General features: G+C 71.2%; 45 protein-coding genes and 2 pseudogenes. 25 read left to right on the top strand and 22 right to left on the bottom strand.

Annotated elements, in window-relative coordinates; genetic code table 11:
• Positions 1 to 36: 36 nt before the first annotated feature.
• Entirely contained in the window at positions 37 to 1,329 is a 1,293-nt protein-coding gene (locus tag ACTMTJ_RS37725) for an MFS transporter (RefSeq protein WP_441223502.1), read from the bottom strand.
• Positions 1,326 to 1,913 (bottom strand): ArsR/SmtB family transcription factor, encoded by a 588-nt coding sequence (locus ACTMTJ_RS37720; RefSeq protein WP_441223501.1) that lies wholly within the window; start codon positions 1,911 to 1,913, stop codon positions 1,326 to 1,328. Before ACTMTJ_RS37720 ends, ACTMTJ_RS37725 begins: the two co-directional genes overlap by 4 nt.
• A 73-nt stretch (positions 1,914 to 1,986) precedes the next feature.
• On the opposite strand from ACTMTJ_RS37720, the gene ACTMTJ_RS37715 reads away from it, so the two are divergent.
• Positions 1,987 to 2,391 carry a pilus assembly protein CpaE gene (locus ACTMTJ_RS37715; protein ID WP_441223500.1) on the top strand — a complete coding sequence of 135 codons (405 nt, stop codon included), beginning with the start codon at positions 1,987 to 1,989 and terminating at the stop codon, positions 2,389 to 2,391.
• Between the two features lie 93 nt (positions 2,392 to 2,484).
• On the opposite strand, the gene ACTMTJ_RS37710 is transcribed toward ACTMTJ_RS37715, so the two are convergent.
• Genes ACTMTJ_RS37710 through ACTMTJ_RS37700 form a run of 3 tightly spaced genes read right to left on the bottom strand, consistent with a single transcriptional unit; the run spans position 2,485 to position 10,273 of the window.
• The gene (locus tag ACTMTJ_RS37710; protein WP_441223499.1) at positions 2,485 to 3,714 is read right to left on the bottom strand and encodes a winged helix DNA-binding domain-containing protein; all 1,230 of its coding nucleotides are present in this window, start codon (positions 3,712 to 3,714) and stop codon (positions 2,485 to 2,487) included.
• A complete protein-coding gene (locus ACTMTJ_RS37705; RefSeq protein ID WP_441223498.1) occupies positions 3,711 to 7,025 on the bottom strand; it encodes an ATP-dependent helicase in 3,315 nt (1,104 codons plus the stop codon). Before ACTMTJ_RS37705 ends, ACTMTJ_RS37710 begins: the two co-directional genes overlap by 4 nt.
• Positions 7,022 to 10,273 carry an ATP-dependent helicase gene (locus ACTMTJ_RS37700; protein WP_441223609.1) on the bottom strand — a complete coding sequence of 1,084 codons (3,252 nt, stop codon included), beginning with the start codon at positions 10,271 to 10,273 and terminating at the stop codon, positions 7,022 to 7,024. The genes ACTMTJ_RS37705 and ACTMTJ_RS37700 overlap by 4 nt, the downstream gene beginning before the upstream one ends.
• Positions 10,274 to 10,537: 264 nt before the next feature.
• Between ACTMTJ_RS37700 and ACTMTJ_RS37695 the strand changes: the two genes are divergently transcribed.
• From ACTMTJ_RS37695 to ACTMTJ_RS37675, 5 genes are read left to right on the top strand one after another with little or no spacing between them, the layout of a single operon-like run.
• Positions 10,538 to 10,951 carry a hypothetical protein gene (locus ACTMTJ_RS37695; protein ID WP_441223497.1) on the top strand — a complete coding sequence of 138 codons (414 nt, stop codon included), beginning with the start codon at positions 10,538 to 10,540 and terminating at the stop codon, positions 10,949 to 10,951.
• 6 nt (positions 10,952 to 10,957) lie between these two features.
• A complete protein-coding gene (locus ACTMTJ_RS37690) occupies positions 10,958 to 11,104 on the top strand; it encodes a hypothetical protein (RefSeq protein ID WP_441223496.1) in 147 nt (48 codons plus the stop codon).
• Positions 11,105 to 11,138: 34 nt separating this feature from the next.
• Positions 11,139 to 11,495: a hypothetical protein gene (locus ACTMTJ_RS37685; RefSeq protein WP_441223495.1), complete on the top strand. Its 357-nt coding sequence runs from the start codon at positions 11,139 to 11,141 to the stop codon at positions 11,493 to 11,495.
• Positions 11,496 to 11,526: 31 nt separating this feature from the next.
• Positions 11,527 to 11,811, top strand: a complete 285-nt coding sequence (locus ACTMTJ_RS37680; RefSeq protein WP_441223494.1) for a hypothetical protein — start codon at positions 11,527 to 11,529, stop codon at positions 11,809 to 11,811.
• A complete protein-coding gene (locus tag ACTMTJ_RS37675) occupies positions 11,798 to 12,946 on the top strand; it encodes an ATP-binding protein (protein ID WP_441223493.1) in 1,149 nt (382 codons plus the stop codon). The genes ACTMTJ_RS37680 and ACTMTJ_RS37675 overlap by 14 nt, the downstream gene beginning before the upstream one ends.
• A gap of 61 nt (positions 12,947 to 13,007) precedes the next feature.
• Here ACTMTJ_RS37675 and ACTMTJ_RS37670 read toward each other — a convergent pair whose 3' ends face one another.
• Both ACTMTJ_RS37670 and ACTMTJ_RS37665 read right to left on the bottom strand, forming a co-directional pair.
• Positions 13,008 to 13,553, bottom strand: coding sequence for a TIGR00730 family Rossman fold protein (locus ACTMTJ_RS37670; RefSeq protein WP_441223492.1), 546 nt, complete (start codon positions 13,551 to 13,553; stop codon positions 13,008 to 13,010).
• A 1-nt stretch (position 13,554) separates the two neighbouring features.
• The gene (locus ACTMTJ_RS37665) at positions 13,555 to 14,367 is read right to left on the bottom strand and encodes a TIGR00730 family Rossman fold protein (RefSeq protein WP_441223491.1); all 813 of its coding nucleotides are present in this window, start codon (positions 14,365 to 14,367) and stop codon (positions 13,555 to 13,557) included.
• Between the two features lie 113 nt (positions 14,368 to 14,480).
• On the opposite strand from ACTMTJ_RS37665, the gene ACTMTJ_RS37660 reads away from it, so the two are divergent.
• A complete protein-coding gene (locus ACTMTJ_RS37660; RefSeq protein ID WP_441223490.1) occupies positions 14,481 to 14,621 on the top strand; it encodes a hypothetical protein in 141 nt (46 codons plus the stop codon).
• Here the strand turns inward: ACTMTJ_RS37660 and dapE are convergent.
• Entirely contained in the window at positions 14,618 to 15,685 is a 1,068-nt protein-coding gene (dapE, locus tag ACTMTJ_RS37655; RefSeq protein ID WP_441223489.1) for a succinyl-diaminopimelate desuccinylase, read from the bottom strand. The genes ACTMTJ_RS37660 and dapE overlap by 4 nt on opposite strands.
• A 23-nt stretch (positions 15,686 to 15,708) precedes the next feature.
• Between dapE and dapD the strand changes: the two genes are divergently transcribed.
• Positions 15,709 to 16,638: a 2,3,4,5-tetrahydropyridine-2,6-dicarboxylate N-succinyltransferase gene (dapD, locus tag ACTMTJ_RS37650; RefSeq protein ID WP_441223488.1), complete on the top strand. Its 930-nt coding sequence runs from the start codon at positions 15,709 to 15,711 to the stop codon at positions 16,636 to 16,638.
• 848 nt (positions 16,639 to 17,486) lie between these two features.
• On the opposite strand, the gene ACTMTJ_RS37645 is transcribed toward dapD, so the two are convergent.
• The 4 genes from ACTMTJ_RS37645 to fdxA form a co-directional block, all read right to left on the bottom strand.
• Positions 17,487 to 20,822, bottom strand: coding sequence for a S8 family serine peptidase (locus ACTMTJ_RS37645; protein WP_441223487.1), 3,336 nt, complete (start codon positions 20,820 to 20,822; stop codon positions 17,487 to 17,489).
• 123 nt (positions 20,823 to 20,945) lie between these two features.
• The gene (locus tag ACTMTJ_RS37640; RefSeq protein WP_441223486.1) at positions 20,946 to 24,035 is read right to left on the bottom strand and encodes a putative bifunctional diguanylate cyclase/phosphodiesterase; all 3,090 of its coding nucleotides are present in this window, start codon (positions 24,033 to 24,035) and stop codon (positions 20,946 to 20,948) included.
• Positions 24,036 to 24,212: 177 nt separating this feature from the next.
• Positions 24,213 to 25,313 carry a succinyldiaminopimelate transaminase gene (dapC, locus tag ACTMTJ_RS37635; RefSeq protein ID WP_441223485.1) on the bottom strand — a complete coding sequence of 367 codons (1,101 nt, stop codon included), beginning with the start codon at positions 25,311 to 25,313 and terminating at the stop codon, positions 24,213 to 24,215.
• A 2-nt stretch (positions 25,314 to 25,315) separates the two neighbouring features.
• Positions 25,316 to 25,642, bottom strand: a complete 327-nt coding sequence (gene fdxA, locus ACTMTJ_RS37630) for a ferredoxin (RefSeq protein WP_441223484.1) — start codon at positions 25,640 to 25,642, stop codon at positions 25,316 to 25,318.
• A 101-nt stretch (positions 25,643 to 25,743) separates the two neighbouring features.
• Between fdxA and ACTMTJ_RS37625 the strand changes: the two genes are divergently transcribed.
• The gene (locus ACTMTJ_RS37625; protein ID WP_441223483.1) at positions 25,744 to 26,697 is read left to right on the top strand and encodes a GNAT family N-acetyltransferase; all 954 of its coding nucleotides are present in this window, start codon (positions 25,744 to 25,746) and stop codon (positions 26,695 to 26,697) included.
• On the opposite strand, the gene ACTMTJ_RS37620 is transcribed toward ACTMTJ_RS37625, so the two are convergent.
• From ACTMTJ_RS37620 to mshB, 3 genes are all read right to left on the bottom strand, one after another.
• On the bottom strand, positions 26,694 to 27,158 hold the full coding sequence (locus ACTMTJ_RS37620; RefSeq protein WP_441223482.1) for a hypothetical protein: 465 nt from the start codon (positions 27,156 to 27,158) through the stop codon (positions 26,694 to 26,696). The genes ACTMTJ_RS37625 and ACTMTJ_RS37620 overlap by 4 nt on opposite strands.
• Before the next feature lie 78 nt (positions 27,159 to 27,236).
• Positions 27,237 to 27,743, bottom strand: coding sequence for a hypothetical protein (locus ACTMTJ_RS37615; RefSeq protein ID WP_441223481.1), 507 nt, complete (start codon positions 27,741 to 27,743; stop codon positions 27,237 to 27,239).
• 7 nt (positions 27,744 to 27,750) lie between these two features.
• On the bottom strand, positions 27,751 to 28,596 hold the full coding sequence (gene mshB / locus ACTMTJ_RS37610) for an N-acetyl-1-D-myo-inositol-2-amino-2-deoxy-alpha-D-glucopyranoside deacetylase (RefSeq protein ID WP_441223608.1): 846 nt from the start codon (positions 28,594 to 28,596) through the stop codon (positions 27,751 to 27,753).
• Between the two features lie 143 nt (positions 28,597 to 28,739).
• Here mshB and ACTMTJ_RS37605 point away from each other — a divergent pair, with 143 nt between their 5' ends.
• On the top strand, positions 28,740 to 30,854 hold the full coding sequence (locus ACTMTJ_RS37605) for a prolyl oligopeptidase family serine peptidase (protein ID WP_441223480.1): 2,115 nt from the start codon (positions 28,740 to 28,742) through the stop codon (positions 30,852 to 30,854).
• 732 nt (positions 30,855 to 31,586) lie between these two features.
• Here the strand turns inward: ACTMTJ_RS37605 and ACTMTJ_RS37600 are convergent.
• From ACTMTJ_RS37600 to ACTMTJ_RS37580, 5 genes are all read right to left on the bottom strand, one after another.
• The gene (locus ACTMTJ_RS37600) at positions 31,587 to 33,311 is read right to left on the bottom strand and encodes an ABC transporter substrate-binding protein (RefSeq protein WP_441223479.1); all 1,725 of its coding nucleotides are present in this window, start codon (positions 33,309 to 33,311) and stop codon (positions 31,587 to 31,589) included.
• Between the two features lie 65 nt (positions 33,312 to 33,376).
• Positions 33,377 to 34,363 (bottom strand): ABC transporter permease, encoded by a 987-nt coding sequence (locus ACTMTJ_RS37595; protein ID WP_441223478.1) that lies wholly within the window; start codon positions 34,361 to 34,363, stop codon positions 33,377 to 33,379.
• A 9-nt stretch (positions 34,364 to 34,372) separates the two neighbouring features.
• Positions 34,373 to 35,356 carry an ABC transporter permease gene (locus ACTMTJ_RS37590; RefSeq protein ID WP_441223477.1) on the bottom strand — a complete coding sequence of 328 codons (984 nt, stop codon included), beginning with the start codon at positions 35,354 to 35,356 and terminating at the stop codon, positions 34,373 to 34,375.
• Entirely contained in the window at positions 35,353 to 36,303 is a 951-nt protein-coding gene (locus tag ACTMTJ_RS37585; protein ID WP_441223476.1) for an ABC transporter ATP-binding protein, read from the bottom strand. Before ACTMTJ_RS37585 ends, ACTMTJ_RS37590 begins: the two co-directional genes overlap by 4 nt.
• Positions 36,293 to 37,327 (bottom strand): ABC transporter ATP-binding protein, encoded by a 1,035-nt coding sequence (locus ACTMTJ_RS37580; RefSeq protein WP_441223475.1) that lies wholly within the window; start codon positions 37,325 to 37,327, stop codon positions 36,293 to 36,295. The genes ACTMTJ_RS37585 and ACTMTJ_RS37580 overlap by 11 nt, the downstream gene beginning before the upstream one ends.
• A gap of 61 nt (positions 37,328 to 37,388) precedes the next feature.
• Here ACTMTJ_RS37580 and ACTMTJ_RS37575 point away from each other — a divergent pair, with 61 nt between their 5' ends.
• From ACTMTJ_RS37575 to ACTMTJ_RS37535, 9 genes and pseudogenes are all read left to right on the top strand, one after another.
• Positions 37,389 to 38,438, top strand: coding sequence for a carcinine hydrolase/isopenicillin-N N-acyltransferase family protein (locus ACTMTJ_RS37575; RefSeq protein ID WP_441223474.1), 1,050 nt, complete (start codon positions 37,389 to 37,391; stop codon positions 38,436 to 38,438).
• A gap of 72 nt (positions 38,439 to 38,510) precedes the next feature.
• Complete coding sequence (locus ACTMTJ_RS37570; protein ID WP_441223606.1) at positions 38,511 to 39,056, top strand: Uma2 family endonuclease; 546 nt, start codon at positions 38,511 to 38,513, stop codon at positions 39,054 to 39,056.
• Positions 39,057 to 39,078: 22 nt separating this feature from the next.
• Positions 39,079 to 40,515 (top strand): TldD/PmbA family protein, encoded by a 1,437-nt coding sequence (locus ACTMTJ_RS37565; protein ID WP_441223473.1) that lies wholly within the window; start codon positions 39,079 to 39,081, stop codon positions 40,513 to 40,515.
• The gene (locus tag ACTMTJ_RS37560; RefSeq protein WP_441223472.1) at positions 40,515 to 41,879 is read left to right on the top strand and encodes a TldD/PmbA family protein; all 1,365 of its coding nucleotides are present in this window, start codon (positions 40,515 to 40,517) and stop codon (positions 41,877 to 41,879) included. The genes ACTMTJ_RS37565 and ACTMTJ_RS37560 overlap by 1 nt, the downstream gene beginning before the upstream one ends.
• Before the next feature lie 54 nt (positions 41,880 to 41,933).
• A complete protein-coding gene (locus tag ACTMTJ_RS37555; protein WP_441223471.1) occupies positions 41,934 to 42,515 on the top strand; it encodes a hypothetical protein in 582 nt (193 codons plus the stop codon).
• Positions 42,516 to 42,650: 135 nt separating this feature from the next.
• Entirely contained in the window at positions 42,651 to 43,454 is an 804-nt protein-coding gene (locus tag ACTMTJ_RS37550) for a hypothetical protein (protein WP_441223470.1), read from the top strand.
• A gap of 11 nt (positions 43,455 to 43,465) precedes the next feature.
• The gene (locus tag ACTMTJ_RS37545; RefSeq protein ID WP_441223469.1) at positions 43,466 to 45,376 is read left to right on the top strand and encodes a fumarate reductase/succinate dehydrogenase flavoprotein subunit; all 1,911 of its coding nucleotides are present in this window, start codon (positions 43,466 to 43,468) and stop codon (positions 45,374 to 45,376) included.
• Positions 45,376 to 46,132, top strand: a pseudogene (locus ACTMTJ_RS37540) (succinate dehydrogenase/fumarate reductase iron-sulfur subunit); the annotation flags it as partial. The gene ACTMTJ_RS37545 and the pseudogene ACTMTJ_RS37540, both read left to right, overlap by 1 nt.
• Before the next feature lie 65 nt (positions 46,133 to 46,197).
• Positions 46,198 to 46,380: pseudogene (locus ACTMTJ_RS37535) on the top strand (succinate dehydrogenase/fumarate reductase iron-sulfur subunit); the annotation flags it as partial.
• A 33-nt stretch (positions 46,381 to 46,413) separates the two neighbouring features.
• Here ACTMTJ_RS37535 and ACTMTJ_RS37530 read toward each other — a convergent pair.
• A complete protein-coding gene (locus tag ACTMTJ_RS37530) occupies positions 46,414 to 46,797 on the bottom strand; it encodes a (deoxy)nucleoside triphosphate pyrophosphohydrolase (RefSeq protein WP_441223604.1) in 384 nt (127 codons plus the stop codon).
• 203 nt (positions 46,798 to 47,000) lie between these two features.
• Here ACTMTJ_RS37530 and ACTMTJ_RS37525 point away from each other — a divergent pair, with 203 nt between their 5' ends.
• On the top strand, positions 47,001 to 47,321 hold the full coding sequence (locus ACTMTJ_RS37525; protein ID WP_441223602.1) for a 4a-hydroxytetrahydrobiopterin dehydratase: 321 nt from the start codon (positions 47,001 to 47,003) through the stop codon (positions 47,319 to 47,321).
• 6 nt (positions 47,322 to 47,327) lie between these two features.
• Here ACTMTJ_RS37525 and ychF read toward each other — a convergent pair whose 3' ends face one another.
• Positions 47,328 to 48,413, bottom strand: coding sequence for a redox-regulated ATPase YchF (gene ychF, locus ACTMTJ_RS37520; RefSeq protein WP_441223468.1), 1,086 nt, complete (start codon positions 48,411 to 48,413; stop codon positions 47,328 to 47,330).
• Between the two features lie 97 nt (positions 48,414 to 48,510).
• On the opposite strand from ychF, the gene ACTMTJ_RS37515 reads away from it, so the two are divergent.
• From ACTMTJ_RS37515 to valS, 5 genes are all read left to right on the top strand, one after another.
• Complete coding sequence (locus ACTMTJ_RS37515) at positions 48,511 to 49,959, top strand: DNA-3-methyladenine glycosylase 2 family protein (protein WP_441223467.1); 1,449 nt, start codon at positions 48,511 to 48,513, stop codon at positions 49,957 to 49,959.
• Positions 49,956 to 50,456: a methylated-DNA--[protein]-cysteine S-methyltransferase gene (locus tag ACTMTJ_RS37510; protein WP_441223466.1), complete on the top strand. Its 501-nt coding sequence runs from the start codon at positions 49,956 to 49,958 to the stop codon at positions 50,454 to 50,456. The genes ACTMTJ_RS37515 and ACTMTJ_RS37510 overlap by 4 nt, the downstream gene beginning before the upstream one ends.
• Positions 50,457 to 50,566: 110 nt before the next feature.
• Positions 50,567 to 52,249, top strand: coding sequence for an ABC transporter ATP-binding protein (locus tag ACTMTJ_RS37505; protein WP_441223465.1), 1,683 nt, complete (start codon positions 50,567 to 50,569; stop codon positions 52,247 to 52,249).
• Positions 52,233 to 54,065: an ABC transporter ATP-binding protein gene (locus ACTMTJ_RS37500; RefSeq protein ID WP_441223464.1), complete on the top strand. Its 1,833-nt coding sequence runs from the start codon at positions 52,233 to 52,235 to the stop codon at positions 54,063 to 54,065. The genes ACTMTJ_RS37505 and ACTMTJ_RS37500 overlap by 17 nt, the downstream gene beginning before the upstream one ends.
• A gap of 947 nt (positions 54,066 to 55,012) precedes the next feature.
• The gene (gene valS / locus ACTMTJ_RS37495; RefSeq protein WP_441223463.1) at positions 55,013 to 57,526 is read left to right on the top strand and encodes a valine--tRNA ligase; all 2,514 of its coding nucleotides are present in this window, start codon (positions 55,013 to 55,015) and stop codon (positions 57,524 to 57,526) included.
• Positions 57,527 to 57,671: the final 145 nt, after the last annotated feature.

Raw genomic sequence — 57,671 nt, 5'->3', positions numbered from 1 at the left:
AGTCGCCCATCGGACGCAAATCAGTGAACTCCCGGTTTAACGGAGCGTGCTCACGGTCGCCAGGGCCGGCCGATCGACTCGGCTGAGCCGCTCGGCACCCACCGTGACGATCACCGCACCGGCGAGCGCGAGGGCGGCGGCCAGCCAGCCGTACACGAATCCGGCCGAGGCGGCCAGCCGGGAGATCGCCAGCGAGCCGGCGAAGCCGCCCAGCTGGAGCGCGAGCGAGGTGATCGACACCAGCGTTGCCCGCTCCCGCTCGGTCACCCGTTCGTGCAGCGCCTCGGTGGCGAGCGGGCCGGCGGGTCCGGAGAGGACGTACGCGCCGAGGTAGGCCACCGCCGCCACCGCGAAGCCGCCGAGCCCCGCCGCCGAAACGGCGATCGCACCCAGCGCCACAGTAGACAGTCCAGTGCAGACGGCGGCGACGGAGAGCGGCGCGGCGGCACCGATGCGGCACAGCGCGGGCGCCGAGGCGGCACCGGCCGCGGTGCCGAGGAAGGCGCCGGCGGCGAGCAGCCCGTAGGCCGCCGCACCCCGCTCGGCCCCGCCCAGCAGCTCGGCGAACTGGAGCGGCGCGAGCGTCTCCAGCGTGTTGATCGCGAGCCCGAACGCCGCCACCCGGACCACGAGCAGCCTGATGACCGGGTCGCCCGCCGCCAGCCGTACCCCATGGGAGATCTGGCTGGGCACGGCCCGGACGGCCGCGCGGAGCTTGACCACCGCGGGCCGGGGCGGCTCTTTCATCAGCGCCGCGTGCGCGGCCAGGCTCACCACCGCGACACCGGCGGCAGCCAGCGCGGGTACCGAGATGGGGGTGATCAGGCCGTCGTCGGGGAGGCCGCGGAAGAACTGCGGGAGGATGCCGCCGACGATCGCCGCGCCGCCCAGCCCCACGCACTCGACCGCCCACCCCCACGAGATGCCGCGGCGCAGCGGCGCGGCGGGGTCGGCGGCGCGGACGGTGTCGACGTACCAGGCTTCGACCGGGCCGGAGCCCAGCGCACGACCGACCGCGTTGCTGACCGCGGCCAGCGCGAAGTGCCACCACACCTGGGCGAACGCGGCGACGAGCGGGGTCGTGACGAGGAACACCGACGCGACGAGCATCGTGCGCCGCCGCCCGAGCTGGTCGGCCAGGCCACCGGTGGGCAGCTCCAGTACGACGACAAGGCCGGAGTAGAGCGCCATGAGGAGGCCGATGGTGGGAAGGTCGAGGCCGCGGGCGGCGTAGAGCAGCACGCTCACCGGGATGACCAGGCCGGTGGCAGACCAGCGCAGGCCGGTCAGTAGGAGGTAACGGCGCTGTGCCTGGGCCGCGGTGATCACAGCGGCACCTCGTCGAACGGCAGCAGCTGCTGGTAGACGGCCACGTGGCGGACCGTCTCGCCGGGCTCGGCCGGCGGCGGCGCGGTGCGGTAGCGGTCGAAGATCGCCATGAGCTCGCCGTCGAGGGCGCGGAGCTGCGAGGGTGTGAGCCGCAGCAGGTAGTCGAACGCGCCGCCGCCCGACTCCCACTGCGGGTCGAAACGCTTGTCGCTGGCCGCCCACCGCTGAAACTGGTCGACCGCCTTGAGCAGCTGGCGCCGCTCCAGCGCGTCGCTCATCTGCCGCCACTCCGGGTCGTCGGCGCCCTCGACACGTCGCCAGGCCGTGACGAGGTGGGTGGCCCGCCAGCGCTTGTCGCGCCGGTTGGGCTGGTCGGGGTCCTCCTCGACGAAGCCGAACCGGGCGAGCTGGCGCAGGTGATAACTGGTCGATCCACTCGACTCGTCGAGCCGCCGGCCGAGCTGGGAAGCGGTGGCCGGCCCCTCGTAGCGCAACAGCCCCAGGATCCGCGAGCGGATGGGGTGCGCGACGGCGCGCAGCGTCTCGGTGTCGTGGACGTTCGGCTCGTGGTACGGCTTCGCCATGTCCCTACCGTACGACCGCAAAGGCTTTTTTGCAAAATTCTCTTTGCGATTGGGTCGGTGGCACGATTGAACGGTGATTTCGCTCGATCTCGCCATCCGGCTGCGAGATGCCGGCCTGGCCTGGAAGCCGGCGGCCGGAGACCGGTTCGCGATCCCGGACCGCGACCTGGATGACGACGTGTTCGTGCTCAGCAACATGACCATCGAGGTGCACGAGCTGCCCGAGGGTCAGATCATCGGCTTCAACGGCACGACCGAGTGGGCGCTCGACGACGTGGAGAAGGACGAGGCGATCTGGCTGCCCCGCGAGGACCAGCTGCGGGAGCTGCTGGGTGGCACGTTCCGGCGGCTGGAGCGCGACGCCGGGGGCTACCGGGTGACGGTCGAGATCCTGGGAGCGGGACACGAGTTCACGGCCGCCGAGGCCGCGGACGCGTACGGCGAGGCGCTGCTCAACCTGATCCAAGCCGCGCACTGAGGGACCCAAGCCGCAAGATCAAATGTCAGAGGGTCGCCCTATGATTCGAACATGCGTACGAAAGACGGGGACCACGACTGGAACCGACGGACCTCAGGCGACCAGCTCACGCTCCAGTGGGGTGCGAAAGCGGGGCGTGACCCGCACGCTTCCGATCCACTCGGTGAGGCGGCCCGCGCTCGCCTCCACCGCGACGGTCACATCGCGACCGACGTCTTCGAGCAGGCGGAAGACGACCTCGCCGCTCGACCGTTGCGCCCACCCGCCCACGATGCGGCCGTCCCACCACACGGTCGGGCCCACGTTGCCCGACCTGTCGAAGAGGGCGGGCCCGTGCCCACCGAGATACCACGAGCGCTCCTGCCAGCCCATCGGCGTCGGGTCGAGCGCGGGCAGGAGCGACACCGCGGGCTCGGCAGCCGCGGCCGGCTCGGCGTCGTCGGGCAGCACCAGACCGGTGGTGCCGCCAAGGTCGACCTCCGCCGGCTGGATGGCGGCGAGCGCCTGCTTGACCTGGCCGGCGGTCCAGCCGGTCCACCACTTGATGTCGGCGGCGGTGCCCGGGCCGTAGGCGGCGAGCCACCGGCGCACCAGCTCGGCGCGGGCCTCCTCGACGGGCACCTCGGCCATCCCGCCGGGCAGCCACACCTCGATCGGCGACCAGCGATACTGGCTGCTGACCCACGAGCCCCGCGGCCGGCCGCGCACGATCCGGCCCTCGGCGGCGAGCAGAAAGAGCACCCAGGTCGTGATGTTGACCTTGCCCTCGTAGGCCTTGCCCCGCGCCATCAGCACCTGGGTGCGCAGGCGAGGCTCGTCGGCCGACAGCTCCGCGCCGGTCGCCTCGCCGCGCGCCGCCAGCGCCCGCACCGCGCCCTCCTCCACCTCCTTGAGCCAGGCGCCGTCGCCCACGCCGGCGTCCGTGATGATCTGTGTGTACCTGCGGCGTTGCGCCGCCGCGACCGCGTTGGTGGTCGACGCCTGGATGATCGGCGCCAGCTCCACCGGCACGACAAACATCGTGCGCCGCATGCCGAGCATCCGCACGAGCGAGCGCTCCTCGTAGAGCGCGTGCTCGATGTCGGCGACGCTCGACGGCGTCCTGCCGGTGGGCGCTCGCTTCGCCGCGCTGCTCGGGTCGGATGTCGCCAGCGCCGGGGCGGTGCGTGCGTGCAGGGAGAGAAACACCGACGCGGGGTCGGTCGAGTGGAGCGCGACGACACCGCGGGCCGCCTCGGCCGGGTCGGCGGCCGCCGCGCCGGGCGCGAGGTGATGCCGTAAGGCCAGCCGCGCCCGCCGCTCCACGACACCGATCTTTCTCACGACGCCTCCCCCATCGGCACGGAGGTGAGCAGCGCGGCCAGCCCGGACGCGTCAAGCAGATCCGCGGGGCGCACCGTCACGCCCTCGCGCACGTAGTGAAAGGCGGCCCGCACATGCTCGACCGGCACCCCGGCAAGCTCGGCCCACGCCAGGCGATACGCGGCAAGCTGCACAGCCGCCGCCTGAGCCTCCACACCGGACGGTTGGCGGCCGGTCTTCCAGTCGACCACGTCGTAACGCCCGCCCGGCTCGGCGAAGACCGCGTCCATCCGCCCGCGCACGACCACGCCGGCGATAACGGTAGCGAATGGGGCTTCGACCTCGATCGGTGTCCGGTCGGCCCACTCGCTCGCTAAAAACTGCTCTTGCAGCTCGGCCAGCGCCTCGTCCGGCGCCGCGTCCTCGTCGGCGGCGCCGGGCAGCTCGTCGACGTCGAGCAGGCGGGTCGCGCCGAAGCGTTGCTCCAGCCACAGGTGGAAGGCGGTGCCCCGGCGGGAGTACGGGTCGGGACGCGAGGGCATCGGCCGGCGCAGCTGCCGGGCCAGCCCTTGCGGATCACGGCGCAGGGTCACCAGCTGCGAGACCGAAAGGTGGCCCGGCAGCGTGATCGCGGTGGGCTCGTCGCGCCGGGCCAGCCGGTCGCGCTCGGCCAGGAGCATGTCGACCTCGTGGGCCCACCCCGCGGCCTGGGCGTCGAGATCCGGCTCGGGCTCGGCGCCCGCCTGCCCTCCTGGCCGCCGCCCGTGGCCTCCCGGCTCCCGCTCTTCGACGATGGCCGTCATCAGCTGCCGCACCGTCGCCGCCGCCTCGGTCATCGCCGGACGCCGTGGGCCGAGCGGATCGGAGGGCCACTCCGCCGCGGCCACCACCTCGGACGTCGGGTTGGCCGCGTCGGGCGCCGGCTCCGGCTCCCACGCCACCACCGCCCCGCTGCCCACCAGGCACTGGTCGCGGATCTCGGTGAGGAAGACCGACGGGCCGCGCGGCTTCTTCACGCCCTCGCCCCACCAGTAGCCCGAGCAGAGCAGCAGCCGCCGCGGTCGGGTGACCGCCACGTACGCCAGGCGCCGCTCCTCGCGCTCGTCGTGCGCCGCCCACTCGTCGTTGAAGGCCTCGACCGCCGCCGCCACCGCACGCTGGTCGTCGGTCTCCTCCAGCGCCAGCCGGGGCAGGCCGCCGGCGTCGCCGCGCAGCGGAAACGGGAGCACGCCGAGCCCTTTGAGGTAGTGGTCGGAGGCGCGCACCGGCCCCGGCCACACGCCCTTGGTCAGGCCGGCGACCGACACCACATCCCACTCCAGGCCCTTGGCCGCGTGCGCGGTGAGGATCTGCACCGCGCCCTCGACCACGTCGACCTCGCCCGGCGACAGCCCGCGCTCTTCGTCTTCGGCCGCGGCGAGAAACGCGAGGAAGCCGCCGAGCGTGCCGCCCTCGGTGTCGCGGGCAAACCGGGCCGCCACGTCACCGAGCGCGTCGAGGTGGCCACGGGCCAGGCCGGCGTCGGCGCCCGCACGCACGGCCACCTCGACGTCGAGGCCGGTGGTGCGCTCCACGTCGGCGATCAGGTCGGGCAGCGGCTGGTCGAGCCGGTGGCGGAGCAGGGCCACCTCCCGGCCGTACGCGCGGAGCCGGGCGTACCCCTCGGCGGAGTACGACTGCGGCGGGCCGAGGTCGGCCAGCGCCTCGACGAGGCTCGACTCGTCGAGGCGGTCGGGCACGATCTCCGGCTCCTCGGGCACCGGCGCCAGGCCCCGGCGGGCGGCCGCGATCGCGCGCGAGCGGCGATAGAGGGCGACGAGGTCGCGCGGCCCGATCCGCCAGCGTGCTCCGGTGAGCAGCCGCAGCAGCGATGCGCCGTCGGTGGGATCGGCGAGCACCCGCAGCGTGCACACCACGTCGCGCACCTCGGCGGTGTCGAGCAGCCCGCCGAGGCCGACCACCTCGACCGGCACGCCGCGCGCCCGCAGCGCCGCCTCGATCGCGGGAATCTGGCTGCGCAGGCGCACGAGCACCGCGCTCGTCGGCCGCTCCTCGACCGGGATCTGCTCGGGCAGCGCGTCGGGCAGGCCGGCGGCCGACCGCCACGCCTTGACCATGCTCTCGGCGATCCACTCGGCCTCGGCGTCGAACGACTCCAGCAGTGCACAGTGGACGGCCGCGCCACCGATCCGCGCGCCGACCCGGGCGGCCGCGGTCAGCTCCGCCACGCGGGCGCCGGCCGCGCGCAGCGGCGCGGAGAGGGCGTTGGCCACGCCCAGCACCTCGGGCCTATTGCGCCAGCTCGTGGTGAGCGACCGCTCCGCCCCGCCGAACTCGGTGGAAAACCGCTCCAGCGTGCCCGCGCTGGCCCCACGCCACCCGTAGATGGACTGGCACGGGTCACCGACCGCGGTCACCGGGTGCCCCTGTCCGAAGAGAGATCGCAGCAACACCACCTGCGCGTGGCTGGTGTCCTGGTACTCGTCGAGCAGCACCACCTTGTAGCGCTCGCGCTCGATGACGCCGACCTCCGGGTGGTCGCGGGCGACGAGCGCCGCGCGGGCCATCTGGTCGCCGAAGTCCATCGCCTCGAAGTCGTGCTTGCGCTGCTCGTACGCCCGGACGAGCGGCAGCAGCTTGAGCCGCACCTGCTGCCGGGCGAGCGCGTCGCGCACGGCGGCGGCCACTTTGCCCGGCCGCTCGTGCACCTCGGCGAAGAAGCGCCCGGTCCACCCGGCCAGCTCGTCGGTGGAGACGAGGTGCTCGGCCAGCTCGCTCGCCAGCTGGAGCACCGCGTCGGTCACAGTGGACGGTGCGAAGGGGACGTCGGACATGTCGCCGTTGTAGTTGCGCACCAACAGGTCGACGATCTGCCAGCGGGACGCCTCGGTGAGCAGCCGCGCCGACGGCTCGAACCCGGCACGGAGGCCGTGCTCCACGACGACACGTGCCGCGTACGAATGGTAGGTGGCCACCGTCGGCTCGCCGGCCAGCAGCTCTTCGCGGCCGAGCCGGCGCACGAGCTGACCGAGCCGGGTGCGCACGCGGTGGGCCAGCTCGCCGGCCGCCTTGCGGGTGAACGTGAGGCCGAGCACCTGCTCCGGACTCGCGTATCCGTTTGCCACCAGCCACAGCACGCGCGCGGCCATCGTCTCCGTCTTGCCCGAGCCGGCGCCGGCCACGACAAGCAACGGCTCGACCGGCGCGGAGATGATCGCGGCCTGCTCCGGGGTCGGCGGGTGCAGGCGCAGCATCGTGGCCAGCTCGTGCGGGGTGTATCGGGGGCCCGCGGCCGCGTGGGTCGTCACGGGAAACAGCTCGAGCGAGGTCATGGCTCGACCACCTGCCGGCCCTTGCCGGAGATCGGGCAGCTGGTGCGCACCGGGCAGACCCGGCACCGCGAGTTGGCCACCGCGTGGAACGTGGAGGCGGCCATCGTCTCGGCGGTGCGGCGCACCAGGGCGCCCGCCCAGCCCGGCTCCTCGCCCTCGCCGAGCGCGGCCTGTCCCTGCTCCTTGGCCTCCTTGGTGGTGGTGCCGAGCTGCACGAGCGCCGCGCCGCCGGTCTCGTCGCCGTGCTCCTCGAACGCGCCCGCCTCCACGGCGGCCTGGTAGGCCGCGAGCTGCGGGTGCTCGGCCAGCTCGGCCTCGGTCACCGACGCGGTCTTGCCGGTCTTGAGGTCGACGACCACGAGCCGCCCGCTCTCGTCGACCTCCAGCCGGTCGACCCGGCCGGTCAGGTCGATCGGGCGCAACGGGTCGGCGAGCCGCACCGCGAACTCCTGCTCGATCGCGAGCAGCCGCCGCGGATTGGTGGCCAGCCAGCGCAGCAGCTTGTCGACCATCGACTCGGCCCGCGCCCGCTCCGATCCGGCCAGCCACCGGGCGGCCAGCTCGATCGCGTCGAAGCGTCCGGTGATGTACTCGACCAGCCGCTCCCGGTCGACCGCCGCGTCTTCGGCGAGCATCGCCGCCGCGTGCACGAGGTTGCCCACGCCCTGCGCCGCGCTGGCGGGCCCACCGCCGCCGTGCCGCTCCAGCAGCCACCGCAGGCTGCACCGCAGCGCACTCTCCATCGTGGACGGTGTGACCTTTACCGGCTCGCCCTCGTCGACGAGCGGGCGGTCGTCGGAGAGCTCGCGCAGGCCCCACCAGTCGTGCGGGTGGGCGCCCGGCACCCCGGCGAGGGCCAGGCGAGCCAGCTCCTTCGCCGCCGCGGCCTTGCGCGCCGCCGAAGCGGACGGGTCGCTCACGGCGGTGCGCAACTCGGCCACCAAAGCCGGCAGGGTGAGTGCCCGGGGCAGCCGCCCGACCGGCAGCTCGATCGGCCCGGCGTCACCTTCGTCCACATGGGACTCGTCTCCCGGAAGCAGCTCCGCCAGGAACCGGCTGGGCTGCTCCTCGTGGTCGCTGCCACCGACCGCCGCCGAGGCCACGGCCGTCACCAGCAGCCGCCGCCGCGCCCGGGTGGCCGCCACGTAGAACAGCCGCCGCTCCTCGTCGAGCAGCGCCGAGGTCTGCCCGACCAGCGAGGCGGCGACGCCCGTGCCGTCGGCCCGGCCGGCCAGCACGTCGACGAGCCGCTCGGAGCCGAGGAGGCTGCCACGCAGGCGCAGGTCGGGCCAGATCCCCTCCTGCACACCGGCGACGACCACGACGTCCCACTCCAGACCCTTGGCCGCGTGCGCGGTGAGCAGGCGCACCGCCTGGCCGCGGTCGGCGCTCGGCGCGATCGTGTCGGCCGGCAGCTGCTGGCCGAAGACGTGGTCGAGGAAGACCTCGGTGCGCGCGCCGGGCAGCCGGTCGACGAAGCGCGCGGCGGTGTCGAAGAGCGCCACGATCGCGTCGAGGTCGCGGTCGGCCGCGACGCCGCGCCACTGGAGGCCGCGCTCCTCGCCCGGGTCGCCGACCGGGCCGCTGCGGGCGGTCAACCCATACCACCGCTCGGCCATGCCACTGGCCCGCCAGACCGCCCACAGCACGTCTTCGACCGTCGCCGCCGGCGCGGCCGCCGCGTCGCGGGCGGTGGCCAGCAGGGCCGCGATGGCCTTGGCCGGCCTGGCCCACCGCCGGTCGACGGCGGCCAGCTCGGCCGGCTCGCGCAGCGCGTCGACAAGCAGCTCGCCCGACGGACGCGGGTCGTCGGCGGCCAGCGCGAGCGCCCGCAGCCCTTGCCGCAGCCGCCGCTCGCCGAGCGGGTCGATGCCGCCGAGGGGCGAGTGCAGCAGCGCGACGGCCGCCTCCTCGTCGAGCCGCTCCGGCTCCAGCGCGCACCGCAGGAGCAGCAGGAACGGCGCCACCGCCGGCTGAAGGTGTAGCGGCAGGTCTTCGGCCTGGGTCACGGTCGGCACGCCGGCCGCGTGGAGGGCCCGCTGGAGCGGCGCGAGCTGGAGGTGGGTGGAGCGGACCAGCACCGCCATCCGCGACCACGGCACCCCGTCGAGCAGGTGGGCCTGGCGGAGCGCGTGTGCCACGTATCCGGACTCGCTGGTGCCCGACCGGAAGGTCCGCACCTCGACGGCGGCCGCGATGTCGGTGGCCGGGGTCTGCCGCCGGTGGCCCGCCGGCCCGCGGAGCCGGCGGGCGAGGCGCCCGGTCGTCGCGAGCAGCTCGCCGCCCGTGCGGTAGTTGGTGTGCAGGGTGACGGTCGGCGCCACCGCACCGGACGACGTGCGAAAGCGGTGGGTGAACGTGGTCACGCCGGCCGGGTCGGCGCCGCGGAAGGCGAACGTGGACGAGTCGGGGTCGGCGAAGGCGACCAGCGGCTTGCCCCCACCGGCCACAAGGGACAGCAGGTCGACCTGGGCCGGGTCGGTGTCGGCGAGCTCGTCGACGTACACGTACGCCAAGCGCGAGCGCTCGGCCTCCAGCAGCTCGGGGTCGTCGGCGAACATCCCGGCCGCGGCGCGGATCAGCTCGGCGGGGTCGTAGCCGACCGAACCGCGGGTGGTGGCGTCGCGGAGGGCCAGCACCGCCACGTACTCGCGGAGGAACTCCGCGGCGGCCGGCCAGTCGGGGCGCGCGAGCCGCTCGCCCAGCTCGGCCAGGTGGGCCGGGGTGACGCCGCGCTCGGCGGCGCGCTGGAGCAGGTCGCGCAGCTGCTGGGCGAACGCCCGCGTGGGCAGCGCCGGCCGCAACCCGGGTGGCCACTTTTCCTCCGCCTCGGCGAGCAGCTCGCGGATGACGAGGTCTTGCTCCGGACCGGTGAGCAGCCGGGGCGGCGGCTCGCCGCGGTCGGCGGCGGCGCGGCGGAGCAGGCCGAACGCGTACGCGTGGAAGGTGCGCACGAGTGGCTCGTGGACGACCCGTCCGTCTCCGCCGGCGATCCGGGCCTCGATCCGCTCGCGCAGGGCGGTGGCCGAGCGGCGGCCGAACGTCAGGACCAGGATGCGCTCGGGGTCGGTGCCCTCGTCGACCCGCGCCGCGACCGCCTCGACGAGCGTGCCGGTCTTGCCCGTGCCGGGCCCGCCGACCACCAGCAGCGGGCCGTCGGTGTGCCCGACGACGTGCCCCTGCAACGGATCATCGAGCCGCGCCGGCACGGCCTCCGCCGGCCGGCGGACCAACCGGTACGCCTGCACGACGCCCATCGAACCACGGCCGTACGACAGCGCCCCACTCGCCACAGCCCCACCTCCCGCTGCCGGACCGCCAGAGTCGAAAGTACTGGCGCGATTCCGCTATTCGGGTGCTTTTAAAATTGCGCCACCACTTTCGTGTCGCGCCGTGGGTCGGCTATGCGACTCACGATTGCGATCATCGCCGGTAAACCTCGACGCTGTCGCGTGGGGAGGCTTCGATCTTTGGCGGAATCCCCCTCGACTGCTCAGCACGGAGGCCATTTCATGGTCGATGACCCCGACCGCGAAGCCAGTAAGACACAAACTTCTCAAGCACCTCCACACAGCGACGGAGAAGCCGAGGCCAGGCTCCTCTCCGCTATTTTGCCCTGGCTCGAACAGCTCGTGCCCGATCCGAGTCCGAGTCGCAAGCCCCCCACCGTGCCATTACTTACGTTTGCCGATGTCGTCACCTATTTCACCACCCAACATCCGGGCGACCCCGCGATCCAGGCCGGCGCCCTGCTGCGCCGGCCGCACCCCGCCGGGCAGCTCGTATTCCAGATCTTCCTCGATGCGCGAAACCAGATGCATCTCGACTCGCGAGGACGCCCGTACGGCCGGCTGATGGTCGCGCGGAGCCTCGACAACGAGCTCGCCGAAAAGTTCGCGGACGTTGACCTCGTCATCTTCAGGTAGGACGACATGACAGCCTTGAAAATCCTGATCGGCACCGTGACCGGGCTCGGCCTGGCCATCGCTCTCCTGTGGGTGGTCGGCCGGCTGCGGTCACGCCGGAGCCAGGAGATTTCGCAGGAGGCGCTGCGTTCGTGGTTCAAGCGGCGGACGTGACACCCGGCCCCAGGTCAGTCGAGAGGAAAGCACCGTGGATCCGATCACCATCTCCCTCGCCATCGCCTTTTTCGGCGCACTCGCCGTCGCGATCGTGGCAATCAGCGTCAAGCGAATCTTCCAATGGTTTCGCGCACGCGGAAAGATCAAAGAGGAAAACGCCAACGTCATCGCCTTCACTCTCGCCGAGCGGATCAAAGGTAAGCAGTACGTGGAAGTGCCCGGCGTATTCGACAACAAACCGACCAATACCCGAATCGTCCAGGGCTTTTACGACCTGAACACCGAAACGATCGTGGACGCCCGCGCGATGGCGAGCTCGTCGCCGCCGGAGGACGAGGCAATCGTGACCCAGCACGACCAGGGCGAAGGTCTGGTCATCTACCGCTGAATAAATTCGGCTCCGAAGGTAGGGCGGCATCGTGGACCCGTTCACCCTCATCGCGCTCGGCATCGCCGCTCTCGTGACCGCGGCGGTTGTCTCGTGGGCGGTGATCGAAAACTGGATCAACTCCAACAAGGTTTCCGGAGGGACGGCTCGAATCGTCCGGGAACGGATCGCTTCAGGTAAGTACCGGGTGGTGGCCGGCGTCTTCGACCAGTCCAATCAACTGCGCGCGCACAACGTGTGGGAGGTGGATCAGCTGGACGCCGATCTCGACCGTCGGCTGACCCAAGGTGGGGGCGAAATAGTTGTCTACACGTAGGAACGGACTGCCGCCGGTGTACTTCGAAAGCAGCATGCCCGGCGTACCGAACGAGGAGGTCGTCCTGCTCCGCACCCGCATCCTCGGATTCATCCAGGACCTCTCGCGGAAGTACCGGATGGGCCCGTTCCACCTTCGCGTCGGCTCGGCGGCCCCGCAGGCGATCCCCGCGGCTGGAGGCGTCGGCGGCGCCGTCGAGCCGGCGGCGCCGCGGCGAGACAGTGACCGCCCCACGTTCACCGCGATCGAGCCGCTGCACACCCTCGACCTGCTGGCATTGCCCGACGCGACCCGGGAGCGCCTGCTCGACTGCATCTCCTTCGTAGAGCTCGTGCCGCTCGTCTTCGGCGACTGGGGGCTGCGCGCGATCGAGCCGCACCCGTCGATCGCGGTCAACTTCCGCGGCCCGCCCGGCACCGGCAAGACGCTCGCCGCGCACGCCGCCGCCCACCACCTGAAGAAGAAGATCATGCTGTGCCGCCTGTCCGACCTGGAGAGCAAGTTTCACGGACAGGGCCCCAAAAACCTCGTCACGCTCTTCGAGTCGGCGCGGGAGCAGGATGCCGTCCTGTTCATCGACGAGGCCGAGTCGCTGCTCTCCCGGCGCTTCGCGCATCCGGACCAAGCGGCCGAGAGCGCGATCAACTCCATGCGGACGGAGCTGCTCATGGCGCTCGACTCGTTCGACGGTCTGGTGATCTTCGCGAGCAACCTGCCGCACAGCTACGACGTGGCCGTGGAGTCGCGCCTGCTGCACGTCGACTTCGCCCTGCCCGATCAGGCCGCCCGCACGTCGATCTGGCGCTCGCACATGCCGGCCGGCCTCCCCATCGCCGACGACGTCTCGGTCGATCGGCTGGCGGAGATCGACGGGGTCAGCGGGCGCGACATCAAGCTCGCGGTCATCTCCGCGGCGATCGGTGCGGCCCGGCGCGGCGCGGCGCGGATCACCGGCGAGATGCTCCGGGACGCCATCCACCGGCAGCGCCGGCAGGTGGAGCCGGCCGCGGCGCCCGTCACGAGCAGTCCGGCCGACCCCGCCAGCCGGCAACGGATCATCGAGGCGGTGCACCGGTACGAGCCGCGCACCGCCGAGCCCTCGGCCCGGGCTGACCCGTTGCCCGAGCCGGCCTGAGCCCGCGACTCCAGCCGCGCCTCGACGGCATCCAACGCCGCGTGGACGAAACCTGAACCCGCTACTCCAGCCGGGCCTCGATAGCGTCCAGGGCGGCGGGGACGGAGTCGGCGACGATCAGCAGGTCGAGCGCGTCCTCGCGGGCGAACGAGGTCTGCGCCAGGCCGCGCAGCCACGCCACGAGCCCGGTGTAGAAGCCGTCCTGGTCGACGATCGCGACCGGCTTGCGGTGGATGCCGAGCATCGCGGTGGTCCAGACCTCGAAGAGCTCGTCGAGCGTGCCGAGTCCACCGGGGAGAGTGAGAAACGCGTCCGACTTTTCGATCATCAGCGCCTTGCGGCTGAGCATGTCTTCGGTGATCAGGAGCTCGTCCGCGGCCGTGTCCGCGATCTCGCGGTCGACAAGCGCCTGCGGGATCACTCCGAGGGTGTACGCACCGCCGGCCCGGGCCCCGTCGGCCACGGCACCCATCATGCCGACGCAGCCGCCGCCGGAGACGAGCGTGTGGCCGCGCCGGGCGATCTCCCGGCCGGTGTTGTCGGCGAGATCGAGCCAACGCTGCTCAAGTTGCCGGGAAGAGGCGCAGAAGACGCAGATCGCCGCCACGTCAGGACCCCGCCTCTTGCTGCGCGGTCGCCGCTTCCTTGAGGGCCTCCTGCTCCGCGGCCAGCGCGGCGTCGGCGTCGACGATGTACCGCACGGCCTCTTCGACGTCGTCGGTCACGCACATCAGGTCGAGGTCGGCCGGGCTGATCTTGCTCTCCGCGGCCATCGTGCCGCGCAGCCACTCCAGCAGTCCGCTCCAGTACGCCGAGCCCATCAGCACCACGGGAAAGCGGGTGACCTTCCCGGTCTGCACAAGTGTGAGCGCCTCGAACAGCTCGTCCAGCGTGCCGAAGCCGCCTGGCAGCACGACGAAGGCCTGCGCGTACTTCACGAACATCGTCTTGCGGGCGAAGAAGTAGCGGAAGTCGATGCCCACGTCGACCCACTCGTTGATGCCCTGCTCGAACGGAAGCTCGATGCCCAGACCCACGGAGAGCCCGCCCGCCTCGTTGGCGCCCCGGTTGGTCGCCTCCATCACGCCCGGCCCGCCGCCGGTGATGACCGCGTACCCGGCGCGGGCCAGGGCGGCACCCAGCCGTTGGGCCAGCTCGCACTCCGGGCTGTCCGGCTTGCTCCGCGCCGAGCCGAAGACGCTCACCGCGGGTGGGAGGTCGGCGAGCGTGTCGAAGCCCTCCACGAACTCGGACAGGATCCGTAGCGCCCGCCACGCGTCCTTCGTTTTCCATTCGGCACGCTGGCGCGAGTCGAGAAGGCGCTCGTCGGCAGTACTCCCCGGAATCGCCTCACGACGCAAAGTCACAGCTCCTCGGTGACGCTCCGGGCCAGGAATGCGGCCACGGTTTATGTGGTTCATGGAATCAACCGTAGTGGTCTCTGACTCGTACTAACTGATGCAACCAAACCCGCGCGGCGGGCGTCTTACTAACACATACTGGGTATCCACGGAACGGGGGAGGGAACACCGTGATGACCCGCAATGAGCTGATCCGGCTTCGCCGGCAGATGCAGCGACGGATCCGAGACGTCGTCGAGGAGCGCCGCCTGATGGCCAACCAGCGCGCCACGGGCGCGTCCGAGAGCGAGACCTCGCAGGTCAAGGCCGCCTAGCTCAGCCAGCGGTGCAGCGTGGCGGCACCGTCGCGGATCTTGCCGATCTCGACGTGCTCGTCAGGCGCGTGCGCCAGGTTGGGGTCACCGGGGCCGAAGTTGAGCGCCGGTATCCCCAGCGCGGCAAACCGCGCCACGTCGGTCCAGCCCAGCTTCGCCACCGGCGCCTCGCCGACGCTGGCCAGAAACTCCCGCGCGGGGGGCGCGGAGAGCCCGGGCAGCGCGCCACTCGCCGAATCGATCACCTCGACCTCGAACCCGTCGAAGACCTCGCGCACGTGCGCGTGCGCCTCGGCCTCGCTCCGGTCCGGCGCGAACCGGTAGTTGACCTCGACCTCGCACAGGTCGGGCACGACGTTGCCGGCCACGCCGCCGCGGACGCGCACGGCGTTGAGCCCTTCCCGGTAGGTGCAGCCGTCGATCGGCACGGTCCGCGGCTCGTAGGCATCCAGGCGGCGCAGCACCTCGCCGGCCGCGTGGATCGCGTTGATCCCCCGCCAGGAGCGGGCCGAGTGCGCGCGGCGGCCCTTCGTGCGGACGATCGCCCGCATCGTGCCCTGGCAGCCGGCCTCGACCACGCCGTAGGTCGGCTCGAGCAGCAGCGCGAAGTCGGCCGACAGCCACTCCGGGTGCGCGTTGGCGACGAGATAGAGCCCGTTGTACTGGGAGTCGACCTCTTCGGCCTCGTAGAAGAAGTACGTCACGTCGAACCTCGGCTCGGGCACGCTCACCGCCAGGTGCAGCGCGAACGCCACGCCCGCCTTCATGTCCGAGGTGCCGCAGCCGTAGATGAGGTCGCCCTGGATGGTCGCCGGGAAGTTGTCGTTGATCGGGACGGTGTCGAGGTGGCCGGCGAGCACCACCCGCTGCGGCCGCCCGATGTCGGTCCGGGCCATCACCGTGTTGCCGAACCGCCGCACCGAAAGGTGGGGTGCCGCCCGCAGCACCTCCTCCACGCAGTCGGCGATCTCCTTCTCGTGGAGGGAGACGGACTCGATGTCGACCAGCGCGCGGGTGAGCGCGACCGGGTCGGCCATGACGTCGGGGGTCAGCGGGTTCGCCATGCCAGGCACGGTACCTTTTCGTCATGCAGAGTTTGCCGGCCTGGGGCCTCGGACTTGCCACCGTTACGACCGATGACCAGGTGCTCGACGCTTGGTACCCCGCTGGCAAGCTCGGCCTCGGCATCGCGCCGGCCGACGAGACACCGGTCACGGTCGTCGGCGAGCGGTCGCTCCCGCTCCTGCGCACCGCGATCGTGCGCACGGAGATCGGCTCGCTCGAAGACCCGCCGAAGGACACCGCCGACGCGTACCTCCGGCTGCACCTGCTCTCCCACCGCCACGTGCGGCCCAACGAGATCAACCTGGACGGCATCTTCGGCGTGCTGCCCAACGTGGCCTGGACCTCCGCCGGCCCCTGCCCACCGGACTGGGTCGACGAGCTCCGCCTGATCGAGCGCTCGGCCGGCCGCCACCTGACGATCTACGGCATCGACAAGTTTCCCCGCATGATCGACTACGTCGTACCCTCCGGCGTGCGGATCGCCGACGCCGACCGGGTGCGCCTCGGTGCCCACCTCGCCGCCGGCACGACAGTCATGCACGAGGGCTTCGTCAACTTCAACGCCGGCACCCTCGGCAACTCGATGGTGGAGGGCCGGATCAGCGCCGGCGTCGTGGTCGGCGACGGCAGCGACGTGGGCGGCGGGTCGTCCATCATGGGCACCCTCTCCGGCGGCGGCAAGGAGCGCATCCGCATCGGCGAGCGCTGCCTCATCGGCGCCAACGCCGGCATCGGCATCTCGCTCGGCGACGACTGCGTCGTGGAGGCCGGCTGCTACGTGACCGCCGGCTCGAAGGTGACCCTGCCCACCGGCGAGATCGTCAAGGCGGCCACGCTCTCCGGCCAGTCTGGCCTGCTCTTCCTGCGCAACTCGGTCACCGGCGCCCTGGAGGCCCGGGCGCGCAAGGGCACCGGCATCGAGCTCAACGCGGCCCTGCACGCCAACGACTAGAGAGCTTTCGCGGCCAGGTTCGCGAGCCTGTCCACGACCGATCGCGGCCACATTCGAGGCAGAATTTTCCCAGGTCCGCGTCAGCGGCAGACCGTATGCTCCCGCGGGCACCGCTCCCGGCCGGCGGCTCGCGGGCGAGCCGAAACCCCCGGCCGTCCGCTGCCGGGTCCGCGCGACAAGCCCCAGATCCGTTCGCGGCAGCCGCAGGCCCCTACCGCCGGCATCCTGACGTAGCGTTACCAGCGTCGGCGGCCACACCAGCTGCGGCGGTTACTCGTGGTGACGGCGTGGCTGTCCGGTCCGTTGCCGTCGCTTTGGTAAGGGGCATTGTGGACAAACGAGACGTGCACGGCACCACCCGGGGTGTGCGTGACGGGTGAGGCTGCTCCCGCGGCCTCGCCCGTCCGCCGCTGGTCACGCTCACCCCGCCCGGCCGCGCCCGGCCGCGCAGAGCCCGGCCGGACGGTGTGCTCGTGGAGCCCTTTGCTCTGCTTCCCCATAGTGGGCACCCGCCCAAAGCCATGGCCCCGCCGACCGCCTCCTATAAGGGAGCAGAGCAAAAGGGCTCCACGAGCACCTCACCTACCCCCGGGCCACCGGACCTACCCCCCGGGCCACCGGCCCAGGGGACGGCGGGCGACCTGGACGCGCAGACGGACAGCGCGACCGCAAAAAAGGGGTCGGCGCGACCTACGGCGGACGGGTGAGGCCGCGGGAGCAACGGCCTGGACCACAGCGGACGTCGCGGTAGCTCAATGAAAATGCCACGAAGCCACGCCGCTGACGGTCTCTGGATTGGCCCGCGGGACGCTTCCCTCGGGCCCGGAGGCCCGAGGGAAGCGCTCAACTCACTTCAGCCGGTACGCGTGGATGACCGTGTGCGTCACGGTGTTGCCGCTCGCGTCGCGCGAGCTGGCCCGCAGCGAGACGAACTCGGAGCCGCTCGGGTGCCGCACCGAGGCCACCCATCCGCCGCCCTCGCGGCGCAGCTGCGCCTTGTGCCAGGTCTTGCCGTCGTCGTAGGACACGTCGACGGTCAGCGACCTGACCCCGCCACCGGGGGCGCCGGGCTGGCGCTGCACCGTGACCGGGATCTGGAACGGCCGGCCCGCCGGCGCGGCGTTGTCGGCGTCGAGCCGCGGCGCGAACCGCACCACCGACAGCGGCAGCTTGGCGAAGACGTCCTCGCCCGGCACGTGCGCCGACCGGAACGTCCACACGCCGCGCGTCTCGGTGTTCAGGTCACCGATGCCGCGTGTGCTGGCGACCTCCAGGCGGTAGCCGGCCCGTGCCGGCGGCACCTCGAACTCACCGCAGCCCGCGCAGTCCAGCTCGCCGACGAGCTCGCCGCCGCTGTACAGGGCGGTGCGGGCGGTGTCGGTGCGCGAGAATCCCGCGTGGCCGGCCCGGTCGCTGTAGAGCGGCAGGTCGACGACGATCAGGTCGCCGGTGCGGCTGGCCCACTGGTGCGGCCACCGCGGCGCGGGCAGCGCCGGGCCGAACGGTCCGGTGTGCCACACGTCCCGGTACACCTGGCCCGGCCGGTACGTGACCGGGGCCTGGAAGAGGACCTCCTGGATCTCCGGGAACTCGTCGGGGTCTTCGCTCGGCTTGCTGACGTCGAGCTCCGGCGCCCACCGGACGCCCTTGGTGTAGAAGTACTCCGTGCGGCGGCTCGGCAGGTCGGTGGGAAGGACGATCGCCGACGCGCCGTTGTCCGGCTCCAGCACCGGGAAGATCAGCCGCTCACCGGACAGGCCCTCGGCGGCGCCGCCGAACTCCTGCCGCACGGTCGCCAGGTCGCCCTTGCGCACGTGCTTGACGTATCCGCTGGGCATGCGCCCGGCGAAGCCCTCCGCGACGCCGTAGAAGAACGGGGAGTCGGCGAAGCCGGTCTCCGGTTCGCCCTTCGCCCACTGGCTCGCGATCGACGCAAAGAAACCCTGCCCCGGCGATCCGATGTGGAGCGTGTTGAGCTCCTTGAACGAGCTGGCCCACAGCGTGACGCCGTAGCCGAACTCGCCCTGGTCCTGGGTGAACGAGACGTCGACCAGCGCGGGCACCGCCGTACGCTCGGGCACCGTCGTACGGACCGGCTTGCCCTTGCGCGCGTCGAAGGTGACCGAGACGTCGCGCGTCACCTCGAACACCGGCTGCACCTGCACGGACGAGGCCGCCTCCACGTCCTCACCCCGTGAGGTGAAGATCGTGGCCGACAGGTTGTAGCGCCCCTTCGGCACGCGGGCGGTCGCCGTGCCGTCTTCGTCGCCCAGGTCGAGCCAGCTGAACTCGTCGAGCCCGAGCAGCGTGGCCGAGCCGAAGCCGGTCGGCTTGCCGTCGTGGTCGATGAGCGTCGCGGTCACGTTGTAGCTCTCCACCTCCTTGTGCACGCCCAGCGACGTGCGCACGACGGTGCTGCCGCCGGTGGCGACGAGCTGTCCGGAGTAGAGCCCGTCCGGCCCCTGCACCCGCGTGTCGGCGGTGACGGTCACCTGTGCCTGCCCGCCGGCCGGCACGGTCAGCGTGGTGGCGCTCGCCGTGAACAGACCGGCCGGAGCCGGCTCGCCCTCGGGACCGACGGCGGTGACGGCGAGGTCGAGCGTCACGTCGGCGGTGCCGCCGTTGCGGTAGGTGACGGTCTTGGCGACCGGCTCGTCGTCGTGGTGCGGCCAGATCGGCCGTCCATAGGAGACGCTGACCGGGTCGGTGGTCACCGCCTGGGTGATCGCCCGGCCCACGTCGACGCGGCCGGCACCCTGCTGGTACCCGGTGAGCGACGGGTTGGGCTTCGCCGACGCCGTGAGCGTGGCCTTGAGGCTGCCCGCCTTCCAGTCCGGGTGCTGCTGCGCCAAGAGCGCGGCCGCGCCGACGACGTGCGGGGTGGCCATCGAGGTGCCCGAGGCCCTTGTGTAGTGCTCGTCGACCGGCTCGTCCAGCAGCGTGCCGGCAGCCCGTGCGGCCACGATGCCGACGCCCGGTGCGGTGATGTCGGGCTTCATGCCCTCGTCGCCGAGCCGCGGCCCACGGCTGGAGAAGTCGGCCAGTTCCTCCGACTTGTCGACCGCGCCGACCGTGAGCGCCGCCTCCGCGCTGCCGGGCGACTCGATCGAGCCGTCGCCGTCGCCGCTGTTGCCGGCCGCGACCACGAAGAGCGTGCCGTGCTGTGCGGTCAGCGTGTTGATCGCTTCCTCGAGCGGGTCGATCTCCGGGGTGTCGCCACCGCCGATGCTGAAGTTGACGATCTTCGCACCCTTTTCGGCCGCGGCCCACTCCAGGCCGGCCAGCATCGCCGAGTCGCTACAGAAGTTGGTCTCGCAGACCTTGCCCGAGATCAGGTCGACGTCCGGCGCCACACCCTTGTACTTGCCGCCGGAGGCCGCGCCGCTGCCGGCGATGGTGGAGGCGACGTGGGTGCCGTGCCCGATGGTGTCGCCCGCTTCGGCCGCCTCGCTGAAGTTTCGCGAGTCGCTCACCTTGCCGGCGAGGTCGGGGTGGGCGGTGTCGACGCCGGTGTCCAGCACCGCGACGGTCACGCCCTCGCCCGTGTAGCCGGCCGCCCACGCCGCCGGCGCGCCGATCTGCGCCACGCTCTGGTCGAGCGAGATCTCGCGCTTGCCGTCGAGCCAGATCTTGTCGAAGCCCCGGCCAGCGGTCAACGTCGACCACAACTTCGGCGCACTGTCCTTTTTGGCCGCCACGGCCGCACCGTCCACAACCGACAGATGGCGGGTCACCGTGGCACCGGCGGCGGAGAGTGTGCCGGCGGCGGAACGCGCGCTCACCGCGCCGTAGCGCACGAGGAGCGGCAGCGTGTCACGCACGGCGTCGTGGTAGCCGGCGCGCACCAGCCCGCGCACGTCGAACAGGCGGCGGTCAAGCTTGCCGGAGCGGATGAGCGACGCGGCGTCGCTCGGGATCACGTAGAGCGAGTCGCGGTCGCGGTGCACCGTGAACCGCACCTTCGCACGGCCCTTGCCGGGCTGGACCGCGACGCCGTTGGCGACGGCCGACGCGAGCGTGATCCGGTCACCGGTAATCAGCGTCACGGTGACGCCCTTGCCCGACCGCGCGGCCACCCCGGCCGCGTCCGCGGCGCCCCGCGGCGCCGCCCACCCTGCCGGCGCCGCACCGAGCACGAGCCCGGTGGCGAGCGCGATGGCTAAGAACTTTCCTCGGAGTCGCAACGCAACCTCCTTCAGAGGCGTCTATATAGACGCCTGGCCCCGTTTCGATGGGGCCATCGTTGCATACCGAGTATGTATCTCGCAGCCCGGGAAAACCCCTAGAAAGTGTGAAGAGAAGCCTCGCTACGGGTTGGAGATCGCGGCGATCTCGGCGTCCGCGGTGTCGCATTCGAAGCGGAGCCAGCTCACCACCTCGTCCGGCGCGAGGGGCTGGGAGTAGAGGTAGCCCTGGCCGTACGGGCAGTGGATGACGCGGAGCAGGTCGCGGTCGGCCTCGGTCTCGATGCCCTCGGCCACGACCTCCAGGCTGAGCGTCTGCGCGAGCCGCACGATGCCGTCCACAATGGCCTGTTGCCGGGCGGAGGAGGCGACGGTGGCGGTGAAGGTCTTGTCGATCTTCAGCACGTCGATCGGCACCTGCTGTAGGTAGCTCAGCGACGAGAACCCGGTGCCGAAGTCGTCGATCGCGATCCGCACACCCATCTCGCGCAGCCCGGTGAGGTCGAGCCACACCTGCTCGTCGTCGCGGAGCAGCAGTCGCTCGGTGATCTCCAGCATCAGGCGCTCCGGCGGCAGGCCGGCGTCGGCCAGTGCCTTGCGGACCTTGTCGACGAAGCACGGCACCCGAAACTGGCGGGCCGAGACGTTGACGCTCACGTACGGCGTGCCGGGCCAGGTGGTCGCGGTCGCGATGGCCTGCTGGAGCACCCAGTCGCCGATCGGCTCGATCAGGCCGGTCTCCTCCGCCACGTCGATGAACTCGTCCGGCGAGACAAGGCCGAGAGTGGGGTGCCGCCACCGCACCAGCGCTTCGAAGCCGACCGTGGCGCCATCGGCGACGCCGACGATCGGCTGGTAGGCCACCGTGAAGTTGAGGTCGGCGACCGCCTGCTCCAGCGCCACCCGCATCTCGATCCGCTGGAGCACGGCTGTGTGCAGGGCCGCCTGGTAGCGCCGCCACCGGCCCTTGCCCGCGCCCTTGGCCAGCCGCAGCGCGAGGTCGGCTTGGCGCAGCAGCTCGTCCGCGTCGGACGCGTCGGCGGTGGTGGCGAGGCCGATGCTGGCCGAGCCGCTCACCGTCGCCTCACCAAGCCGGAACGGCTCGGCGAGCGCCGCCAGCAAGCCCGCGGCGATCTCCTCGGCGGCAGCCGCGTCGGCGACGCCCTCGATCACGGCCGCGAACTCGTCGCCACCGACCCTCGCGACGGTCTGTTGGTCGCTCAGGGCGGCCGCGATCCGCTCGCCCACCGCGGTCAACAGCTCGTCGCCCGCGGCGTGCCCCGAGGTGTCGTTGACCATCGTGAAGTCGTCGAGATCGACGAGGAGGACCGCGACACCGGTGCCGCCGGCGACCGCCTCGCGTACCCGGTCGTGGAAGAGCACCCTGTTGGGCAGGCCGGTCAGCGCGTCGTGCAGCGCCCGATGGCTCAGCTCGCGCTCCAGCCGGTCGCGCGTGGTCACATCGCGCATGGTGATCACCAGCCCGCGCACGGTGCGGTCGCGGCGCAGGTCACGGCAGCTCACCTCGACCTGCACCCGGCTCCCGCCCGGGTGTCGCAGGCTCCACTGTGTCCACTCGGTCGGCGGCGCCTGGCCGGAGCGGGCGAGATCCAGCGTCTGCTCCACGGCCGCGCGGTCGTCCGGGTGGATCACATCCCAGAGCATGGTGGAGTCGCCCGGCTCGACGCCGAGCACGGCGGAGGTGGACGGGCTGGCGTACCGGATTAAGTCGTCGTCGCCCACGATCAGGATCACGTCGGCGGTGCTCTGCACGAGCGTGCGGAAGTACGCCTCGCTGTGCCGCCTGTTGACCTCGTCGCTGAGCGAGATCCGTTCCAGCGCGAGCGCGGCCTGCCCGGCCAGCACCTCCAGCGCGTCACGCAGGCTGTCGAGGACGTCCGCGTCGGCGGACACGATGAGCGCGCCGAGGCGGGGCGCGCCACCGGCCGGTGAGTCGAGCACGAGCGGGCACATCACGGCGCTCTCGAAGCCACCCAACTGCTCGGCCAGGGCCGGGTGCAGCATCCGTACCCGCAGGACGCGGGTGCGGCGGGCGGCGGCCGCGCCCCGCGCGCCGTGCGGCACCACCGGCGGCACGACCGTGGGGCCCCAAATGCTCACCGCGGTGGCCGGCACGCCGTCGGCGTGGTGCATGGCGAAGACCAGCCGGTATCCGGTCTCCGGCGGGATCAGGCGGGCCACCGCGGCGCGCACCGCCCGGTTGACCTCGGCCGCGTCGGTCGCGGAGACGAGCGCCGCCATCGACTGGCGCATCCCCCGCTCGCGGCTGACCGCGTGCCGGTGCGCGAAGATCGAGTCGGTGAGCCGGATCAGCACGATCGTGAAGACCACTCCGGAGGTGATCGCGATCAGCGGTGCGTCGCGGATCTCACCGGCGACCGACTGGACCAGCAGCGCGGCAGGCGGCATCAGCGCGGCCGCGCCCAGCAACGCCAGCCAGAGCGACTTGACCTCGCCCCGCCGGGCGTCGACCGGCGCGGTCAGCCCGGTCATCGACGGGTGGAGTGCCGCCGCACCCCACGCGCTGTAGAAGACCCACCAGCCGATGTCGATCAGGCCACCGTTTTGGTAGGCACCGTCCAAACTGGTCAGACCGTAGAGGATGTCGGCGGTGAGTATGCCGGCCGAGCCGACCGCGAGCAGCACGACCGAGACGGTGCGCTGGTAGGTGGCGAACAGGCGCACCGTGATGGCGAAGACGATCAGGTTGCCCAGCGCGTACGCCGCCAGCGCCGACTTTTCGAAGGAGCTCACCGCCGGCGACCTGAGGTCGGGCCCGACGCCGAACACCCAGAGGGCCATCGCGCCGACGGTCGCGAACACGAGCAGGTCGAGCATCCTCGACCGATCGCGAATCGTCAGGCTCGCGCGGGTGAACCCGTAATAGCCGGCGACGATCAACGGAAAGACGCTCAGGTAGAGAATGTCGGCGAGAAGGGGCACCTGGTCCTGGTCGGCGGCGATATTGAAAACGAGGTCGCCGGCCCCGAAAAGGGCCATCCCACCGGCGAGAAACCACCACGGCAGCCGCCGCCGCGGCTGGTGTCGCACGGCGCCGGCCACTATCGCCCCGACGCTGCTGACCCCGATGGCGGCCCAGAAGTACAGGTGGAGGGAAGGAAGTGTGAACGCGCCAACGCCCAGGGCTGTCATCCACAGCCCGTAGTAGGTCATGACCCGTCGAGCCGACACGAGCCTCCCCTTCGCGGCCACCGGCGCGATGGACCTCCCCGACCGGTCCGTTGAACGTTGTACCAGTCGGTGAAGCGGTTCGCCATAGTCCGCGGACTATGCTTTTGCGCCGATCACGGACACATCCTCCCCGGACGAGGGGACGAGACCGTTACAGCCGGAAGACGCGAAAGTGACTCAGTTTTCCAGGCGCTCGGCCGCGGCCGCCACGCGCTCGTCCGTGGCGGTCAGCGCCACCCGCACGTGCCGCTCGCCCGCCGGGCCGTAGAAGGCGCCGGGGGCGACGAGGATGCCCCGCTCGGCGAACCAATCCACGGTGGACCATGAGTCGTCGCCCCGGGTCGCCCACAGGTAGAGCCCGGCGCCGGAGTGCTCGATCTCGAAGCCGGCCTTGACCAGCGCGGCACGCAGCACGTCTCGGCGGGCGGCGTAGGCGGCGCGCTGTGTCGCCGCGTGCTCGTCGTCGCCCAGCGCGGCCACCATGGCGGCCTGAACCGGAGCCGGGACGATCAAGCCGCCGTGCTTTCGGACGGCCAGCAGCTCGGACACGATCGCGGGGTCACCGGCCACGAAGCCCGCCCGGTAACCGGCGAGGTTGGACCGCTTGGAGAGCGAGTGCAGGGCCAGCACACCATCGAGCCGGCCGCCGCCGACCTCGGGCGACAGCACCGACACGGGCTCGTCTTCCCAGCCGAGCGTGAGGTAACACTCGTCGCTGGCCACCACCGCGCCCCGCTCGCGGGCCCAGTCGACGACCTTGCGCAGGTGGCCGGCGGGGACCACCTGGCCGGTCGGGTTGGACGGGGAGTTGACCCAGATCAGCTTGACCGGTGCGGGGCCGAGCGAGGTCAGCGAGTCGGTGCGTACCGGAGTGGCGCCGGCCAGGCGCACCCCCACCTCGTACGTCGGGTAGCACACCGTCGGGATGACCACCGTGTCACCCGGGCCGATGCCGAGCAGCGTCGGCAGCCAGGCCACCAGCTCCTTGGAACCGATGGTGGGCAGCACGCCAAGCCCCGCGACCGGTGTGGCACAGGTGCGGGCCACCCACTCGGCGATCGCGGCCCGCAGCGTGGGGGTGCCGGCGGTGGGCGGGTACCCAGGCGAGTCCGAAGCTGCGGCGAGCGCCTCCCGCACCAAGGGCGGCACCGGATCGACCGGGGTGCCCATCGACAGGTCGACGAGGCCGTCCGGGTGCTCGGCGGCGACCCGCTTGGCCGGCGCCAGCAGATCCCAGGGGAAGTCGGGCAGCCGCTCGGACAGGCGCCCCTCGGCCACGCTCAGTGCTCGGTCTCGCGCGGCGGCTGAGCGGCCACGAAGGTGGCGTCCTTGTCGACCTTACCGATCTTGGAGGCACCGCCCGGAGAGCCGAGATCCTCGAAGAACTCGTAGTTGGCCGCCGTGTAGTCCTTCCACTGCTCGGGCACGTCGTCCTCGTAGAAGATCGCCTCGACCGGGCAGACCGGCTCGCACGCCCCGCAGTCGACGCACTCATCGGGGTGGATGTAGAGCATCCGGTTGCCCTCGTAGATGCAGTCGACGGGGCACTCCTCGATGCATGCCTTGTCGAGCAGATCAACGCACGGCTCGGCGATGATGTAGGTCACGGGTCATCCTCTCCGCAAGCCACGCCGCTCTTATCCTGCGGCAGTAGGAGCCTAGTATCTCGGCCTAGAGACCTAGTATCTCGCCCTGGAGGGAGTGGTGCGTGCTCCGGCGTGCGGATGTGGGACACCGGGTTGTCGTGCGGCGAGTTGTCGGGATTCGCAACGATCGTCCGCTCTACTCGGACGCGCTCGGCGAGCTCGTGGAGATCACGGAGACCGATCTCACGATCGCGACGTCGAAGGGCCCGCTCCGCGTACCACTGAGTGAGATCCACCGCGCGAAACGGGTGCCCCCGACGCGGCGGCCGAATGCCACGGACGTCATCGCCCTCGAGCTCGCCGCCAACGAAGCGTGGCCGGCGCCGGTGCAGGAGCGACTGGGTGGGTGGCTGCTGCGCGCGGCCGGCGGCTGGACCGGCCGGGGCAACTCCGCGCTGCCCATCGGCGACCCCGACCGCCCCCTGGAGGCGGCGATCGACGCGGTCGAGCGCTGGTACCTGGCCCGCGGCGCGCAGCCCCTCGTCAACACGCCACTCCCACTGGCCGCCCCGGTCGGTGCGGCGCTCGACGCCCGCGGCTGGACCGCGCGCCCCCTCACGCTGGTGCAGACCGCGCCACTGCGGTCGATCCTGGATGCCACGGTGGCCCGCACGCGGGTCGACCTCACCCGCACGCCGTCAGACGGCTGGCTGGAGGTCGCCGCCGGCCGCAAGGGTGGCCTCCCGGACGCCGCGCGACACATCCTCACCGCGGTGCGCCAGGTCCGCTTCGCCCACGTGTACGACGACAGCGGCACCCTGCTCGCCACCGGCCGCGGCACGGTCACCGGGGAGGGCCGTTGGCTCGGCCTCGCGCTCATCGAGGTGGTGCCCGAGGCACGCCGCGGCGGCCTGGCCCAGGAGGTGATCGGCGCGCTCGCCCGCTGGGCCGCCGAGTCGGGCGCGAGCCGCGCGTTTCTCCAGGTCGAGGAGCGCAACGCGGCGGCGGTCGCGCTCTACGCCAAGCTGGGCTTCACCACCCACCACAGCTACCTGACCCGCGAGGCCCCAGGCTAGCGGCGCACGACGCGGCGAGGCTTGGCCAGCTTGGCTTCGGCGAAGCGCTTGAGGCCCTGCGAACGGTAGTCGAGGCCGAGCGCCACGAGGATCAGGAAGCCGACCAGCGAGCCGCCGATCGCGAAGGCGCTGTAGAGCCAGACCTGTGCGAAGAAGTCGCCCGCCCCGCCCTCGAACGGGGTGTCTCCACTGACGAACGGCCCCACGAAGACCGTGAGCAGCAGGGCGACGATCGCGGCCGCCCCGATGTCGGCGATCCACCGGCCGGCCGGGTGGCGGCGACCCCAGAGGAACGCCATGACGGCCACGGTCAGCCCGAGCACCACGAACATGCCCAGCGAGATGCGGTCTTGCGCCTCGCCGTCGTCGTTGAAACCGAGGCGGGCGACCAGGCGCGCCGCCACGTTGACCGCGAACAGCACACCCGCGAGCACGCCGACCGGCAGCCAACGGTCTTTCATCGCACACCCTCCCCAACGACAGGTGAACAGAACCTCGTCAGAGAGAGTAGTGCTCGAGTGTCCGCCGTCACACCCTCGTCAGCTGTGTGGTAGCTGCTTGTTTGCTGAGTACGGCGGCTGGGCGAGCACCAGGCGGAAGCCGACCACCGCGAAGGCGATCGAACCGGCCAGGATCATGGCCACACCGACCCAGCTGTTGCGGTCGACCACCGCGTCGCCCTGCGGCCCGACCAGCAGCAGGTCGCCCTCGGTCGTGCGCCCGGAGGCGGTCACCATCAGCACCAGCCAGGCGGCGGCCGGGAGGGCGATGGCCCACTTGCGGCCGACGGTCGTGTAGGCGAACCAGCCGAGCGCCAGATTGGCCAGCACGGTCGCGACCACGGCCGCGCCGATCAGGTGGCCGCCCAGCCGCAGCGGCGCGATCATGAGCTCCGCCACGGCGGTGACCAGCGCGGCCACTACGGCGATCACGCCGCCGGCCACCCGCAGGCCGGTCTGGAAGGCGCCGTCGAAGCGAGAAGGTGGTGGTGGCGTCTCACTCTGCGCGTCGCCGTCGACCGGCAGGCTCGGGGTGGACACGGTCATCGGAAACTCACGACGGGAGGCCGGCGAAGATGTCGCTCTCCCAGCCGTGCGGGCCGTCGCCGGGGCCCCGCTCGCCAGCGGCCAGCGTGTAGTACTCGACGCCCATGAACTCGCTGCCGAAGTTGCCGGCGATCGAGTACAGCCAGGAAGTGTCCGGGATCTGCGTGGCGTGCGCGCGCATCGCGGCCACCTTGGCCTCGTGCTGGTCGGTGGCGTCGATGCGGGCGGCGACCTCCTCGTCGGACGTGCCGAACGGGAAGTCTTCGACCTTGTCGATGCCGGCGAACGGGTTGTCACTCGACTGCGCGAACGCGTTGATGCCCGCTTCGAGCACGCTCTTCGGCACGGTGGTCCAGTAGATCTTGGCGGGCCCGAAGCCCTCGGCGGTGGCCAGGCCGGCCGCCCGCATCGCCACCCGGTGCGCCTGGATGTGGTCGGGGTGGCCGTAGAAGCCGTTTTCGTCGTACGTGATCAGGACCTGCGGGCGCACCTCGCGCATGATCTCCAACAGCTGGCCGGCGGCCTCGTCGAGGTCGGCCTGCCAGAAGCAGCGGGGGTGCTTGTTGGTCTCGAGGCCCATCATCCCGGAGTCGCGGTAGCGACCCGCGCCGCCGAGGAAACGGCGGTCGGTGACGCCGAGGGCGGCACAGGCGGCGTCGAGCTCGGCCAGCCGGTAGCCGCCCAGCTGGTCGGCCTCCGCGGCGGCGAGCAGCGCCAGCTCGGGCACGTGGATCTCGCCTTCCTCACCGAGCGTGCAGGTGACGAGCGTGATCTCCACACCCTGGGCGGCGTAGTGCGCCATCGTCGCGCCGGTGCTCACCGTCTCGTCGTCGGGGTGTGCGTGCACCAGCATGAGTCGTCGTGCCACGCGCGCCACTCTACGCGCGCGAGATTGCCGGGGTGCCGCGTGCCACGTCGGCCAGCGGAGACGGCGTTTACGTGCGGACACGCCGGGCATGGTCGGGCGGACGGATCACGCGGATTTACGATCCGTGGGTGGACTACCCGGAGCTAGCCGCCCGTACCCGGAGGTTTACCCGCGGAGCGCCGCGGGCCGTGACAGTCGCGAGCGACGGCTCGCGGGTGGTCTTCCTGCGCTCGCCCGGCCCGGAGGACGCGGCCGAGGCGCTCTGGGTGCTCGACGCCGAGACGGCGACCGAGCAGCTGATCGCCGAGCCGGCCGCCCTGCTCACCGACGGCCGCGGCGACCTGCCCGCCGAGGAGCGGGCGCTGCGCGAGCGGCTGCGGCTCTCCGCGAGCGGCATCGGGTCGTACGCGACGGACCCGGCCGCGCGGGTCGCCGCGTTTCCGCTCGCCGGCCGCCTCTTCCGCGCCGACCTGGTCACCGGCGACGTCGTCGAGGTCGCCACCGCCGGCCCGGTCGTCGACCCCCGGCCCGACCCCACCGGACGCCGCATCGGGTACGTGACGTCCGGCAACCTCCACGTCATCCACGCCGATGGCACCGACGCGATGCTGGCCGGCGAGGACGGCGACGTCACCTGGGGGCTCGCCGAGTTCATCGCGGCGGAGGAGCTGGGGCGCTTCCGGGGCTACTGGTGGGCCCCCGACGGGCGCTCGATCCTGGCCGCCCGCGTCGACGAGTCCCGGGTGCCTCGCTGGCACCTGCACGATCCATCCCGCCCGGAGGCGGCGCCGACCAGCGTCGCCTACCCCTACGCCGGCGCGGCCAACGCCGAGGTCACCCTCCACCTGCTCGACCTGGAGGGCGGCTGGGTCGACGTGCACTGGGACCGGGAGACCTACCCTTACCTGGTCTCGGTGCACTGGGCCGAAGGCGGTCCACTGATCACCGTGCTGCGCCGCCTCCAGCAGCACGGGCTGGTGCTCTCCGTCGACCCGCGTACCGGCGAGACCCAGGTGCACGCCGAGCTCGCCGACCCGCGGTGGGTGGAGCCGGTCGCCGGCACGCCCAGCCACCTGCCGGACGGCCGCGTGCTGGTCGGCGGCGAGCTGGCCCACGACGGATACGACGCGCGCTGCCTCTTCGCCGACGGCACGCTGCTCACGCCACCCTCGCTGTACGTGCGCCGCGTGGTCGGCCGCATGTCCGCCGGCGCCGGCGCGGGCTCGCCCGACCTGCTCGTGGAGGCCAGCGAGGGCGAGCCGAGCGAGCAGCACCTTTTCCGGGTACGCACGGCGATCGGCGCGGGCGGTGCCGAGATCCGGCCGCTGACCACCGCTCCCGGCTGGCACATGGGCGCCGTCGGCGGCGACTTGCTCGTGGTCGGCTCCGCCTCGCTCGACCGCGCCGGCACGCACTGGACGGTGTGGCGGGCGGGCAAGCAGATCGCCGAGATCACCTCCCACGCCGCCAAGCCGCCGTACGCGCCGCGCCCCATGCTGGAACGGGTCGCCGACCGCCGCCTGCCCGCGGCGGTGCTGTACCCCCGAAACCACGTGACCGGCCGCCGCCTGCCCGTGCTGCTCGACGTCTACGGCGGCCCGGGCCACCAGGAGGTGCTGGCCGCGCGCTCGCGATGGCTGGAGCGGCAGTGGTGGGCCGACGCCGGCTTCGCGGTGGTCACGGTCGACAACAGGGGTACACCGGGCGTCGCCCCCTCGTTCGAGAAGGTGATCCACCGCCGCGTCGCGGACGTGGTGCTCACCGACCAGGTCGACGCGCTCGGCGCGCTGGCCGGCAAGCACCCCGACCTCGACCTCGACCGCGTGGCGGTGCGCGGCTGGTCGTTTGGCGGCTGGCTGGCCGGCCTGGCGGTGCTCCGCCGCCCGGAGATCTTCCGCTGCGGCGTCGCCGGCGCGCCGGTGGCCGACTGGCGGCTGTACGACACCGCGTACACCGAGCGCTACCTGGGCCTGCCGAGCGAAAACGCCGACGTGTACGCCCACCACTCGCTCATCGAGATCGCCGCCGAGCCGGCCCGCGACGCCCGCCCGCTGCTGCTGATCCACGGCCTGGCCGACGACAACGTGGTCGCCGCGCACACGCTGCGCCTGTCCGCGGCGCTGCTCGCCTCCGGCCGCCCGCACTCGGTGATCCCACTGACCGGCGCGACACACATGGCCGCGGGCGGCATCGCCGAGAAACTGCTCCGCCTGGAGCTCGACTTCGTCCGCCGCAACCTCTAGAGAGCTTTCGCGGTCGGGGTTGGCGCGCTTGGCCACGATGCACGGTCAGACTCGAGACAGATTTCCCAGGTCCGCGTCAGCTGCGGACCGTATGCTCCCGCGGGCACCGCTCCCGGCCGGCGGCTCGCCAGGGCGAGCCGAAATCCCCGGCCGTCCACTGCCAGCTCCGCGGGACAAGATCTGGCATCGGACGCCGTTCACATCGCCGCGGCGGTTACTCGCGGTGACGGTGCCTCTGTCCGGTCTGGGGCCCGTCGCTCGGCAAGGGGCATTGTGGACAAACGGACCGTGCGCGGGGTGAGCGTGACCAGCGGCGGACGGGTGAGGCCGCGGGAGCATTTGCTCTGCTTCCCTGGAGTGGGCAACCCCAAATCGGCCAGCTGAAATGGCCAGCTGGCGACACCGCACACTGCACCTGCACGACGGCGTGGACGCATTGGTGCGAGCAGCTCGACAGCCTTTCCCGACAGACCAGCCGCACCGGTCGCGAAGGTCTCCACCGGTGTCCTTGGACCGCGGACCCGGCAGCGGAGGCCGGGGGTTTCGGCTCGCTCTGCGAGCCGCCGGCCGCAGCGGTGCCCGCGGGAGCATGCGGTCTACAGCTGACGCGGACGCGGGCAAATCTGCCTGTAAAGCGTCACGACAGGAGCAACCCCGACCCCGAAAGGCCTGTAGAGAGCTGTGGGCAAGCGCCGGCCCGCCCCGTGGGGCGGGCCGGCGGGGTCGGGGTGGTTACTGCTTGACGAAGGCGTTCACGAACGAGGGGTAGCCGAAGACGCTGGAGATGAAGACGCCGCCGGCCTTGGAGCCGTGCAGGTAGTAGGCGACCTCGACGTACATCGGGACGGCCGGGGCGAGCTCCTTCATGATGCGCTCGTCGAGCTTGGCCCACTCCGGCGCCTGTGCGGCCGGGTCCATGGCGAGCACCCGGTCGAACTCCGCGTTGATGGCGTCGTTGTTGATGTACGACGTGTTGCTGTTGCCCTCAGCCTTGATCGAGCGCCCGTCGAAGAGCACCGGCAGGATGGAGGCGCCGCTCGGCCAGTCCGCGGCCCACGAGTCCAGGTAGAGGTCCCACGGGTTGTCCTTCTTCTTGGTCTCGTCGAGCTTGGCGTCGGCCGGGATGTTCTTGACCGTGATCTTGAAGCCGGCCTTCTCCAGGTTGGTCTTGAGCTGCGTGCCGCGCTCGGGTACGTCGTCGCCGACTCCCAGCACCAGCTCGGGGGTCTTGCCGGCGAGCAGCTCCTTGGCCTTGTCCAGGTTGCCGTTCGGGCCGGCCGGGTAGGCGTCGTACTTCTGGTAGCCGATCGTGGCCGGCGGCATGAGCGTGGTGATCGGCGACGCGACCGTCTCGCCGCCGAGCAGCTTGATGAAGCCGTCCCGGTCGATGGCGTAGTTGAGCGCCTGCCGCACCGCCAGGTCGGTGACCCGCTGGGTGTTGATCGTCAGTCGCCACTCGGTCGGCGTCGGCGAGATCACCGAACGATCCTTGAGCGCCGCGTTGCCGGCGACCTGGGAAACCAGTGCGGCCGGCACGCCGTTCCAGGCCAGGGCGGACTGGTCAGGGCCGCTGTCGGCGATCACGCGGTTGGCGCCCGCGTCCGGGTCCGGGCCGAACGTCCACACGAACTTGTCCGGGTACTGGTGGCGCACCGGGTCGGTCGCCGGGTCCCAGTGCTGGTTGCGCTCCAGCACGATCTCGACGCCGGGCGTGTGCTTCGTGATCTTGTACGGCCCGGAGGAGAACGGCTGGTTGTCGAGGTTGACGCCGGTGTCCTTGTCCGGCGGCAGCGGCGCGCTCGCCGGCAGCGACAGCGCGAACGGCAGGTCGCAGTGCGCCTTGGCGAACTCGAACCGCAAGGTCTTGTCGTCCGGCGTGGTCAGGCCGGGCGGCAGCGAGGTCTTGTTGGCCTTGAAGTCCCACTTGGTGTCGTAGTCGGCGGTGTCGGCCAGCCACTCCTGCACGTAGGTGGGGCCGCCGGTGAGGTCCGGGTCGAACGAGCGGGCGATGCCGTACGCGATCTCCTTGGCGGTGATCGGGCGCCCGTCCTCGAACTTCACGCCGTCCTTGACCTTGAACTCCCACACCTTGCAGTCGTTGTTGACGTTGGTGCCGGGCGTCTGTGCGAGGTCGCCGACGAGCGTGAGGTTGCCCTTGCCGTCGTCCTTCCACGTGGTGAGCGTGCGGGCGTAGAGCGGCGCGTTCATGAGGCCGGCGAACGAGTACACCCGCTGCGGGTCGAGGTGCGAGATCTTGGTTTCCCGGATGACGGTGAAGGTGCCACCCTTGGCCGCGCCGGGCACCTCGGGTGCCGGGCCGAGCGAGTCCTTCGGGTCGGTCGCGATCACGCCCTTCGCGGTGCGCTCCTGGTCCACGGAGGGACCGTCGTCGGTGGTCTCGCTGCATGCGCCGGCCACCAGGACCAATGCGAGGGCGGCAGCCACTCGGGTTCTCATAGTGATCCCTCCAGGGGGGTGAGCTTGAAGGAAAGCTACAGCTCGCACGTCACTGTTCGGTAAATTTATCCAAGGCGGACGCGCGGGTCGATGGCCGCGTAGAGCAGGTCGACCACGACGTTGGCCAGCACGACGAAAACAGCGGAGATCAGGACCGTCGCCATGATCATGGGTAGGTCACCGCCGCGGACCGCGTACACGGCGGTGCGCCCGAGCCCCTGGATGCCGAAGGTCGTCTCGGTGATCACGGTGCCGCCGAGCGCCGCGCCCACGTCCAGGCCGGCGATCGTGACAAGTGGCGTGATCGCGGCGCGGAGCGCGTGCCGGCCGTACACCTTCTTCTTGACCAGCCCCTTGGCCCGCGCCGTACGCACGAAGTCTTCGGACAGCGTCTCCAGCATCTGTGCCCGGGCCAGCCGCGCGTAGATGGCCGAGAAGAGGAACGCCAGCGCCACCCAGGCGAGTACCAGGCCCTTCGCCCAGTCGACGGGATTGTCGAGTATGGACGTGTAGTGCGGGGTCGGCAGGATCTTGAGCTGGTACACGAAGACGATCAGCAGCACCGCACCGGTGAAGTACAGCTGGAGTGATGCCCCGGTCAGCGAGAAGCCGATCGCCAGCCGGTCGACCCAGGTGCCCCGTCTGAGCGCGGAGATCATGCCGAGCCCGACACCGAGCGCCAGCCACAGGATCGCGGCCGGGATCACGATGCTCAGCGTCACCGGGAGCACGCGGGCCAGGGTGTCGGTGACCGCCTCGCTGTTGACGTACGAGTACCCGAGGCAGGGCGCGTCGCACCGCCCGCCCTGGGCGCTGCCGAGGTCACGCCCGACGAAGATGCCCTTCATGTACGCGACGTACTGCTCGACCTTCGGGTCGCGCAGGCCCAACTCCTGGCGGACCCGCTCCAGCCGCTCCGGGTTGCAGTTCTTCGGGCACATGCCGGTGACCGGGTCGCTCGGCAGCGCGAAGAACATCAGGAAGCTCAGCACGCTGACCGCGAAGAGGGTGAGCACGGCGGAGAGCAACCGTTTGATCAGAAAGCGTCCCACGGTCGCCTCCTATCGCGAGGACTTGGGATCGAGCGCGTCGCGCAGCGCGTCGCCGAAGAGGTTGAAGGCCAGCACGAGGATGAAGATCGTGATGCCCGGGAAGAAGACGTACGCCGGGTCGCCCTGAAGGTAGTCGATGCTCCGGAAGATCATCACGCCGAAGTCCGGCGTGGGGTCACGGATTCCGATGTTGAGGAACGACAGCGCCGCCTCGCCCGTCACGTACGCCGGCACGGCCAGCGAGAACGAGACGAGGATCGGCGCCCACAGGTTGGGCAGCAGCTCGCGGAAGAGCATGTGCCCGAGCCCGGCGCCGCTCGCCCGCGCCGCCTCCACGAACTCCCGCTCACGCAACGAGATCACCTGCCCGCGGACGAGGCGGGTCATGCCCGTCCAGCCGAAGGCCGCGAAGATCGCGATCAGCACGACCACCCGGAACCAGGTCGGCACCTCGTCGCGCGGGCCGTAGAAGCGCAGCTCGAACGTGGGCATCACGGCGAGCGCGAAGATGAGGAAGGGCAGCGCGAGCGCGAAGTCGGTGATCCAGCCGATCACCGAGTCGACCCAACCACCGAGGTAGCCGGCGAGGATGCCGAGCGTTATGCCGATCACCGAGGTGAGCACCGCCGCCGTGATCGCGATAAAGAGCGACGTGCGGATGCCGTAGACCAGGCGGATGAAGATGTCGCGCCCGGTGCCCGGCTCCAGGCCGAACCAGTGGTCGCCGGAGATCCCGCCGGCGTACCCGAGGGGCATGCCGTACCGGTTGAGCCGGTCCTGGAACTGCTCGTACGGCCCCACCCCGTACGCCATCTCGATCAGCGGGGCGAGGATCGCGATCAGCAGGAAGAGCACGAGCGCGCCGCCACTGACCATCGCGACCCGGTCGCGGCGCAGGCGTACCCAGGCGAGCTGGCCGGGCGAGCGGCCGGCCACGTCGACACCTGTCGAGGGCTGTGGCGCGACGGTCGCGATCTCCGTGGAGAGGCTCATGCGTCGCCTCCTTCAGGAAAGTGGCACGCCGCACCGTTTACCAGTGGCGGCTCGGTAGTGGCACACACCTCTTGGGCCTTCCAGCAGCGGGTGCGGAACCGGCACCCACTCGGCGGGTCGAGCGGCGTCGGCACGTCCCCGGCCAGGCGGATCCGGCCGTTCGACCGTGCGGGCGTGGTGACGTCGGGCACGGCCGAGAGCAGTGCCCGCGTGTACGGATGGCGCGGCCGCTCGTAGATCTGCTCGCGGTCGCCGATCTCGACGATCCGGCCGAGGTACATCACCGCGACGCGCTGGCAGAAGTGCCGCACCACGGCGAGGTCGTGCGCGATGAACACGAAAGCCAGGTCGAGCTCGCGCTGGAGGCCGCGGAGCAGGTTGATCACCTGGGCCTGGATCGACACGTCGAGCGCGGAGACCGGCTCGTCCGCGACGATCAGCTTGGGGCGCAGCGCCAGCGCCCGCGCGATGCCGATCCGCTGCCGCTGCCCACCGGAAAACTCGTGCGGGTACCGGTTGTAGTGCTCCGGGTTGAGCCCGACGAGCTCCAGCAGCTCGCGTACCCGCTGCTTGACGCCGCCCGGCGGGCTGATCCCGTTGACCTCGATGGGCATCGCGACGATGCGACCGACCGTGTGCCTGGGGTTCAGCGACGCGTACGGGTCCTGGAAGATGATCTGGAGGTCCTGCCGCAGCAGGCGCAGCCCGCGCCGCCGGAGGTGGGTGATGTCCCGCCCCTCGAAGACGATCCGGCCGCCGGTCGGCTCCAGCAGGCGCACGAGCATCCGCCCGGTGGTCGTCTTGCCGCAGCCCGACTCGCCCACCAACCCGAGCGTCTCGCCGGGCGCCACCTCGAAGTCGATCCCGTCGACCGCGCGCACGAGCCCGCGCCCGCGTACCGGGAAGTGTTTGGTCAGGCCCTCGACCTTGAGCAGCTCACCCGGCATTGGCCACCCCCGGCCGGTGACAGGCCACGAGGTGCCCGCCGGCGACGTCGCGCAGCTCGGGCACCTCGGTGCGGGACCTCTCGTCGGCGTACGCGCAGCGCGGGTGGAACGCGCACCCCGGCGGAAGGTTGATCAGGCTGGGCGGGCTGCCCGTGATCGGCACGAGGTCCGCGTCCGCGTCGCCGTGCAGCGAGGGCACGCTGGCCAACAGCCCCCACGTGTACGGGTGCTGGGGCCGCCGCAGCACCTGCTCGACGCTGCCGTGCTCGACGGCCCGCCCGCCGTACATCACGAGCACGTCGTCGGCCACCTGGCTGACCACGCCAAGGTCGTGGGTGATCAGCACGATCGCCGAGTTGAACTCCTTCTGTAGGTCTTCGAGCAGGTCGAGGATCTGCGCCTGCACGGTCACGTCGAGCGCGGTCGTGGGCTCGTCGGCGATGAGCAGGTCGGGGTCGTTGACGAGCGCCATCGCGATCATCGCGCGCTGCCGCATGCCGCCGGAGAACTCGTGCGGGTACTGCCCCGCCCGCCGGTCCGGCTGCGGGATGCCTACCCGGTCGAGCATCTCGACCGTGCGCCGGCGCGCCTCGCCCCGACTCGCCCGCGGGTGGTGGATCCGGTAGGCCTCGGCGATCTGCCGGCCCACCGGGTAGTACGGGTGCAGGGCGGAGAGCGGGTCCTGGAAGATCATCGCCATGTCACGGCCACGCAGCCGGCGTACCTCCTCGTCCGGACGGCCCACGATGTCGCGGCCGCCCACGAGGATCTCGCCGGTGACGGTCGCGCGCTTCGGGTCGTGCAGGCCGAGCACGGCGAGGCTTGTGACGCTCTTGCCGGAGCCGGACTCGCCGACGATGCCGAGCGTCCGCCCGCGCTCCACCGCGAACGAGACCCCGTCGACCGCCCGAACCACCCCGTCTTCGGTGGCGAACCGGACGCGCAGATCGCGCACTCGGAGGTACGGGTCGGCGGTCGCTCCCACGGCACCTCGCTTCCACGCGTGTAGAGAACTTGCAGCCATCCGCTGGAGATGAAAATAAGCTACAACGAGGTCTTCTGTCAGCAGCCGCTACCGTAATGAGATGGCGGCTCGACGCTCTACCCTTCTCGGGCGCGCCCTCACGGCGGGGCTGCTCGCGCTGGCGGGCTGCCACGGCGGAGCCGCCGCGCCGGCCGCTCGGCCGGAGGCGTTGACCTTCCACACGCTCACGTACACGCCCAGCGCCGACCAGTCCGACCGCGCGCTGGCAAGTTTCCGGCGGCTCGACGACCACCCGCTCTACGAGATGGTGTACGAGGGGCCGGCGCCCACGCTCGCCCCGCCCGGTGCCAAGCCCAAGGCGATCGCGCTGGCTGGCGGCCGCGACGCGTTCGCGTGCACGGTCTTCCTCGCCGCGGGCGACCCCGCGCGCCCGGTGCTCGGCCGCAACTTCGACTGGGACCACAACCCGGCGCTCGTGCTGGTCTCCCGCCCGCCCGACGCGTACGACTCGATCTCGCTGGTCGACCTCTCCTACCTGGGCTACGACCACGCCCGCCTGGCCAAGCTGGACCACCCGGCCTCGAAACGCGATCTGCTGCTCGCCTCGACGCTCCCGTTCGACGGCATGAACGAGCACGGCCTCGCGGTCGGCATGGCCCAGGTCGACGGCCAGGCCGAGGTCCGTCCGGGCGCCCGGGAGGTCGGCTCGCTCGCGGTCATCCGCCTGGCGCTCGACACCGCGCGCACGGTCGACGACGCCGTGCGCGTCTTCGAGACGTACACGCTCGACTGGAGCGGCGGCCCCTCGATGCACTACCTGATCGCGGACGCGAAGGGCGACTCGGCGGTCATCGAGTTCGCCACCGGGAAGATGACGGTCACCCGGGGCGACGGCACGTGGCAGCTGATGACCAACTTCAACCTGAGCACGTCGGACGCGGCGCAGCGGGCCGCCGACTGGCGCTACGCGGCCGGCTCGAAGGAGCTGGACGCGGCGGGCGGCAAGCTCGACCCGGGCGGCGCGATGAGCCTGCTGCGCACGCTCCGGCAGGGGCACACGCAGTGGTCGGTCGTCTACGACCTCAAGGCCGGCACCGCCGCCGTAGCGACCGGCCAACGTTACGAAACGGTCCACCACACCACGCTGTAGTGGTTATGACTACGTGGGAGGATTGCGCCAAGGAACGCGGGTCGAGACGCTCAGGAGGTGACTGTGACCGCGATGATCCCCGCCCACGGTGGGCCGTGGACCGAGGAGGAATACCTTGCGCTCGGCGAGGACAACGACCGGATCGAGCTCATCGACGGCGACCTCCGCGTGACCGCTTCCCCGAGCCCATGGCACCAGCGTGTCTGCCGCAAGCTGGCATCTGCCCTGGAAGAAGGGGCCGACGACCGTGGCCTGCATGTGCACTGGGCGATAAATCTATGGCTGAAGCCAAGCAGGATCGTGATTCCGGACCTGACCATCACCACGGCTATCGACTTCGACGAGCGGATCGTCCCTGGGGCCTGTGCAGCGCTGGTCTGCGAGGTCACCTCGCCCAGCAACGCCGCGACGGACAAAGTGCTGAAGATGCACTATTACGCCGAGGCCGGCATCCCGTCGTATCTCCTGGTTGAGCACGAAACGATCCGGCTACGGCTGTTCCGCCTTCACAACGGCACCTATATCGAGCGCGACACCGCAGCGCCGGGCGAGGTGCTCCGGTTGTCCGAGCCGGTAACGGCCGAAATACGGCCTGAGTCGTTGCTGCCACCGCGCTGATCAGCGCATAAGGTCATGTTTCATGACCCACTTCGACGCGGCCACCGCCGCGGTCCAGGCTGCGCTGGACGCCGGGGCGCGTTACGCCGACGCCCGGGTGATGCACCGGCGCTACGAGGCGATGTCCGCCAAAAACGGTGACATCGAGGAGCTTTCCCAGAGCGAGGACGCCGGCATCGGCGTGCGCGCGCTCGTCGGCAGCGGCTGGGGCTTCTACGCCGTACCCGACCTGTCTGACGCCGCCGCCCGCGCCGCCGGTGGCCGGGCCGCGAAGACCGCGGCGGCCAGCGCGCGGGTGCCGGGCCCCGCCGCGGACCTGGTGCCGGTCGGTGCCGGGGCCGGGTCGTGGGCATCGGCGTGCGAGATCGACCCGCTCGCCGTGCCGCTCTCCGACAAGGGCGACCTGCTGGTGCACGCGACCAAGACGATGCGCGAGCACGGCGCGGACGTCGCCGAGGGGCTGTACCAGATCTGGGACACCGAGAAGTGGTTCGTCTCCAGCGAGGGGCACCGCATCGACCAGCACGTCCGGGAGTGCGGCGCGGGCATCTCGTCCACCGCGATCGGCGATGGCGAGGTGCAGCGGCGCAGCTACCCGGCCTACCGCGGCCAGTACGGGACGCGCGGCTGGGAGCTCGTCCAGGAGCTTGACATCGGCGCGCACGCCGCCCGCGTGGCCGACGAGTCGCGCGCACTGCTCACCGCGCCGCTCTGCCCGGCCGGCGAGACCACGCTGATCCTGGGCGGCGAGCAGATGGCGCTCCAGATCCACGAGTCGGTCGGGCACGCGATCGAGCTCGACCGGATCCTGGGCTGGGAGGCCGCGTTCGCCGGCACGTCCTGGCTCGACCTCGACCAGCTCGGCAGCCTCCACTATGGATCCGAGCTGATGAACATCACCATCGACCCGACGATTCCGGGCGCGCTGGGCAGCTTCGGCTTCGACGACGAGGGCACGCCGGCCGCCCGGCGCGACGCCGTGCGCGAAGGGCGCTGGGTGGGCGTGCTTGCCGGGCGCGACTCGGCCACGGTCGCCGGCCTCGACTACGCGGGCAGCGTCCGGGCCGACGGGTGGTCGCGCCTGCCGATGGTCCGCATGACGAACGTGGGCCTCGAGCCAGGCCCGCACACTCTGGCGGAGATGATCGCGGCCACCGACGACGGCATCTTCATGGAGACCAACCGCTCCTGGTCGATCGACGACAGGCGGCTCAACTTCCAGTTCGGCACCGAGATCGCGTACGAGGTCAAGAACGGGCGGCAGGGGCGGATGCTGCGCAACCCCACGTACACCGGGATCGGGCCGGTCTTCTGGCGGTCGATGGACATGCTCTCCTCGGAGAGCGTCGCGTGGGGCACGCCCAACTGCGGCAAGGGTCAGCCCGGCCAGGTCGGCCACACCGGCCATCCCGCCGCGCCGGCCCGCTTCCAGAACGTGCGGGTGGGGGTGCGGGGCTGATGGAGGACATCGCGCGCCGCGTCCTGGAGATGGTCGGACCGGGGGTCGAGGCGGAGGTCTTCGTCGGCCACACCGCGCTGGCGCTGACCCGCTTCGCCAACTCGTTCATCCACCAGAACGTCGCCGACGCCACCACGTCGGTCCGCCTGCGTCTGCACGCCGACGGGCGGACGGCGAGCGGCTCGACCACCGTCACCACCGACGAGGGCCTGACCGGCCTCGTGCGGCGGACCCGGGAAGCGGCCCGGCTGCTGCCACCCGACCCGGGCTGGCCGGGCCTCGCCCCGCCCACCCCGCTCGCCGGTGCGGGCAACTGGGACGAGGCCACCGCGCGGGCCGCGCCCGACGCCCGAGCCGACCGGGTACGCGCGTTCGTGGACGCCGCCGGCGGGCTGGAGACGGCCGGCTACTGCCGCACCATGTACGCGGCCGGCGCGTTCGCCAACTCGGCCGGCCAGTCGGTCAGCGGCCGCACGGCCGAGGTGGCGATGGACGCCATCGCGCGGGCCGGCGGGGCCGACGGCCTGGCCCGCCTCGCGAGCTGGCGGCTGTCCGAGGTGGACGGTGCGGTGCTCGGCGCCCGGGCCGCCGCCAAGGCACGGGCCAGCGCCGGCGCGGTCGAGCTGCCGCCCGGCCGGTACGAGGTGGTGCTCGAGGCACCGGCGGTGGCCGACCTGCTGCAAAACTTCGCCCTGTACGGCTTCAACGGCAAGTCCTACAACGAGCGCCGGTCGTTCGCCGAGCCGGGCGCGGAGCAGTTCGACAAGGCGATCACGCTGGCCGACGACACGCTCGGCGCCACCGGGCTCGGCCTGCCGTTCGACGCGGAGGGTACGCCGAAGCGGCGGGTGACGTTCGTGTCGTCGGGCGCGACCGAGGCGGTGGCACACGACCGCCGCACCGCGGCCGAGGCGGGTGCCGCCGAGTCGACCGGGCACGCGATGCCGGGCGGCGGCGCGTTCGGCGCGGTGCCGGCGAGCATGCGGCTCGAACCCGGCCCGGCGAGCGGCGCGGCGGTGGAGGCGGGCGCCGTCGTGGATCCGGCGGCCGCCCCGCTCGTGGCCGGTGTCGAGCGCGGCCTGCTGGTGACCGACCTCTGGTACACCCGGGTGCTCGACCCGAAGAGCCTCGTGGTGACCGGGCTGACCCGCAACGGAGTGTGGCTGATCGAAAACGGCGAGATCACCACGCCGGTGCGAAACTTCCGGTTCACCCAGTCCTACCCGCAGGCGCTCGCGCCCGGCGCGGTACTCGGCGTGGGCCCTGACGTGACGACGGTGCCGGACGGCTGGGGCGCGGCCTGGCGCACCGCGCCCGCCCTCCACCTCGCGTCGTGGAACTTCACCGGAGGCGCATCGGGCTAAACCGTGATCCGGGCTGGGTAGATCACATAGCGCGGCAGTGCTTGACTTGGCGCCGTGACGGACGACGACGCCACCACCGCGGAAAAGCCGGTCGTGCCTCCCGCCGACGCGACCACGCGGCGCCGCCGCCGGTGGATCGCGATCGGCGGCGGCATCTTCGCCGCGCTCGTCATCGCCGTCTGTGGCGGGGGCATCGCCATCATCAGCGCGATCGACGGCATCGCCGACCGCGCCGAGGAAAACGAGCGGAGCGTCGCCCGCACCGACGCCGCGTGCGTCGAGCTTGAGCGGCGGCTCAACCGCCTGGCCCCGCCCGGCGCCACGGAAGACCCGCGCGACCGGGCCGTCGCCATCCGCAACGAGAACGCGGCCGTCCGCCCCTTCGTGGCCGAGATCGACCAGCTACCCGGCGACCGCCGGGAGCACCGCCAGGACTGGGTCGACGCGTGGAGCCAGCTCGTCGAGGCGCGGGCGGCCTACGCCGGCGCGCTCGACCGCCAGGCCACCGGCGGCGAGCCGGCCTTCTTCGTGCCCCCGCAGGGCCGGCGTGGCAAGCCGGTGGTCGAGCGGCTGATCGACGCCGGCCCCGACTCCTGCGACGGCTCGGTGCGCCGCCTCGCGGCGCCCGACCTGTAGTGAACTACTACACAACGTCCTGGACTTACGTAACCGCCCTGACACACGCAAGACTCCCATGCACGTGCCCGTCAACACGCGGCGTAACGTGTAGCACCGAAACCGCGCGGATGCGCCGTTAGGGAGACATAAAGAATGACGACTACGGCAACGAGGCCGGGTGCGCGGGCGCGTGCCGCCATCGCGGCGAAGACCCTGCGCACGGACCGGTGGTGGCTCGCCCCGCTCATCACCGTTGTCGGGCTCGGCGGTTGGGTTGCGTACGCCACGGTGCGCGTCTTCATGCACGACTTCTACTGGGTCGAGGACTACCACTACCTCACCCCGTTCTACTCGCCGTGCATCACCGACCGCTGCATACCCGAGGCCGCGCACTTCGGCACCTACCTGCCGGGCTGGTGGATCATCCCGGAGGCCGCCTTCAGCCTCCCGTTCCTGCTGCTCTTCCGGCTCACCTGCTACTACTACCGGAAGGCCTACTACCGCGCCTTCTGGATGTCGCCGCCGGCCTGCGCCGTGCCGGACGGCCACAAGACGTACAGCGGCGAGACCCGCTTCCCGCTGATCTTCCAGAACGCCCACCGGTACGCGTTCTACGCCGCCGGCGTCATCTCGCTGATCAACACGTACGACGCGATCCTGGCGTTCCACAGCCCGGACGGCTTCGGCTTCGGCCTGGGCAACGTGATCCTTGTCGGCAACGTGGTGATGCTCTGGGCGTACACGCTGTCCTGCCACTCGTGCCGGCACATCGCCGGTGGTCGGCTCAAGCACTTCTCCAAGCACCCGATGCGCTACCGCTTCTGGACGTTCGTCTCCAAGCTGAACGTGCGGCACATGGCGCTCGCCTGGATCACGCTGGGCACGCTCGCGCTGACCGACTTCTACATCATGGCCGTGTCCGCGGGCTGGTTCTCGGACCTCCGGTTCATCAACTGAGGGCGCCAGATATGACTACGCGAATCGAACGACACCACTACGACGTCGTCGTGATCGGGGCCGGTGGCGCCGGCCTGCGTGCGGCGATCGAGGCCCGGCTGGCGGGCAAGAAGACGGCGATCATCTCCAAGTCGCTGTTCGGCAAGGCACACACGGTCATGGCCGAAGGCGGCGCGGCGGCCGCGATGGGCAACGTCAACAGCCGCGACAACTGGATGGTGCACTTCCGCGACACCATGCGCGGCGGCAAGTTCCTCAACAACTTCCGGATGGCCGAGCTGCACGCCAAGGAGTCGCCGAGCCGGATCTGGGAGCTGGAGACGTACGGCGCGCTGTTCGACCGTACGAAGGACGGCAAGATCTCGCAGCGCAACTTCGGCGGCCACGAGTACCCGCGGCTGGCGCACGTCGGCGACCGCACCGGCCTGGAGCTGATCCGCACGCTCCAGCAGAAGATCGTCTCCCTCCAGCAGGAAGACAAGGCCGAGACCGGCAGCTACGACTCACGCATCCGGGTCTTCGCCGAGACGACCATCACCGAGCTGCTGCTCGACGGCGACAAGGTGGCCGGCGCGTTCGGCTACTACCGGGAGAGCGGCGAGTTCGTGCTCTTCGAGGCGCCCGCGATCGTGCTCGCCACGGGTGGCGTGGGCCGCTCGTACAAGGTGACGTCGAACTCGTGGGAGTACACCGGCGACGGCCACGCGCTGGCCCTGCGCGCCGGCGCCACTCTGATCAACATGGAGTTCCTCCAGTTCCACCCGACCGGCATGGTCTGGCCGCCCTCGGTCAAGGGCATCCTGGTCACCGAGTCGGTGCGCGGCGACGGCGGCGTGCTGAAAAACTCCGCCGGCAAGCGGTTCATGTTCGACTACGTGCCGGACGTCTTCCGCAAGCAGTACGCGGAGACGCCGGAGGAGGCGGACCGCTGGTACACCGACCCGGACAATAACCGGCGCCCACCGGAGCTGCTGCCCCGTGACGAGGTGGCGCGGGCCATCAACAGCGAGGTCAAGGAGGGTCGCGGCTCACCGGCCGGCGGCGTCTTCCTCGACATCGCCAGCCGCCTGCCGGCCGAGGAGGTCAAGCGGCGACTGCCGTCGATGCACCACCAGTTCAAGGAGCTGGCCGGCGTCGACATCACGAAGGAGCCGATGGAGGTCGGGCCGACCTGCCACTACGTGATGGGCGGCGTCGAGGTCGACCCGGACACCGCGGCGGCGGCCGGCCACGTGCAGGGCCTCTTCGCGGCTGGCGAGGTCTCCGGTGGCATGCACGGCTCCAACCGGCTGGGCGGAAACTCGCTGAGCGACCTGCTCGTCTTCGGCAAGCGGGCGGGCGAACACGCCGCCGCGTACACGGACGCGCTGCCGGCCCGGCCGCGGGTGGCACAGGCCGACCTGGACACCGCGCTGGAGACGGCGCTGGCGCCGCTAGAGCGCGACGGCGGGGAAAACCCGTACACGCTCCAGCAGGATCTCCAGGCCGTGATGGGCGACCTGGTCGGCATCATCCGCCGCAAGGGCGAGCTGGAGGAGTCGCTGGTCCGCCTCGCCGAGCTGCGCGAGCGGGTCGGCAAGGTCAGCGCGGCCGGCGGACGCCGGTACAACCCGGGCTGGCACCTCGCGCTCGACCTGCGCAACATGCTGATCGTCTCGGAGTGCACCGCGAAGGCGGCGCTGGAGCGGGAGGAGTCGCGCGGCGGACACACCCGCGAAGACTTCCCGTCGATGCGACCGGAGTGGCGGCAGGTCAACCTGGTCTGCTCGCTCGATGGCGACAAGGTGCGGCTGGAGCACAAGCCGCTGCCGAAGATGCGGCCGGAGCTGATCCAGCTCTTCGACCGCACCGAGCTTTCCAAGTACCTGACCGACGAGGAGCTCGCCGAGTTCGACGCGCTCGCTGAGGAGGCTGCCAAGTAATGGGCGCGAAGCGTCGTTTCAAGGTCTGGCGGGGTGACGAGACCGGCGGTGACCTGAAGGACTACGAGGTCGAGGTCAACGAGGGCGAGGTGGTCCTCGACGTCATCCACCGGCTCCAGGCCACGCAGACGCCCGACCTGGCCTGCCGCTGGAACTGCAAGGCCGGCAAGTGCGGCTCCTGCTCGATGGAGATCAACGGCACGCCGAAGCTGGGGTGCATGACCCGGATGTCCACGTTCGGCGAGGACGAGACCGTCACGGTCACTCCACTGCGGACGTTCCCGGTGATCCGCGACCTGGTCACCGACGTCTCCTTCAACTACGAGAAGGCCCGCCAGACGCCCGCGTTCGCGCCGCCGCCCCAGCTGGCGCCCGGCGAGTACCGGATGCAGCAGGTCGACGTCGAGCGCTCGCAGGAGTTTCGCAAGTGCATCGAGTGCTTCCTGTGCCAGAACACCTGCCACGTGGTACGTGACCACGAGGAAAACAAGAAGGCGTTCGCCGGGCCGCGATACTTCATCCGCGCCGCCGAGCTCGACATGCACCCGCTCGACGACCGGGAAGACCGCAAGGAGTACGCCCAGGCTTCGATGGGCATGGGGTATTGCAACATCACCAAGTGCTGCACCGAGGTGTGCCCCGAGCACATCAAGATCACCGACAATGCGATCATTCCCATGAAGGAGCGGGTGGTCGACCGCCGGTACGACCCGCTGGTGTGGCTGGGCCGGAAGATCTTCCGGCGCGACCAGCTCGACCAGGGTGAGCAGGTGCCGACCGCCGCGCTCACCGGTGCGCGCACAGAGGGGTCCGAAGTGGAGCAAGGGGTCAACTGGCACCGCGAGGTGCCGCGGCCGCAGACCGCCCCGGTGGGCGAAGACGGCAAGCTGCCGATCTCCGAGGTCGCGTTCGACCGGCCGGGTGGCCCATCGCCGTTCGGCGACGACGTGACGTTCCCACTGCCGACGGAGGGCCTCAACTACGCCCACCCCGAGCGGGACTGAGCGTGAACGTCGAGGGCGCCCTTCGGGGCGCCCTCAGCGTTTCAGGAACGGCGGCAACGCCGCCACGATCGGCGCGTCGGCCGGCAGCCACTGCACGGAGAGCAGCTCCTCGGCGCCGAGCCAGCGCAGCTCCTCGTGCTCCAGCGCCTGCGGCACGCCGCCGTCGAGCAGCTTCGCGGTGAAGACCCGCAGCAGGGCGCGTCCGTGCCCGAGGAGCACGTCTTCCCCCACGCGCTCGCCGACCGCGACGCGTACGCCAAGCTCTTCCTCACACTCGCGCACCAGCGCTTCGACGTCTGACTCGCCCGGCTCGACCTTGCCACCCGGGAACTCCCACATACCGGCCATTTCGGGAGGATCGGATCGAGCGCACGCCAAAACCCTCCCGTCTACGATGATCGCGGCGCCGACGATGATCCTTTGGTTAATCCGTTCGGACTGCACGGCCGACCAGCCTTCCAGATCAATACGAAATTCGGGTGCCTGAGCCGTCCTGTAGGGCACTAGAAGACGGAAATGTGGGCGTGGACACACCAGCCGCTTAGCGGCAAGACTGGGGGGCACCGAACGATGACGAGATGGCGACGATTTGGCCACAAGCCGGCAACGACGCCTGGGAGGTGTGGCATATGCGTGCTCTGTGGGGAAGCAGGGCTGGCCGTGACTACCTCAGCGACGCCCTGACCCTGCTGCCTGGCTGGACCCGGGAGGGTCGGCAGATCAAGCGCACGCTGGTAATCGATGATTCACAACACGCGGCACTCACCGAGCGTATCAAGGTGGTCGCCGATGCGTTACACCTCCAGCCGGAGGTCCGCCGCCTCGACGGGCACACCCAGATCCGCCTGACGCCGCGCGACGGCGAGACCATCACCGAGGGCGAGGTCACCCTCGCCGCCCGCATCGAAGACGCGTACCGCACCGTGACCAGCGGCGCCTGAGACCGCCTACACGTTGAAGCGAAACTCCACGACGTCGCCGTCTCGCATCACGTAGTCCTTGCCTTCCATGCGCACCTTGCCGGCCGCCTTGGCCGCCGCCATCGTCCCCGCGTCCATGAGGTCGTCGTAGGAGACGATCTCGGCCTTGATGAAGCCGCGCTGGAAGTCGGAGTGGATCACGCCGGCGGCCTCCGGCGCGGTCGCGCCGACCGGGATGGTCCAGGCCCGCGCCTCCTTCGGCCCCGCCGTCAGGTACGTCTGGAGGCCCAGCGTGCGGAAGCCGACCCGGATCAGCTGGTGGAGACCCGGCTCCGGTTGGCCGATCGACTCCAGCAGCTCGCGCGCCTCCTCCTCGGGCAGGTCGATCAGCTCGGACTCGACCTTGGCGTCCATGAAGACGGCCTCGGCGGGCGCGACGAGCGCGCGCAGCTCGTCGAGGAACTCCGCGTTGGCCAGCTCCTCCTCGTCGACGTTGAAGACGTAGAGGAACGGCTTGGTGGTGAGCAGGTGCAGCTCGCGCAGCTCGGCCAGGTCGATGCCGGCCGCGGCGGCGCCGGCGTAGAGCGTCGTGCCCTCGTTGAGCACCTTCGCGGCGGCGGCCGCGGCGGCGGCGATCGGCGCCCGGTCCTTGCGGAGCTTCGCCTCCTTCTCCAGCCGCGGTAGCGCCTTCTCGAGCGTCTGGAGGTCGGCGAGCATCAGCTCGGTATTGATCGTCTCGATGTCGTCACCAGGCGAGATCTTGCCGTCGACGTGCACCACGTTGGGGTCGGAGAACGCGCGGACGACCTGGCAGATCGCGCTCGCGTCGCGGATGTTGGCGAGGAACGCGTTGCCCCGCCCCTGGCCCTTCGACGCGCCGCGCACGAGCCCGGCGATGTCGACGAACGACACTGGCGCGGGGATCACCTTCTGCGAGTCGTAGAGCTCGGCCAGCTTGGGCAGCCGCGAGTCGGGCAGGCCCACGACGCCGACGTTCGGCTCGATCGTGGCGAACGGGTAGTTGGCGGCGAGCACGTCGTTTTTGGTCAGCGCGTTGAAGAGCGTGCTTTTGCCGACGTTGGGCAGCCCGACGATGCCGATGGTAAGACTCACGGGCGGCCAGTCTACGCGCCGGCCGGCCGGGCCCCGCCGCCACGGTCATGTCTGAAAACCGCGAGCAATTGGCCCGGCGGCCGGGCACGATCGATGGGTGGAGTTGGACTTCGAGCGCTGCTACCGGGCCGTCGACAGCCGTGACGGGCGGTTCGACGGCTGGTTCTACACCGGCGTCACCTCGACCGGCATCTACTGCCGGCCGTCCTGCCCGGCCGTCACGCCCAAGCCGGAAAACGTGCGCTTCTACCCGTCCGCGGCCGCCGCGCAGCGGGCCGGGTTCCGGGCCTGCCGGCGGTGCCGGCCGGACGCGGCGCCCGGCTCGCCCGAGTGGGACGTACGCGCCGACGTGGTCGGCCGCGCGATGCGGCTCATCGCGGACGGCGTGGTCGACCGCGACGGCGTGCCCGGTCTGGCCTGCCGCCTCGGCTACACCGAGCGGCACCTGCACCGCATGCTCATGGCCGAGCTTGGCGCGGGGCCGCTCGCGCTGGCCCGGGCGCAGCGGGCGCAGACCGCGCGCATCCTGATCGAGACGACCGACCTGGGGCTGGCCGAGATCGCGTTCGCGGCCGGGTTCGGCAGCGTGCGGCAGTTCAACGACACGATCCGCGAGGTGTTCGGTATGGCGCCGTCGGCGCTGCGCAAGCCGAAGCGCGGGCCGGCCGGCAGCCGGGGCCGAAGCGAGCGGAGCGAGCAACTGAGCAGAGCGCCGGAGCCGGGCGCGATCCACCTGCGACTGGCGTACCGGCCGCCGCTGCACGCCGAGTCGCTGCTGGAGTTTCTGGCGCTGCGGGCGGTGCCGGGCGTGGAGGAGGCGGACACCACGACATACCGGCGGGCGCTGCGGCTGCCGCACGGCACGGCCACGGTCGAGCTGACGCCCACGCCGGGCTACGTGGCCGCCCTGCTCCGCCTCTCCGACGTGCGCGACCTGGCGCCGGCGGTGGCCCGCTGCCGCCGCCTGCTCGACCTGGACGCCGACCCGGTGGCGGTGGACGCCGCGCTGGCCGAAGACGAGGCGCTCGCGCCGATGGTGGCGAAGGAGCCGGGTGTACGGGTGCCGCGTTCGGTGGACAGCTTCGAGATGGCGGTCCGGGCGATCGTCGGCCAGCAGATCTCGGTGACGGCCGCCCGCAAGGTGCTGTCGAAGTTGGTTCCCGCCGGGGAAAACCTGTTTCCCGGCCCGGAGCAGGTGCTCTCCCTGCCGGACGAGGCGTTCAAGATGCCGGCCGCGCGGCGGGCCACCATCCGGGCACTCGCGTCGGCCGTGGCCGGCGGCGGGCTGGACCTCGACCCCGGCGCGGATCGCGACGAGGCGGTACGCGGCCTGACCGCGATCCCCGGCATCGGCTCGTGGACCGCCGGCTACGTCGCGATGCGGGGCGTCGGCGACCCCGACTCGTTCCTCCCGACAGACCTGGGGGTGCGCCGGGGCGCGAAGGCGCTCGGCCTCCCCGACGACCCGAAGGCGCTCGACGCGCACGCGGCCCGCTGGGCGCCGTGGCGCTCGTACGCCCTGATCCGACTCTGGAGACAAGCATGAACAGCACCACCATCGAGACACCGGTCGGCCCGTTCACGATCCTGGCGAGCGACGCGGGCGCGGTACGCGCGGCTGGCTTCACGACCGACGTGGGGCGGCTGCTTGCGCTGGTACACCCGGCTCTGCGGGAGGAACCGCGGCCGCGACCGGACCTCGGACCGGTCAGCGGCGCGGTGCTGTCCTATTTGGACGGGGAGCTGGCCGCGATCGACGAGGTGCCGGTCGAGCAGCGCACCGGCGGCCCGTACCTCGCGCACGCCTGGGAGGTGCTGCGCGAGGTGAAGCCGGGGCAGCCCGTGACGTACACCGGATTCGCCCAGCTGTCCGGCCGCCCCGAGGCGATCCGGGCCGCCGCGAGCGCCTGCGCGCGCAACGCGGTCGCGCTTTTCGTCCCGTGCCACCGCGTCGTGGGCACCGATGGCACGCTCCGCGGCTATCGCTGGGGAATGAACACCAAGAAGTGGCTTCTGGCACACGAAGGGACAACAAGCTCGTAAACGTCAGACGTAACAGCTACCGTCACTGTGTGCATTACGACGGTGACCGGCGCCATCCAGTGCACAACTTGTGGCGCATCCGCCGTTATGTCCGGCCTTATCTAGCTCTGATGGTGTGGCTGGTGCTCGCGGCCTTCGCGGCCACGGGCGCCAGCATCGCCGTTCCCCTCGTCGTCCAGCGCGTGGTCGACGGCCCGATCGCCGACCGCGATCCGGCCGGCCTGTGGTGGCTCGGCGGGCTTGCGGCCGCCTTCGGGCTCATCGAGGCGGCACTCATCTTCATCCGCCGGTGGACCCAGGCCGCTTCCGCGCTGGGGATGGAAGCCACGATCCGTAACGAGATCTACGCCCACCTCCAGCGCCTCCAGATCGGCTTCCACGACCAGTGGCAGTCCGGGCAGCTGCTCTCGCGGGTCACCGCCGACCTCTCGGTGATCCGGCGGTTCCTGTCGTTCGGGCTGGTCTTCCTGATCGTCAACACGGCCACCTACGTCACGGTGGTCGCGCTCCTCATCCACCTGCGCTGGCCGCTGGGGCTGCTGGTGGCGGCGAGCGCGATCCCGCTGTTCATCATGAGCCGCCGCTTCTCCCGGGCCTACATCGCGGCGTCCCGGCGCATGCAGGACGAGCTCGGCGACGTCGCCACGCTCGTCGAGGAGTCGGCGCAGGGGCTGCGCACGATCAAGGCGTTCGGGCGGCGGCCGTTCATGGCCGACCGCTTCGGGCGGGAGGCGCGGCAGCTGCACGACACCGCGATCGGCAAGGGCCGGCTGCTCGCGCTCAGCTCCGCCCGCTTTGACCTGGTGCCCAACCTGACGCTCGCGGTCGTGCTCGTCGCCGGTGCCGCCACCGTCGCCGCCGGCGACATGACGCTGGGCCAGCTCGTCGCGTTCGTCTCGCTCCAGCTGATGCTGATCTGGCCGATCGAGTCGCTCGGCTGGATCATCGCGAACGCGCAGGAGGCGATGACCGCCGCCGACCGCATCTACGAGGTCCTCGACACCCGTCCATCCATCGTGGACAGACCACGGGCCGTCGCGGTGACCGAGTCCCGCGGGCACGTGCGGTTCGAGGCCGTCACGTTCACCTATCCGGGCACCGACACGCCGGTGCTCCGCCGGATCGACCTCGACGTGCGGCCCGGCGAGACGCTCGCGATCGTCGGCGCCACCGGCTGTGGCAAGACGAGCCTCGTCTCGCTGATGCCCCGCCTCTACGACGTCACCGGCGGGCGCATCACGCTCGACGGGCGAGACATCCGTGACATCCAGCTCGGCTCGCTGCGGCGTCTTGTGGGTATGGCGTTCGAAGACCCGACGCTCTTCTCGATGTCCGTGCGGGAAAACCTCACACTCGGCCGCCGCGAGACCACCGACGACGAGATCTACGAGGCGCTGCGGGTGGCGCAGGCCGAGTTCGTCTACGAGCTGCCGTGGGCGCTCGACACCCGCATCGGCGAGCAGGGGCTCTCCCTCTCCGGCGGGCAGCGGCAGCGGCTCGCGCTGGCCCGCGCGGTCATCGGCCGCCCGCGCGTGCTGGTGCTCGACGACCCGCTCTCCGCGCTCGACGTGCACACCGAGGCGCTCGTCGAAGAGGCGCTCTCCCGCGTGCTGCACGGCACCACCGCACTGCTCGTCGTGCACCGACCGTCCACAGTGGCCCTCGCCGACCGGGTGGCGCTCCTCGCCGGTGGCGAGATCGCCGCGATCGGCACCCACTCGGAGCTGCTCGACACCGTGCCGGCCTACCGCGCCGCCCTCTCCGCCGAAGCCGACGATGTCGTCAGCCGATAGTTGGCGCGGCCGGGCGGCCGATCAGGCCGCCGATCAGACGCTCGCGGAGACCGGCTCGGTGGTGCGGCTGCGCGCCCGCAGCCGGGTGCTGCTCGCATCGCTGATCCGGCCGCACCGCCGGGCGCTCGCGCTCGCCGTCGGACTGCTGCTGTTGCAAAACGCCGCCGGCATGGCCGGGCCCTTCCTGGTGATGCTCGGCATCGACAAGGGCATCCCACCGCTGCGCGACAACGGCGACGCCACCGTGCTCGCCGCGATCGCCACCGCGTTCCTGGCCGCGGCCGCCGGTGAATACCTCGGCAAGCGCGGCTTTCTCATCCTCTCCGCCCGCATCGGCCAGGCCGTGCTGCTCGACCTGCGCCAGCGGGTCTACGACCACTTCCAGCGCCTGTCCGTCGACTTCCACGAGCGCTACACTTCCGGCCGCGTCGTCGCCCGCCTCACCAGCGACATGGACTCCATCGCCGAGCTCGTCGACGGCGGCATCGACGACCTGGTGCTCGCCGGCCTCTCCGTCCTCTCCGTCGCGGGCATCCTGCTCTGGCTCGACGCCCCACTGGCCGCCGTGACCCTGCTCGCCTTCCCCTTCCTGCTCTTCCTCTCCCGCTGGTTCGCCCGCGCCTCCGCCCGCGCGTACCGCCGCACCCGCGAAGCCGTCGCGCTCGTCATCGTCCACTTCGTGGAGTCGCTCGGCGGCATCCGCGCCGTGCAGGCCTTCCGCCGCGAGCCGCGAAACCAGCAGATCTTCGAAGACCTCAACGACGACTACCGCCGGGCCAACCTGCACGCCTTCCGGCTCATCGCCGTCTACTCCCCCGGCATCAAGGTGATCGGCAACATCGCCATCGCCGTCGTCCTGACCTACGGCGGCTGGCAGGTCATGCAGGGCCACACCGAAATCGGCGTACTCGCCGCGTTCCTGCTCTACCTGCGCCGCTTCTTCGAACCCATGCAGGAGCTCAGCCAGTTCTACAACGCGCTCCAGTCGGCCACCGCCGCACTGGAAAAGCTCGCCGGGGTACTCGACGAGAAGCCCTCGGTGCCCGCACCGGCAAAGCCGGTGGCCCTGCCCGCCGACGCCGGCGGCGCCGTCAACTTCTGCTCCGTCGCCTTCCACTACCGCCCCGACAAACCCATCCTCCCCGCGCTCGACCTCGACATCCCGGCCGGCCAGACCGTCGCCCTCGTCGGCGCCACCGGGGCCGGCAAGTCCACCATCGCCAAGCTCGTCGCCCGCTTCTACGACCCGGTCGGCGGCACCGTAACCCTCGACGGCGTAGACCTGCGCGACGTCACCGACACCGACCTACGCCACGCCGTCGTCATGGTCACCCAGGAAAACCACCTCTTCTCCGGCACCATCGCCGACAACATCCGCTTCGGCCGCCCCAACGCCACCGACGCCGAGGTCGCCGACGCCGCACGCGCGATCGGCGCGCACGCCTTCATCGAAGCCCTCCCCATGGGGTACGACACGGACGTACACCGCCGTGGCGGGCGGCTTTCGGCGGGGCAGCGGCAGCTTGTCGCGTTCGCCCGCGCCTTCCTCGCCGACCCCACCGTCCTCATCCTCGACGAGGCCACATCCTCACTCGACGTGCCCAGCGAACGCCTCGTCCAACGCGCCCTCCGCACCATCCTCCGCGAACGCACCGCGCTGGTCATCGCCCACCGCCTGTCCACAGTGGAAATCGCCGACCGCGTACTGGTGCTCGAAGCCGGCCGCATCGTCGAAGACGGCCCACCGACGGCACTGATCGCCGATGGCGGCCGCTACGCCGACCTACACCGCCAATGGCGAGACTCCCTGGTCTAGTGCGGTGACCGCAAACCTTCACCGGGTGCCGGCGAAGCCGGCCAAGGTTTGTGGTCACGCACTAGCGTCATCTCTATGTCGGGGATGGATTAGTCACCGCGGCCGCAAACCCCCATCAAAGACGGAGATTTGAGCTACCGCGATGTCCGTCGTGGTCCGGACCGTTGCTCCCGCGGCCTCACCCGTCCGCTGCTGGTCGCGCTCACCCTCGTTTGGTCGCGGTCGCTCCCTTTGCCTCCGGCGGACGCGCGGCCCGCGATGTTTGTCCGCAATGCCTGTTGCCGAACAGGCGGCGGGAGATTTGAAACAGGGTTTCGTCGCTCTGAGTAAACGCCGCCGCCGGACGCGTGGCCCAGATCCGAGATCTTGGAGAGTTAGGGCGCTTTAGCAACCCTAAATCTCCTAGATCTCGACGTTTCTCGGCTGAGCCTGCTGACGCTGTGTCACAGACGATGGCCGGCGAGGCCGGCCCGTCCTGCGCGGGGTGCCCGGCCGAGGTTTGTGGTCACTAGACCACCGCGGAGGCTCCGTAACCACCACGGCCCTATGAGCGGCAAGGCCACTGTCACCACCCCGCCGCCGACCGGACGCGACGATCGCGTTGGCCGCATTCGTGCGAGCAGCTCGACAGCGTTCACAGCAAGCCAGTCGCACCGATCCGCGAAGGCGCCCGCAGCGACGGTCGAGGATGTCGGCGAACGCTGCCGGGAGAAGGCAGTCCGGCTGATCTACTGTGGACGGACGCGTGGTGCACGCTTTGGGTTTGTCCCGCGAACCTGGCAGCGGAGGTCGGGGATTTCGGCTCGCTCTGCGAGCCGCCGGCCGCAGCGGTGCCCGCGGGAGCATACGGTCCGCAGGTGACGCGGACGCGGGCAAAATCTCGATGTGTGAAGGGCGGGCGGGATATCGCGGTGCCGGCTCGCGCGGACGTCCGTAGGCTCTAACGCATGACTGATACGGTGCGCACCGCGCGCCCCGGTCTCCCGGACCGTCCCACGCTGGACGGGCTGGAGGAGAAGTGGGCGCGCCGCTGGCAGGAGGAGGGCACGTACGCGTTCGACCGGTCGAAGGACCGCTCGGACGTATACGCGATCGACACGCCTCCGCCGACCGTATCGGGCGAGCTGCACATGGGGCACGTCTTCTCGTACACGCACACCGATCTCATCGCGCGCTTCCAGCGGATGCGCGGCAAGATGGTCTTCTACCCGATGGGGTGGGACGACAACGGCCTGCCCACCGAGCGCCGCGTGCAAAACGTCTTCAAGGTGCGCTGCGACCCCTCGCTCCCGTACGACCCGGAGTGGACGCCCAGCGGCAAGCCGGAAAGCATCTCGCGGCGTAACTTCATCGAGCTGTGTGAGCGGCTCACCGTGGAAGACGAGCGGGCGTTCGAGGAGCTGTGGCGGCGGCTGGGGCTGTCGGTCGACTGGTCGCTGACCTATACGACGATCGGGCGCCAGGCCCGGCTGGTGTCGCAGCGGGCGTTTCTGCGCAACCTGGCGCGGGGCGAGGCATACACCGCCGACGCGCCGACGCTGTGGGATGTGGGCTACCGCACGGCGGTGGCCCAGGCGGAGCTCGAGGATCGCGAGCGTCCTGGCGCGTACCACAAGCTGCGCTTCCACGGCGACGAGCCGGTCTACGTCGAGACGACTCGACCCGAGCTGCTGCCGGCGTGCGTGGCGCTGGTGTGCCATCCCTCCGACGAGCGATACGCGGCGCTGGTGGGGCGCACGGTGCGGACGCCGCTGTTCGGCGTCGAGGTGCCGGTGCGCGCGCACGCGCTCGCCGACCCGGCCAAGGGCACCGGCATCGCGATGGTGTGCACGTTCGGCGACCTGGCCGACGTGACCTGGTGGCGGGAGCTCCAGCTCGACACCCGCGTGGTGATCGGGCGCGACGGGCGGCTGCTGCCCGAGGCGCCGGCGGGGGTGCCGGCCGGGGTGTACGCGCCGCTCGCCGGGCTCACCGTCAACGCCGCGCGCAAGGCGATCGTCGAGCTGCTCGGCGAAGACCTCGTGGGCGAGCCGCGGCCGATCACCCACCCGGTCAAGTTCTACGAAAACGGCGAGCAGCCGCTGGAGATCGTGGGCACCCGCCAGTGGTACATCCGCAACGGCGGCCGCGACCCCGGTCTGCGGGACGCGCTGCTCGCGTGGGGGCGGGAGCTGCGGTGGGTGCCGGAGCACATGCGCCACCGGTACGAACACTGGGTGGGCGGGCTCAACGGCGACTGGCTGATCAGCCGCCAGCGCTTTTTCGGGGTGCCGATCCCCGTCTGGTACCGGCTCGACGACGCTGGCGAGCCGGACCACGAACACCCTCTCACACCCAGCGAGGCGCTGCTACCGATCGACCCATCTTCGGACATTCCGGCCGGATTCACCGCCGAGGACCGGGGACGACCGGGCGGTTTCATTGGCGATCCGGACGTCATGGACACCTGGGCGACTTCCTCGCTTTCACCCCAGATCATCGGCGGCTGGGAGGCCGATCCCGACCTGTTCGGGCGGGTCTTTCCGATGGATCTGCGGCCGCAGGGGCAGGAGATCATCCGCACCTGGCTCTTCACGTCGGTGGTGCGCGCACACCTCGAGCACGGCGTGCTGCCGTGGCACACCACCGTGCAGTCCGGCTGGATCCTCGACCCCGACCGCAAGAAGATGTCCAAGTCCAAGGGCAACGTCGTCACCCCCATGGCCCTGCTGGAGGAGCACGGCGCCGACGCGGTGCGCTACTGGGCGGCCAACGGGCGCCCCGGCACCGACCTCGCCTACGAGCCACGCCAGATCAAGGTGGGCCGGCGGCTGGCGACGAAACTGCTCAACGCGTCCAAGTTCGCCCTCGGGCTGGGGGCGGCGGAGGCACTCCGTGCGCCGGTGACCGAGCCGCTCGACGCCTCGATGCTGGCCGGCCTCTCCGCGGCGCTGCACACGGCCACGGCCGCCTTCGACGAGTACGACCACACCGGCGCACTCCAGGCGACCGAGGCGTTCTTCTGGACGTTCTGCGACGACTACATCGAGCTGGTCAAGGAGCGGGCGTACGGGTCGGGCGAGGGTGCCGACTCCGCCCGCGCCGCCCTCGCGACCGCACTGTCGGTGCAGTTGCGGCTGTTCGCGCCGTTCCTGCCGTACGCGACCGAGGAGGTGTGGTCGTGGTGGCGGTACGGCTCGGTGCACCGCGCGCCCTGGCCGTCCCGCTACGAGCTGACCGCGGACGGCGACCCCGAGCTGCTGAAGGTGGCGAGTGCCGCGCTGACCCAGGTGCGCCGTGCCAAGTCGGAGCGACGGCTGTCGATGCGAGCGGACGTGCCGCTGGCCGAGGCGCTCGGCCCGGCTGAGCAGCTCGACCGGCTGGCGCGGGTAGCGGGCGACTTTCGGGCGGCGGGGCGGATCGAGCGGCTCGACCTGCTACCCGACCGCACACCTGAGCTGGTCATCGCCTGCGCGTTCTGACCCGAGGGATCAGGATGACGCCGTCGTGGTGTGCTTCAAGCTGGAGTTTGCCCGAGTCCGTGTCAGCCGCGGACCGCTGCTCCCGCCGGAGACCGCGCGGGTCGGCGGCGAGCTGGCGCTCGCCGAGATCCCCGACCCGCGCTGC

This window comes from Phytohabitans sp. LJ34 (assembly GCF_052068095.1).
Classification (GTDB): domain Bacteria; phylum Actinomycetota; class Actinomycetes; order Mycobacteriales; family Micromonosporaceae; genus Phytohabitans.
The sequence above is the reverse complement of the archived record's forward strand: the minus strand, read 5'-3'. Positions and strand labels throughout refer to the sequence as shown.

Bases quoted from the DNA above. Each gene is read 5' to 3' on its own strand.
- mshB (WP_441223608.1), bottom strand. From the start codon at position 28,596: ATGCTGGTGCACGCACACCCCGACGACGAGACGGTGAGCACCGGCGCG.
- ACTMTJ_RS37550 (WP_441223470.1), top strand. From the start codon at position 42,651: ATGACGACTACGGCAACGAGGCCGGGTGCGCGGGCGCGTGCCGCCATC.
- valS (WP_441223463.1), top strand. From the start codon at position 55,013: ATGACTGATACGGTGCGCACCGCGCGCCCCGGTCTCCCGGACCGTCCC.
- ACTMTJ_RS37690 (WP_441223496.1), top strand. From the start codon at position 10,958: ATGACAGCCTTGAAAATCCTGATCGGCACCGTGACCGGGCTCGGCCTG.
- ACTMTJ_RS37590 (WP_441223477.1), bottom strand. From the start codon at position 35,356: ATGAGCCTCTCCACGGAGATCGCGACCGTCGCGCCACAGCCCTCGACA.
- ACTMTJ_RS37545 (WP_441223469.1), top strand. From the start codon at position 43,466: ATGACTACGCGAATCGAACGACACCACTACGACGTCGTCGTGATCGGG.
- ACTMTJ_RS37620 (WP_441223482.1), bottom strand. From the start codon at position 27,158: ATGAAAGACCGTTGGCTGCCGGTCGGCGTGCTCGCGGGTGTGCTGTTC.
- ACTMTJ_RS37560 (WP_441223472.1), top strand. From the start codon at position 40,515: ATGGAGGACATCGCGCGCCGCGTCCTGGAGATGGTCGGACCGGGGGTC.
- ACTMTJ_RS37500 (WP_441223464.1), top strand. From the start codon at position 52,233: ATGTCGTCAGCCGATAGTTGGCGCGGCCGGGCGGCCGATCAGGCCGCC.
- dapE (WP_441223489.1), bottom strand. From the start codon at position 15,685: ATGGCGAACCCGCTGACCCCCGACGTCATGGCCGACCCGGTCGCGCTC.
- ACTMTJ_RS37575 (WP_441223474.1), top strand. From the start codon at position 37,389: ATGGCGGCTCGACGCTCTACCCTTCTCGGGCGCGCCCTCACGGCGGGG.
- ACTMTJ_RS37705 (WP_441223498.1), bottom strand. From the start codon at position 7,025: ATGACCTCGCTCGAGCTGTTTCCCGTGACGACCCACGCGGCCGCGGGC.
- ACTMTJ_RS37600 (WP_441223479.1), bottom strand. From the start codon at position 33,311: ATGAGAACCCGAGTGGCTGCCGCCCTCGCATTGGTCCTGGTGGCCGGC.
- ACTMTJ_RS37665 (WP_441223491.1), bottom strand. From the start codon at position 14,367: ATGAACCACATAAACCGTGGCCGCATTCCTGGCCCGGAGCGTCACCGA.
- ACTMTJ_RS37660 (WP_441223490.1), top strand. From the start codon at position 14,481: ATGACCCGCAATGAGCTGATCCGGCTTCGCCGGCAGATGCAGCGACGG.
- ACTMTJ_RS37585 (WP_441223476.1), bottom strand. From the start codon at position 36,303: ATGCCGGGTGAGCTGCTCAAGGTCGAGGGCCTGACCAAACACTTCCCG.
- ACTMTJ_RS37505 (WP_441223465.1), top strand. From the start codon at position 50,567: ATGGTGTGGCTGGTGCTCGCGGCCTTCGCGGCCACGGGCGCCAGCATC.
- ACTMTJ_RS37510 (WP_441223466.1), top strand. From the start codon at position 49,956: ATGAACAGCACCACCATCGAGACACCGGTCGGCCCGTTCACGATCCTG.
- ACTMTJ_RS37570 (WP_441223606.1), top strand. From the start codon at position 38,511: ATGATCCCCGCCCACGGTGGGCCGTGGACCGAGGAGGAATACCTTGCG.
- ACTMTJ_RS37580 (WP_441223475.1), bottom strand. From the start codon at position 37,327: ATGGCTGCAAGTTCTCTACACGCGTGGAAGCGAGGTGCCGTGGGAGCG.
- ACTMTJ_RS37695 (WP_441223497.1), top strand. From the start codon at position 10,538: ATGGTCGATGACCCCGACCGCGAAGCCAGTAAGACACAAACTTCTCAA.
- dapD (WP_441223488.1), top strand. From the start codon at position 15,709: ATGCAGAGTTTGCCGGCCTGGGGCCTCGGACTTGCCACCGTTACGACC.
- ACTMTJ_RS37565 (WP_441223473.1), top strand. From the start codon at position 39,079: ATGACCCACTTCGACGCGGCCACCGCCGCGGTCCAGGCTGCGCTGGAC.
- ACTMTJ_RS37615 (WP_441223481.1), bottom strand. From the start codon at position 27,743: ATGACCGTGTCCACCCCGAGCCTGCCGGTCGACGGCGACGCGCAGAGT.
- ACTMTJ_RS37720 (WP_441223501.1), bottom strand. From the start codon at position 1,913: ATGGCGAAGCCGTACCACGAGCCGAACGTCCACGACACCGAGACGCTG.